Source organism: Amycolatopsis sp. NPDC059235, assembly GCF_042754125.1.
Taxonomy (GTDB): domain Bacteria; phylum Actinomycetota; class Actinomycetes; order Mycobacteriales; family Pseudonocardiaceae; genus Amycolatopsis; species Amycolatopsis albidoflava.
This window is the reverse complement of the sequence record NZ_JBHZAG010000064.1, coordinates 1-54,472: the sequence shown is the minus strand read 5'-3', so window position 1 is coordinate 54,472 and position 54,472 is coordinate 1. Positions and strand designations below refer to the sequence as shown.

The window sequence follows — 54,472 nt, the reverse complement described above, 5'->3', positions numbered from 1 at the left end:
AGGACGGGCCGCACGAAGCGGGCTGGTCCTGGCCCGGGAGGCACTCGAGGCCGGGTTCGGCGGCGGAAGGCGGCAGCCAGATCAGAAACACCCCCACGGCCAGCACCCCGAACGCCACCAGCACCTGCACCGACCGCCGCGACACCGCAGACCCCCTTCTCGCAGAACACGAAGAAGATCGCCGGAACCCGCCGGGTCGTTACCCGATATGCCGGATTGTCAGAGCTGCGGCAGCGGAACCTCGGCCGCCAGGTCCTCCGGGGCGGAAAGCCGCCACGCCTCGTACACGAGTTCGGCCAGCTCGTCGGCCTCGATGCCGCTCAGCTGCACCACCACCCAGCCGAACCCGCCGGAGGTGAACTGCTCCTCGAAGACGTCCGGACGCTCCGCGACGAGCGCCTGCTGTTCCGCGATGGTCTGCTTCAGCCCGACGGTGTCGGTGCGCGGCCAGTGGTAGCCGAAGCGCTTGCCGCGCACGCTGAACGCCGTGTAGTCGCGGCCGCTGCCACGCTCGACCTCGCGCAGCTTGCGGATGATCCGTTCGAAATCCTTGCTCGGCACCGGTCCTGGCCCCCTCCATCGTGGACCTCGCCATCTTACGGCGGCGGATCCGGCGGGTTCGGCTTACGGTGGTGCGCGGAGGTGCCCGAATGTCCGAACCGTCCCGCGGCATGCCGCCCGCGATCGAGCCGATGCTGGCGTCGCCCGACGGCGGCACGCTGCGCGACGATCCGGCGTACGCCTACGAGTTCAAATGGGACGGTTACCGCGCGACCATGCGCGTCGCGCCGGACGGGGCCACGTTGCTGACCAGCCGCAACGACAACGACTTCACCACCAGGTTCCCGCAGCTGTCCGGCGCGCTCGGGGACGCTCTCGGCGGCCGCCCGGCCGTGCTGGACGGCGAGATCGTCGCCCTCGACGAACACGGGCGTCCCGATTTCGGGCTCCTGCAGAACCGCACCTGGCAGGCGGTCGCGTACTTCGCCTTCGACATCCTGAGCCTGGACGGCGAGAGCCTGCTCGACGCTCCGTATGAGGAGCGCCGCGAGATCCTCGCCGAAATCGAGCCGCCGGACCGGCGCCTGGTCGCGATCACGCCCTGGTACCGGCACCGTGACCTCGCCGAAGACGGCATGACCCCGGCCGGGCTGCTGGACGTCGCGCGGAAAATGATGCTCGAAGGCCTGATGGTGAAGGCCCGCACGTCGCGGTATCACCCGGGACGGCGCAGCCCGGAATGGCTCAAACACCCGCTGGTGCAGACGACCGAGGTGGTGCTGGGCGGCTGGCGTCCGGGCCAGGGCCGCCGGGAAGGCACGATCGGCGCGCTGCTGCTCGGCGCGCACGACCCGGATTCGGGGGAGCTGCGGTACCTGGGCGACGTCGGCACCGGCTTCACCGACGCGATGCTCAAAGACCTTCAGGCGCAGCTGATTCCGTTGGAGCGCAAGACAAGCCCGTTCGCCGACCAGGTGCCGCGAGACCGGGCGCGCGGCGCGCATTGGCTGAACCCGGAGATGGTCGGCGAGGTGGTGTACCGCCGCCTCACGCCGGGGGACGGCCGGCTGCGGCACACGGCTTGGCGGGGGTTGCGTCCGGAGCGGAGGCCGGACGAGGTCGAGGTTCCGGCTGCGCGATGAAGCGGGCGCGGCCAGGTCTGTCCGGACTCGGCCGCGCGGTCTAGGAGCCCGTCACCTGTCCTGCCGCAGCCCGGTAATCAGCAGCCCGGCGAGGCGCCGCGCGTCGTAACTGTCGTCGGCCTCCGCGCCGATGCACAGGTTCCCGACACCGCGCATCAGGTGCACAGCCTCCAGATCGTTGCGGATTTCTCCGGCCTTCGCGGCGGCGTCGAGCAGTTCAGTGCACACCGGCACAAGCCGGTCGAGGAAATACGCGTGCAGCGCCTCGAACCCGCTGTGGTCGGATTGCATGATCCCGGCCAGCCCGTGCTTCGTGACGAGGAAGTCGACGAACAGGTCGATCCACTGCGCGAGCGCGGCGTGCGGGGACTCGGTGTCCGCCAGCAGTTTCGGCCCCGCGTCCGCGCACGCTTCGACCTGGTGCCGGTACACCGCGATGATCAGGTCCGCGCGGGTGGGGAAGTGCCGGTAGATCGTGCCGACGCCGACGCCCGCCCTGGTCGCGATGTCGCGCACCGGCGCGTCGACGCCGGATTCGACGAACACCGCCGACGCCGCGTCGAGCAGGGTTTTCTCGTTGCGCCGGGCGTCCGCCCGTTTCGCCCGGGCTCCCGCGTTCTCACCCACGTGCCACTCCCTCCGCGTGCCGCCGCTAGACAAGCGGAACAGTGTTCCGTATAGTTACCGGAGCAACGTTCCGTTTGCTCATGATGCCAGATCGGGTCGCCGGCCACCACATCCTCGCGCCCGACGGCGAAAGAAGGTACTTCCCATGTCTGCAGTACAGCCCGCGACTCCGGTCGTTTCGGTCAAACCGGTGCGGCTCGACGCGCCGGGCCGCGGCGAGGATCTGCCGGTGCGCGTGTCCGCCCCGGCGTCCGGCCGGGATCTTCCGGTGATCGTGTTCTCGCACGGATTCAGCCAGTCCCTCGACAGTTACGGTCCGCTCGCCGACTACTGGGCCGCGCACGGATTCGTTGTCGTGCAACCGACTCACCTCGATTCGCGGACCCGGGCGCTGCCCGCGGAAGACCCGCGCACGCCGGACATCTGGCGGCTGCGGGTCGAGGACCTCCGGCACGTCATCGACCAGCTCGACACCGTCGAGGCGGCCTTGCCTGGGCTCAGCGGGCGAGTCGACCACAGCCGGATCGCCGTCGCTGGGCATTCGTGGGGCGCGCAGTCGGCGAGCATGCTGCTGGGCGCGCGCGTTGTCGAGGCGGACGGCAGTGTCGGCGAGGATCTGTCCGATTCGCGCGTGACCGCCGGCGTGCTGTTCGCGCTCACCGGCACCGGCGGCGCGGACCTGTCGCCGTTCGCGGCCGAGCATTTCCCGTTCATGAGCCCGAATTTCGACAACCTGAAGGCACCCGCGCTGATCATCGCGGGGGACCAGGACGATTCGATGCTGTCCGTGCGCGGCCCGGACTGGTTCACCGACGCGTACCGGCTCAGCCCGGGGGAGAAGAGCCTGCTGACGCTCTTCGGCGCGGAGCATTCGCTCGGCGGCATCTCGGGCTACGAGGCCAAGGAAACCACCGACGAAAGCCCCGAACGCGTCGCACTGCAGCAGCGCCTGACCACGGCGTACCTCCGCAGCGCGCTCATCCCGGGCGACGACAGCTGGGCCGGGATCGAAGACAGCCCGCTCGGCCGCGTCGAATCGCACGAGTGAAAGGACTTCCCGAGATGACCACGAAACCGCGGTTCGGCATCATGACCGCGCCGATGCAGACCACGTACGCCTCGCTGCAGCAGGTTTGGCGCGAAGCGGACGCGATCCCGTCCATCGAGCACGCCTGGCTGTTCGACCATCTCCTCCCCATCGCGGGAGAACCGGACGGGCCGATTTTCGAGGGCTGGACGCTGCTTTCGGCACTGGCCGCGCAGACCGAACGGCTCCGCCTCGGGCTTTTGGTGACCAGCAACCGGTTCCGCCCGCCGGCGATGCTGGCGAAGATCGCCGCGACCGTCGACGTCGTGTCCGGCGGACGGCTCGATTTCGGCGTCGGCGTCGGCTCGCGGCCGAGTCACCCGCTGGCGCGCCGGGAGTACGAAGCGCACGGCCTGCCGTATCTGGAAACCGCCGACGCGGTGGGCCGGTTCGCCGAGGCGTGCACGGTGATCCGGAAGCTGTGGACGGAGGACCAGCCGTTCGATTTCGCCGGTGAACACGTTCAGCTGACCGGCGCGTTCGGCAACCCGAAGCCGGTGCAGCGCCCGCATCCGCCGTTCGTCATCGGCGGCCGGGCCCGCGCGACGCTGCGGGTGGTCGCCGAGCACGCCGACGTCTGGAACATCCCCGGCGGGGACATCGCGGACGCTGTCGAACGCAACGCGATGCTGGACGAGTACTGCGCGGAAATCGGCCGCGACCCGGCGGAGATCACGCGCTCGATCCACCTGCCGGTGTCGTACGACCAGCCCGCGCTCACCCGGGCGGCGATCGGGGAGGCGCTGGAAGCCGGGTTCGGCCATGTGGTGCTCGGACTGTCGGCGCCGTTTCCGGCTGGGGTCGCGGAGTGGGTGGCGGAGGAGTTGATCGCGAAGGCGGGCTAGGCGGTCTCGGCGGGCGGCCGGCTGTCCTTGCCGCTGCCGGACGGGCGAAGCCCCCGCCTTCCGGTGGTCGACCGGAGGGGAGCCGCCGTGCCAAGATGACGCGCCTGAACGAGAAGGGGGCTCGGCAGTGGTGCTTGAGCAGGACGTGAACACGGCGGGACGGGTCCGGCGGGTGGCGCTCGCCAGCGCGATCGGGACGACGATCGAGTGGTACGACTACTTCGCCTACAGCACGGCGACCGCCTTGGTTTTCAACAAGCTCTTCTTCCCGTCGCTGTCCCCGTCGTCCGGCACGCTCGCCGCGTTCGCGACGCTCGGCGTCGGGTTCGTCGCGCGGCCGCTGGGCGGGATCGTCTGGGGCCACTTCGGCGATCGGGTGGGGCGCAAGGCGATGCTGGTCGCGTCGCTGGTGCTGATGGGGCTCGCGACCGCGGGTGTCGGGGCGTTGCCGACGTACCACCAGGCGGGCGTGATCGCGCCGATCCTGCTCGTCGTTCTCCGTGTGCTGCAAGGGATTTCGGCGGGCGGCGAGTGGGGCGGCGCGGCGCTGATGGCGGTCGAGCACGCTCCGGAAGGCAAACGCGGGCGGTACGGATCTTTCTCGCAGATCGGCGTCCCGGCCGGGCTGATCCTGGCGCAGCTGGTGTTCTTCCTGGTCAACAACTCGCTGTCGCCGGATCAGTTCCGGTCCTGGGGCTGGCGGATCCCGTTCCTGGTCAGCCTCGTGCTGGTGGCGGTCGGGCTGGTGATCCGGCTGCGCGTGGAGGAAAGCCCGGTGTTCGCGAAGCTGCGCAGCACCGGCGAGCGCAGCAAGCTGCCGATCGTGGAGGTGCTGCGTGCGCGGCCGAAGCAGGTGCTCGCCGCGGCGGTCAGCTTCATCGCCAACACCGCGCTCGGCTACATCTTTTTCGCCTACCTGCTGTCGTACGGTACTTCGGTGCTGAAGCTGTCCAGCACGACGATGCTCGTCGTGGTGATCGTCGGCAGCGTGGTGTGGCTGGCGAGCATCGTCGCGGCGGCGATCTGGTCGGACTCGGTCGGGCGGAAACCGGTCTATCTGGCGGGTTCCGTGCTGCTGGTGGTCTGGTCGATCCCGTTCTTCCTGCTCGTGGACACCGCGAAACCGTGGCTGCTGATCGTCGCGGTGGTGGTGCTGAACATCGGGCTCGGCGCGACCTACGGGCCGCAGTCGGCGTTGTTCTCGGAGCTGTTCGAATCCCGGTTCCGCTACAGCGGATCGTCGTTCGCCTATGCCGTCGGTGCGGTGCTGGGCGGCGGGTTCGCCCCGCTGATCGCGGCCTCGCTGCAGAGCTCGACCGGGACGTCGTTGTCCGTTTCGCTGTACATGGTGGGCGTCGGCGTGCTCAGTCTCCTCGCCGTGCTGGCGTTCCCGCGCAAGCCGCTCGTGGCGGTCACAGGAGAGTGAGCGGCACCGCGTCCGCCATCCGCTGGTATCCGGCGTCGCTCGGGTGCAGGTGGTCGCCGGAGTCGTAGGCGGGGAGCATCGCGAGCGGATCGGCGGGATCGCGGACGGCCGCGTCGAAGTCGACGACGCCGTCGTAGATCCCGCTGGTCCGGATGAAGGTGTTCACGGCCTGCCGGGTTTTCTCCAGCGTCGCGTCGTAGACCTTCCAGCCCTTGAACGGCGTCAGCGTGCCGCCGATGACCCGGATGCCCTGCGCCTTGGCCTGCGCGACGATCTGCCGCAGCGCGGAGACGATCATCGCCGGATCGGTCTGGTGCGGGTTCTGCTGGATGTCGTTGATGCCCTCCAGCACGATCAGCGTGCGGACGTCGCCGCTGGTCAGCACGTCGTCGGCGAGCCGGGCGAGCGCGTTGCGGCCTGAGGTGCCGCCGTCGAGCAGCAGCCGGTTGCCGCTGATCCCCGCGTTGAGCACGCCGAGCTGTCCGTGCAGCCGGTCGCTCAGCTTGTCCGGCCAGCGCCGGTTCGCGCCCGGGGTGGAGTGCGAGCCGTCGGTGATCGAATCGCCGAGCGTCACGACGGTGCCGCGCGCCGGTCCGCGGACGTCGACCTCGCTGACGTAGTGCCACACCGCGGTTTGCTCGGTGAACGACGCGCCGGATTCCTCGCCCGCGAAATCGCCGGCGCGGGTGAAGTACGACGTTTGCTGGGCGAGCGGATGGTAAGTGACCGGGCCGGAGGGCGTGGGCACGTAGGTGGTCACCAGCAGGTTCGCGTCGGCCGGGACGCGCAGCCACGCCGGGTCGCTCAGCACCTCGGCTCCGGGCGGAACGACCACTGTGGACTGTCCGCCGAACGTCAGCGTGCGCATGGTGCCGCTGGCGGCGCGCGGCCCGTCGGCGGCGACGGCGAGCGTCACGTGGCCGAAGGCGAGCGGCGCGGTGCCGAAGGTGTTGGAAAGCCTTACCCTGGCCTGGTTTCCGCCCGCGCTGGTGTGCACGACGTTGCGGATCGAGTAGTTCGGATACCCCTGCGGCGTGTTCGCCACGGCGGCCGCGGGTGCCGCCGCCCACGTGCCCACCCAGCCGTGCGCGGCCAGGTCGCCCTCGGCACTGCTCGACGCGGTGACCGCGCTCAGCGTGAGCACGGCGGCCGTGGCAAGAGTCAGGATCCGTTTCATGGAGACACTGTGCGCGCGCCCGCACGGCCAGGCATCCGCGGTCCCGGCCATCGGGTCGACAAAAAACCGGACAGGTTCTGCCTCCGGACGGGGGATACGACGGTGGTGTGCGGGCCGCGACGGGGAGACCATGGAGTGATGACAGACTCACAGTGGGTATCGCTATCCGGAAGCCTGCGTCCCGCGCTGTCCGAGGCCGAGGTGCTCGGCCCGCTCGACGCGGACGCCACCGTCACCGCGACCGTCGTGCTGCGGCGGCGCGCCGATCTGGACGTCGCCGCGCTGAGCGAGCCGCTCGCTCCCGCGGACTTCGCCGAGCGCTACGGGGCCACCGCCGACGATCTCGACCTGGTGCGCACCGTCCTCACCGACGCCGGCCTCACCGTCACCGACGCGCACGCCGGCTCGCGCCGCGTCTCGGTCCGCGGCCCGGCGCGCGCGATGACTGCCGCGTTCAAGACCGAACTGAACCGGGTCCGCCACGGCGAGACCGGCGAATTCGCCGCACGCAGCGGGGAACTGGAACTGCCCGCCGCGCTCGGGGACGTCGTGGTCGCCGTGCTCGGCCTCGACGAGCGGCCACAGGCGCGGGCGCAGTTCCGACTGCACAAGCAAGCCGCCGCGAAGGGGTACACGCCGGATCAGGTCGGGCAGCTCTACGGGTTCCCGGCCGACGCCGACGGCACCGGCCAGACCGTCTCGGTGATCGAACTCGGCGGCGGCTACAAGCCGGAAGACCTGAAGAAGTACTTCTCGGGCTTGAAGATCACCGAGCCGAAGATCACCGCGGCCGGGGTCGACGGCGGCAAGAACGCGCCGACCGGCGACCCGAATTCGGCCGACGGGGAAGTGCTGCTGGACGTCGAGGTGATCGGTGCGCTCGCGCCGGGAGCCGCGCAGATCGTGTACTTCGCGCCGAACACCGACCAGGGTTTCCTGGACGCGGTGAGCACCGCGGTGCACGCGACGCCGACCCCGGTCGCGGTCAGCATCAGCTGGGGCCAGTCCGAGGACCAGTGGACGCCGCAGGCCCGCACCGCGATGGACCAGGCGTTCGCCGACGCCGCCGCGCTCGGGGTGACGGTGTGCTGCGCGTCCGGCGACAACGGCAGCGCGGACGGGCAGACCGACGGCGCGCAGCACGTCGATTTCCCGGCGTCGAGCCCGCACGCGCTCGCCTGCGGCGGCACCAAGCTCGACGGCACCCCACCGTCCACAGTGAACTCCGAAACCGTCTGGAACACCTCCGGCGGCGGCGCGACCGGCGGCGGGGTGAGCGACGCTTTCGGAGTGCCGGACTTCCAGAAGGCCGCGGGCGTGCCCCCGCGAGCGGGCGACGGCAAGCCCGGCCGCGGCGTCCCGGACGTCGCTGGCAACGCGGATCCTTCGACGGGGTACCAGGTTCTCGTCGACGGACAGCAGATCGTGGTCGGCGGCACGAGCGCGGTTGCGCCGTTGTGGTCGGCGCTGCTGGCCAGGCTGGCGCAGCTGTCCGGGCGCGGATTCGGGCTGGTGCACAGCAAGCTGTACGCCGGGGTCGGCGCGGGCAAGGCGCAGCCGGGGTTCCGCGACATCACCGAAGGCGGCAACGGCGCGTACTCGGCCGCCGCCGGATGGGACGCGTGCACCGGGCTCGGGGTGCCCGACGGTGCGGCGCTGCACCAGGTTCTCGGCGGCAAGAAGTCCTGAGTGGACAGTCAGGCGCCGAATTCCTTCTGAATTCTCGGAAGGACCTCGGCGCCGAGCAGTTCGATCGCCTTCATGACCTTGCGGTGCGGCACGCCGGACCAGTCCATCTGCATGGCGTAGCGGTCGGCCCCGGTGAGTTTCCCGACGGCGATCAGCCGGTCGGCGACCTCGTCGGGGCTGCCGACGAACAGCGCCGTGGCGTCCCGCGTGTACTCGTCGTACTCCGCGCGGGTCGGGATCTGCCAGCCGCGGGCCCGCGCGCCGTACTTCATCGTTTCCAGCCAGTACGGGTAGAAACTCTCCTTGGCGTCCTGCGAATTCTCCGCGACGAGACCGATCGCGCTCATCGTGACGTGCAGGTCGCCGGGGGAGTGCTCGCCCGCTTCGCCCGCCCGCCGGTAGAGGTCCACGAGCGGCGCGAACCGCTCCGGCTCGCCGCCGATCACCGCGTACACCACGGGCAGGCCGAGCAGCCCGGCGCGCACCGACGACTCCGGATGCCCGCCGGTGCCGACCGAAATCCGCAGCCGCCGTCCGTACGGGCGCGGGTAGACGTGCGCGTCGGTGAGCGGCGGGCGGAACCGGCCGGACCAGGTGATCGGGTCCTCTCGGTCGAGCCGCAGCAGCAGGGCCAGCTTCTCCTCGAACAGCTCGTCGTACTCGGCGAGGTCGGCTCCGAACAGCGGGAACGACTCGGTGAACGAACCCCGCCCGGCGAGCAGTTCCGCACGGCCGCGGCTGAGCTGGTCCAGCGTCGTGAACTGCTGGTACACCCGCACCGGGTCCTCGGTGGACAGCACGGTGACCGCGCTGGAGAGCGTGATGCGCTCGGTGACGCTCGCCGCGGCGGCCAGCACGGTCGCCGGGTTCGAGATCGCGAACTGTTCCAGATGGTGCTCGCCGAGGCCGTAGAACCCGAGGCCGAGCTCGTCGGCGAGCCGGATCCGCTCCAGCGTTTCGGCCAGCCGCCGCGCGACCGGGACCTGCGCGCCGGTCACCGGGTCGGCGGGCCGGTCGCCGAAACTGTAGATGCCGAGTTCCATCGCTTCACTTCCTCGTCGTCGCCCGCCGACGATACCGGTTGTTGACGTGTCATCGGTGCAACCTTCCGGCCCGCTCGCCCGTAGAGCACAGTGGAACGCACGGCGGGAGCGGACGGATGCGCGGGAAGATCGTCGCGATGGTGCTGGCCGGGACGGCCGCGGTCGCGGCCGGGTGCGCCGCGCAGGCGGAGCCGGAGGCGCAGGCGGCCGGGCAGCCGCTGGCGCCGTCGCCGGAGCTGCCCGTGCCGAGGGTCGCGCACACCCCGCCGCGCCCGCCGTGCTCAGTGGACACCGGCGCGTGCGCCAGCCTCTCGCTGCGGCGGGCGTGGCTGCTGGAGAAGGGCGCGGTGGTGCGTTCGGTCCCGATGCAACCGGGCGCCCCCGGCCAGCCGACTCCGACCGGGACGTTCAAGGTGGCGTGGAAGGACCGCGTGCACCGCAGCGACGAGTACGGCGACGACATGCCGAACTCGGTCTTCTTCGCCGCGGGCGGCATCGCCTTCCACGCCGGGCCGCTCGACCGGCCGTCGCACGGCTGCATCCACCTGACCGAGGAGGATTCGGCGCTGTTCTTCGACCGGCTGCCGGTGGGGGCCGAGGTCGAGGTGCACGGCTGACCGGCGGGTCAGCCCGGCTGGCCGATGTTCACCATCCAGGAGATGCCGAACCGGTCGGTGCAGGCGCCGAATTCGTCGCCCCACATCTGCTTCTCCAGCGGAACCGTCACCGTTCCGCCGTCGGACAGCTTTTCCCAGCAGCCGCGCAGCAGGTCGCCGTCGTCGCCGCTGAGGCTGATCGAGATGTTCGTGCCCGGGTTGTGCTCCATGCCCGGCGGGACGTCGGAGGCCATGAGCGTGAACCCGTTGCCGCCCTCCAGCATCGCGTGCATGACGTTGTCCGCGTTGCCGGCCTCCGCAGGGGCACCGGCCTCCCCGTAGGTGTTCAGCGCCAGGTCGCCGCCGAATACGCCGTGGTAGTACTCCATCGCCTGGCGCGCGTTGCCCGCGAAGCTGATGTAGGGGTTGAGTCTCGAGGCCATCGGGCCCTCCTCAGGTACTGGACGGACTCGAATCGTCGCAGCTGCGAAGAGGTGCGGCAACGGGATCAAGCCCGGTCGGGCGACCCCCGTCGCGGGCATGCTCAGGGGTCGCCGGTGAGTTTGTCGCGCAGTTGTTCGAGGGTTTGCGACAGCAGCCGGGACACGTGCATCTGGGAGATCCCGACCTGTTCGGCGATCTGCGTCTGGGTGAGGCCGCCGAAGAATCGCATCACCAGGATCGCGCGCTCCCGCTTGGGCAGTTCGCGCAGCAGCGGCTGCAACGCCTCGTGGTTCTCGATGTGCTCGATCTCCGGGTCGTCGCTGCCGAGCGTGTCGGCGAGCAGCAGCGGTTCGGCGTCGTCGTGCACCGGCTTGTCGACGGACAAGGTCTGGTACGCGTGGCCCGCGACGAGTCCTTCGTGGACCTCGGACAGCTCCAGGCCGAGGTGCTCGGCGAGCTCGGTGGGCGTCGGCGCGCGGCCGAGCGTCTGCGACAGGGTGGCCGAACCGCGGCTGAGCGCGAGGTGCAGTTCCTTGAGCCGCCGCGGCACGCGCACCGACCAGCCGGTGTCGCGGAAGTACCGGCGGATCTCGCCCATGATCGTCGGCACGGCGAAGGACAGGAAGTCCGGGCCACGGTCCGGGGTGAACCGGTCGATCGCGTTGATCAGTCCGATCCGGGCGACCTGGACCAGGTCCTCGCGGGGTTCGCCGCGCCCGGTGAACCGGGTGGCGATGTGCTCGGCGACCGGCAGGAATTCGGTGACGAGCTGTTCGCGCAGCCGCGGCCGCCGCCCGTCGTCGGCGGGCAGGGCGGCGAGCTCCTCGAACAGCGGCGCGGTGTGCGCGTATTCGTCGCGGTGGCGGGTGACCGGCTGCTGGTTCACCCGCTCCCCTCCCGGTGCAGATCGAGGTCGAGGGTGAGCGCGTACCCGTCTTCGGCGGGGTCCGGCACGCACCGCGCCGACACGTTCGCGGCCAGGGTGGTCAGCACGTGCCAGCCGAAACTTCGCTCGCTCGGCGGCTCGGGATGGCGCGTGCGGGTCTTGACGCCGAACCGGATCCCGTCGGGCGAGACGGTGAACTGGCAGGTCATCGCCGCGCCGGGGGCCGCCGTCGAGACGACCTGGGCGCACGCCTCGTCGACGGCCATCTTGGCGTCGGCGATCGCGTCGAGCCCGTAGTCGGCCCGCGCGGCGACAGCCTGCGCGAGCATGCGGACAAGCGGGATCTGGTACGTCTCCGCCGGAAGCCGCAGCTCGATCACCTCGTCGAGCAAACGGTCCACGGCTGGCATGCCGCCGCTGGCGCGGCCGCCGGGTCCCTCGTCGTTCATGGCCTTCGCATACCCAGGCGCGGCGCGATCGACACGTGCGGCGGGATTCCCGAATTGTGCGCAGGGGCACGTTTGCGGCCGCGTTCTCCCGGACCGCGGCGCCGGGCCGGGCGCTCCGGCGCGTGAATCTCCGGTGAGGCGGACGGCGATTTCGCGTGACAAACCGGCGGGCGTTGGGTAGTCAGCAGGGAGAACCTTTTCGGAAGCGGGGTGACCCCCATGGTGCAGGTGCGGGTGCAGGGGCTGGCCGTGGTGGCGCAGGAGTCGGCGCCGGTCGTGCTGCTGCGCGAGGAATCGGGCTCGCGCCGGTGGCTCGCCATCACCATCGGCGCGCCGGAAGCGCAGGAACTGGCCGCCGCGCAGGAACAGGTCGTGTCGGCGAGGCCGGGGACGGTCGAGCTGATCATCGAGGTGCTGGCGGCGCTGGGCCAGCGCGTGGAGCGGATCGAGATCACCCAGCTGCTGGACAGCATCTTCCACGCGGACCTCGTCCTGACCGGCGGCGTGCGGGTCTCGGCCCGCCCGAGCGACGCGATCGCGATCGGGCTGCGGACCCACGCCCCCCTGGAGGTCGCCGAAGCGGTGCTGGACGAGGCGGCGGTCGACGTGACTGTCGCGGCGGGGGACGAGGCGTCGCTCGGCTCGGCGCTCGAGGCCGCGGCGGATCTGGAGGAACCGGCGGAGGCCGCCGAGGACGAGATCCGGCGGTTCCGGGATTTGCTGGACGACGTGAGTCCGGAGGATTTCCGGGATCCGGACGCCTGATCGCGGTCCGTGGGGAGAAGGTGCGGCGAGGCTCCGTGGAACACGGTTTGTCGCCGGGATTGCCTTGTGTGGCCAGTGAAGTCATGGGTGATGCCGCTGTGGGGCGGTTGGGCAGGAGACTGCGGCTCTTGGCTGCCGGGGCAGGCCTCGGCAGCGGCAGGTTCGCCGCGGCGGGATGAATTCCGCTTCGGCCCCCGGGGTGCGGTTGTGCTCAAGCTCGCGCCGCCTGCGCGGTGTCTGATGTAGTTCTCGGCGTCCTGGGTGTCCTCAGTGGACGGTCAAGCTTTCTCGGCCGGTCGGGGCAGCGGGATCTCGGTGAGCCCCTCGGCGGCGCCGGAGCGTGCGCAGTCCAGGGGGAAGAGCGAGAGCAAACGCCGGACCGTGGGCGCGGTGCCCGGGTCGACGTAGAAATCGGTCTCCGCCCCCGCGGCGAGCAGCTTCAGCCGGATCAGGACGCGAAGCCCGGCGACGCCGAGGAAGGTCGTGCGGCGAAGGTCGACGATCACCAGGCTGACCGTGCTGCGCAGCCTGGACTCGACAACCTCGGCCAGCCGAGGCGCGGTAGCGAGGTCAACCTCCCCGGCGACCTCGACGACGGCCGTCCCCGGCGCGGGGTGGCGGACGCGCAGCCGGAGCATCCCCGTCGGATCCGGCGGGGGAAGAGCGGTCAGTCGGGCACTGTGCGCGGCGGTCATCACGGCACTCTCTCTGAGCCGCGCACAGGGCTGCGGCGGAATGCCGGACCGGCCGGCCCCGGGCATCCCGGCGCGCGGGACGAATCACGGTGGCTGGAGGCTCAACCACCCTCCACGGTAGCTCCCCTCCGCCGCACAGGGAAGCCGCCGAAGGGGGACGGACGGCAACCGGTCGCCCTGCGAGCACGGCCGCCGCAGGTCGGGACGGTAAGGGCCGGGCGGTTGTTGAACGATCGGACGACCGCGGGGGAGGCCGACGCTGCGCGCGCCGAAAACGGGGCCGGTGAAGGGCAATCCGGTTGGGTTGGTGCGTTGTGCTGGCGGGTGGGGGAGGTCTGGCGCAGTGGGGTGGGGGAGGTGCGGGTGAGGGGCGATCCGGTTGGGTCGGGGCGCACGCTCCGCGTGCAAGAGTTCAGCTGGCGGGCGGGCGAGGTCTGTGGCGGCGGGATGGGGGAGGCGGCTGGGAGAGGCACCAGTCGAGGGCGGTCCGGTCGGGTTGAGGCGTTTGGGTGCGGTGGGGGCGGTGGCTGGGAGAGGTGCGGGCGAAGGGCGGTCCGGTCGGGTCGGGACGTTCTGCTGGCTGGTGGGGGGAGGTCTGTTGCGGTGGGGTGCGGACGAGGCTGGGAGAAGCGCGGTGGAGGGCGGTCGGTCGGGGTCAGGGCGGTCTGCTGGCGGGCGGGCGACGTCTGTGGCGGCGGGATGAGGGAGGTGGCTGGGAACGGAACCGGGAAGAACATTCCGGCCGTCGCGAGGGGTCGGAGATCCCTTGCGTGGGATAGCGGCGGCAGCCGTGAGGACAGACGAAGAACAATCCGGCCGGGCGGGGCGTGCACCTCGCTGGCGGCGGAGATCCGTTGCGCGGGAAGGCCGTGGCCGTCGGGAGAGGCGCTCGTGCTGGCCTCCTCCAGCTTCGACAGCGAGAACGGCGCGGCTTCCGAAATCCCCCGATCGAACCCCGTCTAGCCCCCGATCCGAGGCGGCCCGGCGTCCACGACGGTCAGCGAGAGCTCCAGCCGGTCGAAGTGGATCAGCGATTCCATCCACCACGTCATCCCCGCCTCGGCGAGCGCCGCGAGATCCACTTCGCTCGGGTCTTCCCATGCCGGGCTGGCGTTGCCGGAGACCGCGACGTCGTAAGGGCGGTCCGTTGGCCGGACTTGGGCGACCAGGCTGGCCAACGCCGAGGGCGAGGGCGGCTGAGGGCCCGGGTCCGGGAAGATCCCGTCGCTCGCGGCGGCACGTTCCAAGACTCGCGGGTGCCGCGTCGTGCTGCCTGTCCACACCGGAATGCGATAGGGCTCCGGATCGGCGGCGTCCAGGCTCACCTGGTAGTGCGGGCCCCGGTGCTCAACGGCCTTCCCTGCCCACATTGCGCGGACGATCTCCAGCGCCTCGTCGGTCCGGGACGACAAAGCGCCGGGCGAGGACGGATCGCCGAAGCGGCTGAAGTCGCCCGTTTCGTCGGAGCCGATGCCGGTTCCCAGGATCAATCGCCCGCGCGAGAGGCGTGCGACGGTGGCGGCTTGGCGGGCCAGCACCCACGGACGGCGGCGGCTCGGCGGCGTGACCATCGGGCCCAGCAGCACCCGGCTCGTCGCCTGCGCCATCGCGGCCAGGGTGGTCCAGGTGTCCGCGATCGGCGGCATCGCGGGCACCACGTGGTCCCACAGGAACACGCCGTCCCAGCCGGCGGCTTCGGCCCGGACTGCCAGGTCGACCAACGCCTCCGGGTCGCCGAGCGGGCCGAACGGCGGCAGGTAGAGGCCGTAGCGAACGTGGTCTGACATGGAGATCCCCCTCCGGATCGGTCGAACCCGACCGTACCGGGACGCACCGACAAAAAAGGGCCCGAGATCTTCTTCCGGCCTCCGCCGTTCGGACGTTGCCGGGTAACGGGACCCTAGGTTACGGTGACCTATGTGTGGATCGACGTGCTCCTGCTCGCGAAGCTCGCCGAGCGGCCGTGGCACGGGTACGAGCTGCGCAAGCAGGTCGAGGAATCCAGCGGTCGCGCGCTGTCGAACAACTCGCTCTACCCGGCGCTGCGACGGTTCGCCGAAGCGGGCGCGGTGACCCGGACCGCCGAGCCGCAGGAGGGGCGGCCGCCGCGGCACGTTTACACGATCACCGACGTCGGGCGGGAGCTGCTGCACGATCTGCTCGCCGACCTGCCGCCGGAGCTGGCGGGCGATCCGGCCGAGTTTCTGGCGCGGCTGGCGGGATTCGGCAGGCTCGCCCCGGAGGAACGGCTGCGGGTGCTGGACGCCAGGGAGACCGCTGTCGCGGCGCAGCGGGACCGGATCGCGAAGCTCGGCGCGGGGCAGACCGACCCGTGGAGCAGGCTCGTGCTGGCCGAGGTCCAGCGCCGCGCGGAGAACGAACAGGACTGGCTCGCGTCGTTGCGCACGCGGGCGGGCTGACCGAGGAGGATCCCGAATGTCGACCCCAACCAAGCTGCCTTTCGCCAGGCCGAACGTCCTGGACATCGCGCCGCTGTACGAAGTCCTGCGCCGCGAAGGCCCGATCGTCCCGGTGACGACTCCGGCGGGCGACCCGGCCTGGCTCGTCACCGCCTACGAGCAGGCGCGGGAAGTGTTCGCGGACAACCGGTTCGGCCGTTCGCACCCGCATCCCGAGGACGCCTCGGCCGTCTCCGACGCCGCGGTGCTGAACGGGCCGCAGGGCGATTTCGAGACCGAGCAAGAGGAACACGCCCGGCTGCGCCGCCTGCTGGTCCCGGCGTTCTCGGCGAACCGGATGCGCCGGCTCGGCAGCCGGATCCAGGAACTCGCGGACCGGTGCCTCGACGGGATGGAGGCCGCGGGCTCGCCGGCGAATCTGCACGAGCATTTGTCGTTTCCCTTGCCCGTGCTGGTGATCTGCGAACTCCTCGGCGTCCCGTACGAGGACCGCGAGAAGTTCCGCGACCTCTCCGACCGCATCGGCGTGCTCGACAGCGGCGGCGACGCCGAGGTGGCGATGACCGAGTTCACCGCCTACATGTCCGGCCTCGCCGACACGAAACGCGCGAACCCGGGCCAGGACGTGGTGTCGGACCTGGTCGCCGCGCAGGCCGACGACCCGACGTTCACCGACGACGACCTCGGCAGGCTCGCCGCGGGACTGCTCTTCGCCGGCCACGAGACCACGTCGAACCGGATCGACCTCGGCGTGCTGTTCCTGCTCACCGACCTCGCCCGCCGCGACGCGCTGGCCGCCGACCCCGAAGCGCGCGTGCACGCCACCGTCGAGGAAATCCTGCGGATGTCCGCGCCTGGCGGGCTCGGCTTGCTTCGGTACGCGCACGAGGATGTGGAAATCGGCGGCGTCCGCATCCCGCGCGGCGACGCGGTGATGATCTCGACCGCTTCAGCCAACCGTGACCCGTCGGTGTTCGCGGACGCGCACGAGTTCGACGCGGACCGCAAACCCAACTCCCACATCGCGTTCGGCTACGGCGGTTACTTCTGCATCGGGGCGAGCCTTGCGCGCACGGAGTTGCGCGTGGTGTTCACGACGTTGTTCCGCCGCTTCCCGAATCTGCGGCTCGCGGTGCCCGCCGACGAGCTGGAGGTGCGGGCGAACCGGCTGACGGGCGGGGTTTCGCAGGTGCCGGTGGTGTGGTGAGGGTCGTGCGTGGCTAACCAGCCGGTCCTGACCAGCCGGTGAGAACCGGCACGAACACTCACAAGGACTCGATCGTGGCAGTTCCGGTGTTGACGAACGGATGCGTGGCACTCACGGTGATCGTCCCGGGAGTGCCGCGCATCGACCGCACCCACACCGCCGCCGCGCCGCCGACGGCGCCGAAATCCAGGTAAGGGTCGCCGATCAGCACGCCGGGGCCCTTCACTGCGACGGCCAGCACCCCGCGGGCATGCGGACGCGGTGCGCCGTAACGGTCGAGCGAGCGCAGCGCGACCCGGGTGGTGTCCGCGCCGTCGGCGATGATCTGGTCGTCGTCGGCGGTCACCGCGATGGTGTCGTACGCCGGGTCCGCGCTGAATCGCCTGCGCAGCACGGTTTGCCCGCCGATCCGGCCTTCGATGGTCAACTCGGGGCGCGTCCGGCCGTTCACCCGCAGATCCACTGAGAACGGCGGGTACGCCAGGTGCGGGAACCGTGCGCGATCCGGCCGCACGGTGATCGGGCGCTTGCCCGCGACGGTGACCACCAGCACCTCGCAGTTAGACCAGATGATCGCGTCGCGGCCCGGTCCGCCCGGCGGCGAACCGGGGCCGAAATCCCAGTAGAAGGCCGGTTCGATCACCGCGCCGCGGGACGGATCCCGCTGGGCGCGGTAGAAAGCCGCGCCCAGTTTGGGGATGCGGAAGAAATCCATCACGCCGGGGTATTTCACGCCGCGATAGTGGTGATACCAGCCGGACGGATAGTCGAAACCGCACCAGCCGAGCAGGCCGCTGTACCGCGGATCGGACGCGGCGTGGTCGTGCACCCAGGCGTGCAGCATGCTCTGTTCCCGTTGCACCGCGAGGGAATCCGTCCGGCGGAAGTACGCTGAGCCGACGAGCGTGCCGATCGCTTCGCTGACCAGATAAGGAACTCCGCGTCGCGGCGGGCGCAGCGGGGGAGGAGAACCAGCCGGCCGCGGGCGGCTGTAGTCGTTGAAGGAGAACACCCCGCCGGCCGCTTTCACCGGGTACAGCGGCGAAACGTAGCCGCGTTCGCCCGCGACGGCACCGGTGCACGGCCGCATCGGGTCGAGTTCCGCGGCGAGCTGATCGGTCCTTCCGTACAGGGCGTATTGGCCGAGTGTCTCGTTCACCCGGGTGCCCCACACGATGATCGACGGATGGTTGCGGTCGCGGACGATCATGTCGTGCACGTCGCGCACCGCCAGCTCCTGCCACGCCGTGTCGCCGACGTGATCCCAGCCCGGCAGTTCCTCCCACACCAGCAGGCCGAGTTCGTCGCAGGCGTCGAGAAACGCCGTGGCCTGCGGATAATGCGAGCAGCGGACCATCGTGCAGTTCAGCTCTTCCTTCAGCAGCTGAGCGTCACGGCGCTGCACCCGATCCGGCATCGCGCCGCCGACGAACGGGTACCACTGGTGCCGGTTGAGCCCGAACAGCTTGAGCGGCTTCCCGTTCAGCCGGAAACCGTCCACAGTGAACTGGGCGTCGCGCAGCCCGGTGCGCACCGGGTACGTGTGCACTTTCCGGCCGTCGACGGCGAGCGTGACGAGGATGTCGCACAATACCGGGTCGTCGAGATCCCACAGCTGCACCGCGTCGAGGCCTTGCAGCGACACTGTGACCTCGGTGTTTCCCTTAGGGAGTCCGGTGAGATCGGTATAGGACGATGCCACCTCGGCACCGTGCTGGCTGAGCTCGGCGGTGAGCCGGACCGGGCCTTTGACCGCCTTCGCCGAATCCACCGTGCAGTGCAGCAGCACCTCGCGATTCGGCGTCAGCACGGCGATCTGCTGCGCGTACACATCGGACAGATAGGTCTGCGGCACGCCCGTGAGCTGGACGTCGCGGTACAGCCCGGCCGGCTGGTAGAAGTCGATGGCGGTCGGGTTCGGGAATTCCGGCAGATCCGGCGGCGTGTTCTGCTGCCAGCGCCCGTCGACGACCACCGCGAGCACGTTGTCCTTGTCGGTCAGCAGGCCAGTCACCTCGCAGCTCAGCGGCAGGTAACCGCCGCTGCGCATGGCGACGCGGCGGCCGTTGAGATACACCGTCGCGGCGCTGAGCACCCCGTCGAACCGCAGGAAAGCCCGGTTCCGGCGCAGCTGCGCGGGCGCGAGGAAATGCTGCCGGTACACCCAGACGCGCTGCCAGTCCGACGGCTCCCAGTCCTGCCAGGACAGCGGAACGACGCAGTGCGGCACCGAAACCAGCGCCATCTCGCCGTCGTCGAAGTCCGGATCGGTGCTGCCGGGCACGAACGGGCCGAAAAGCCAGTCCGCGCCGAACCCGTCCCGCGCCACCGGGGGCGCGGGACGGGAAAGCGCGGCGGCGAGCGCGCCCGAACCGGCGATCGCCGCGCCGGCCCCCAGCAGGAAACTTCGCCGGGGGTGCGCGGCGAACCAGGGGGCCCGCCCGGAAGGCTCGCCCGTCATCCCCGTCGGCGGGCAGTTCCGGGGCGGGGCGCGGACGGGCCGCCGGGAAGCGTCGCTGCCTGCATGGCGCGAGCTTACTTCCGCTCTTGTTCAGCAGAGGTCAGCTGCTCAGGCGAGGTCGGCGAGCCGGTCGACCTGGTCGGGATCGCCGCCGTAGCAGTACAGCATCACTTCGTCCGCGCCGAGATCGCGGTACGCGCGGATCGCGGCCCGGATGTCGTCGGCTGCGGTGAGCATGCCGCTCACCATCTGCTCCGCCATTCCGGTGAATTCGTAGTACGCGTACATCGCCTTTTTGGCTTCGTCCACGAGGGAATCCGGGCCGAGCGCGACGTTCACCTGCGCGACAAGGCGCGGCTCGCCCTTGCGGCCGAGCTCCTGCCAGTCGCGGCGCACAGTGTCGAACAACCCGCCCGCCCACGACGGCGGAGCGGCGGCGAGCAGGCCGTCGCCCCAGCGGGCGACGCGGGCCAGCGCCTTGGGTTTGAACGCGCCGATCAGGATTTCCGGACCGCCTTCGCGGGCGGGAGCCGGGCCGATCGGACCGGCTTCGGCGCTGTGCGGTTCGCCGGACCACAGCCGGGACAGGTCGGCGAGCTGCTGGTCGAAGCGGCGGCCGCGCTCGCGCAGCGGGGTGCCGGCGACGTGGTGGTCGTCCCCGCGGCCGCCGACGCCGAGGCCGAGCACGAACCGGCCGCCGCTCATCAGGTCGAGCGTGGCGGCCTGCTTGGCGAGCAGCGCCGTCTCGCGCAGCGGGGCGAGCAGGACCTCGGTCTGCAGCCGGACGCGGGTGGTCGCGCCGGCCAGCACGGCGAGCGCGGTGAGCGGTTCGGGATTGTGGTAGACGAGCCGGTCGAGCAGCCCGAGCGTGCTGAACGGGCCGGCGTCCGCGCGCCGCGCCCACTTGAGCAGGGCGGCGGGGTCGCTGATGGGCAGGCCAATGCCGATGGACATCGGGGAACCTCCGGGTAAACGGGTCGACAACAACAAAGGTTGCCGCCCGCTCCTGCGCCCGGGGTGTCTTCAGGCTGGCCGGTCCGTTCTGCGGCGTACTTCCGAGGACCGGCCCATCGGAGTGCTCGAAGCTTATCCAGCCGCCGTCGCGCCGGGCAACGAGATTTCCAGCATGGCCAGCAGCTCGGCGAGCGCGGGGCCGAGCGGCAGGTCGGCGCGCACCGCCGCGTGCTCGTCGCCGCGGGTCTGGCCGCGGTTGACGATCACGACGGGTTTGCCGGATTTCGCGGCCCGCCGGACGAATCGCAAGCCGGACATGACCGTGAGCGAAGAACCCAGCACCAGCACCGCGGCCGCCTCGTCGACCATCCGGTAGCACCGTTCCACGCGGGCGCGCGGCACGTTCTCGCCGAAGAACACCACGTCCGGTTTCAGCACACCGGAACAGCTCGCGCAGGGGACAGTGCGGAAGGTCTGGACGACGTCCTCGGCCAGTTCGACGTCGCCGTCCGGGTTGATCCGCGTTGCCACGGCGCCGAAATCCGGGTTGGCCGCGCGCAGCCGGTCGTCGAGCTCCTCGCGCGCGGAGGTGCGGCGGCAGTCGAGGCAGACGACGCGGTCGAGGTTGCCGTGCAGTTCGACCACGCCCGGGGTGCCGGCGGCGCGGTGCAGCCCGTCGACGTTCTGCGTGATGACGCCGGAGAGCCAGCCGCCCGCCCGCAGCGCGGAAACGGCGTGGTGCCCGACGTTCGGCGCGGCCCGCGCGATGGTGCGCCAGCCGAGGTGGCTGCGCGCCCAGTACCGCTGGCGGCCCGCCTCGCTGGCGACGAAATCGCCGTACGTCATGGGCGTGTGCCGGCGAAGGCTGCCGCTTTCGCCGCGGTAGTCAGGAATGCCGGATTCGGTGGAGAGGCCCGCGCCGCTCAGCACGAGCACCCGCCGCCCGGAGACGACCTCGGCCACGTCGGCGACCGTGCCCGTGCGCGGCAGCGGTTCTCCAGGTCCGGCCCAGGTCAGCGTCGGTCGCGTGCGCACGCCGCCAGTCTAATCTCCACCCGGCCGGGGAAAGGGCGATTGGTTTTCCGCGCGCTTGGGTACCAAAGGCACCATGTGGTTCGCGCTGGCTACGCCCGTGGTCGTGATGGTCGCCGCCGTGCTGATGGAATCCGTGGAGCGATATTGCGTGCGGACTCCCAGCGGGACGGTCCGGCGGCCGGTCGAACGGGCGGCGCTGCGGGAAGCGTCGATGCCGGTCGTAGCCGTCGGGGCGGCTCGGCTCAGGCAGCGGACCGCCTGAGCGCCCGCAGGCCGGAGGGGCCGGTGTTCTTGGGAGGAACACCGACCCTCCAGCCGGTGGGCGAGGCCCTCGCTCTCCCCGTCGGGGTGGGAGAGCGAGGGCCGCTTTACGTTTCGCGGGGCAACTGACCGCGCCGGTCAAGGGCGCTCGATGCGCCCCAGTTTCGCCTGGCCGAGGATCGGGTAGCCAGGCAACCCGATCAGGACAACGCCTTTCTTCGGCCGGCCGGCTACCCACAGGACCCCGGTCGTGCGGGCTGCGGCGACGAAGGGCGCTCCGGCGATCGACACCATGCGGGATCCTTCCGGCGTGGCGGCCCGGCAGGCGAGTTTCCGTCGGTCGCCGCCGTTTCTCATCGAGCCGGAGACGATCCGCAATGGGGTCCATTGGGTTGCCCGAAGCGCCCGCGGTGCGTGGATCAGCCAGTGGTGCAGGGATGCCGCTGACGTCCAGATGAGGGCGGCGGCCAGATAAAGCCCGAGAAACGTGGCGAGCCCGAGGAGTTCGTCGGATTGCCGGTAGGTGTGCAGCAGCAGCGGCGCGTAGGTGGCGCCCAGCCAGGCCGCCAGCGCGAGCCTCGTGACGGCGGCCGCGATTCTCCGGGGCTGGTAGAGCCGGACGATGAGGCGCAGCTGCGCGTTGTCGGTCGGACGCGGCACCGGAGGGGACACCGGATGCGCCGAGCCGGGCAGATCGTTGGCGCGCAGAACGGCCGTTGCCACTGAACCTGGCACCACGACCCCTGCACGGCCCGAAGGTTCGGGGCCAACCACCCAGACGTAACCCCGGCTGTTGATCAAGCCGTTGGCCGCTGGCGGGCCGACCCGGAACCACTGGTCGTCCGCCAGCCTCAGGTACAGCGCGCGCTTCGTGGCTCGGAGCATGTCGTCGTCCACGAGCACCTTGCGGAAGGGCAGACGGAAGGTGCTCCGGGCGAGCAACCAGAGCCTGGCAGCCGCGAAGGCAGGCGAACAGGACCACGGCACGTTTGCGCCGCGTATTCCGGTCCCCGCGCAGGTCCGGCGCGAACCATCGATCCTAGCTCGGCGGCTGACCCTGCTCCAGCTCGACGGCGACGACGCGGTCCGCCCCCGGCGGTGGTTCCTGTTCCGCTGTGCTCGCTCTGCTTAAGCGCCGCACAACCCTCGCCGGATGCCCGCGGATCTCACGTTTTGCACGCGCCGGTCGTCTGCTGGGCAGCAGAGAGAGGAAACGCAGATGAGCATTCGGCACATCGTCGTCGAGACCAGGCTGGGGCCGGTCGCGCTGATCGCCCAGGACGAGGCCGTCACCGGTTTGTACTTCGAGCGGCATGTCCGCCGGCCGGCTCGCGCGGCGTTCGGCCGGGAGACGGCGGTTTCCGCGGATCCGCTGCTCGGCGAGGCGGCCCGGCAGCTGCACGAGTACCTGGCGGGGGAACGCCGCGAGTTCGCTCTCCCGTTCGCCGCGGAAGGCGACGACTTCCAGCACTCCGTGTGGAACCTCGTGAAGACGATTCAGTGCGGCGAAACGTCGACCTACGGCCGGATCGCCGAGCAGCTGGGCGACCGGAGTCTCGCGTGGCAGGTCGGGCAGGCTCTCGGCGCGAACCCGTTGTGCGTTTTCGTGCCGTGCCATCGCGTCGTCGGTTCGACCGGCGCGCTCACCGGATACGCCGGCGGGCTGTCGCGCAAGCGGGCGTTGCTGGAGCACGAGCAGGCCCTGCTCACTGTGGGACGCTCGTCGTGACCGGCGATCTCACCCCAGCGACCGTGACCACGTCTTCGGCGGGATGGACATGCAGCAGCCTTTTGAACGCATAGTCGCGCGGCACGGCGCGACCGTGCTGCGCGTCTGCCGGGTCGTGCTCGGCCCGCACGACGCGGAAGACGCGTGGTCGGAGACGTTCCTGTCCGCGATGCGCGCCTATCCCGACTTGCCGGAGACGGCGAACGTCGAGGCGTGGCTGGTGACGATCGCGCACCGCAAAGCGATCGACGTGGCGCGCGCGACGAAGCGGAATCCGCTGCCGGTGGAGAAAATCCCCGAGGAACCGGCGCCACCGGGACTGTCCAATGCGGAGGACGGCGACCTGTGGGCCGCGGTGCGCGATCTGCCCGCGAAGCAGCGGCAGGCCGTCGCCTATCGCTACGTCGCCGGGCTGCGGTACGCCGAGATCGCGGAGATCCTCGGCGGTTCTGTCGACGCGGCGCGCAGAGCCGTCGCCGACGGGCTCAAGAACCTCAGAAAGAACCATCCGGGCGCGATCACGAAGGGAGCATCGTCATGAACGGCAACCGGAACGACGACGACCTGGTCGCGCTGGCGTCGACGCCCGTCGCGGCCGGTCTCCTGGACCGGCTCCACCGGCAACTGGAGCAGCAGGCCGAAGCGGCCGGTCTGGTCGACATCGCCTACACCACCGTCGACTCGCCGGTCGGCAAGCTGCTGCTCGCCGCGACCCCGGAGGGACTGGTCCGGGTCGCCTACGCCAGCGAGGACCACGACCAGGTGCTGGAAGCCCTCGGCCAGAAGCTGAGCCCGCGGATCCTGCGCGCGCCGAAGCGGCTGGACGAGGCCGCGCGCGAGATCGACGAGTACTTCGCCCGGAGCCGCCGGACGTTCGACCTACCGCTGGATCTGTCGCTGTCGCGCGGATTCCGGCGGCTCGTGCAGACGCATCTGCCGGAGATCGGCTACGGCGAGACCCGCAGCTACCGGGACATGGCCGAACTCGTCGGCAGCCCGAAGGCCGTTCGCGCGGTCGGCACGGCGTGCGCGACGAACCCGCTGCCGATCGTCGTCCCGTGCCATCGCGTGCTGCGTTCCGACGGCACGTACGGCGGATACATCGGCGGGACCGCGGCCAAGACCGCTCTGCTGAATCTGGAGGCCGCATGAGCACCCGGGACCGCTGGCGCGAGCGCGTCGAGTCGGGGGACTGGGCCGCGATCACCGCTGAAGTCAACGAGTACGGCGGTGCGCTGCTTCCGCAGTTGCTGTCCCCGGAGGAAACCGAGGAGATCAGGGGCCTGTACGGGCGGGACGAGCTGTTCCGCAGCACCGTCGACATGGGACGGCATCGCTTCGGCCGCGGCGAGTACCGGTACTTCCACGCGCCGTACCCGGAGCCGGTCGAGCGGCTCAAACAGGCGCTGTACCCGCGTCTTCTGCCGATCGCCCGTGACTGGTGGGCGAAGCTCGGCCGTCCCGCGCCCTGGCCGGACACGCTCGACGAGTGGCTCCGGATGTGCCACGACGCGGGCCAGCCGAAGTCGACCGCGATCCTGTTGCGCTACGCCGAGAAGGACTGGAATGCGCTGCACCGCGACCTGTACGGCGATCTGGTGTTCCCGCTGCAGGTCGTGATCAACCTCAACGAGCCGGGTGTGGACCACACCGGCGGCGAATTCCTGTTGCTGGAACAGCGTCCCCGCGCCCAGTCCCGGGGAACGGCCACCCTGCTGCCGCACGGGCACGGCTACCTGTTCACCACCCGCGACCGGCCGGTCGAATCCGCCAGGGGCTGGTCGGCCGCGCCGGTCCGGCACGGCGTGTCCGCCATCCGGTCGGGCGAACGGCACACCCTGGCCCTCGTCTTTCACGACGCGGCATGAACGAGGCGAAGAAGACCTACACCCTGCTCGGACCGGACGGCACGCCGTTCCGGTCCGCGGCCGAGGGGCGGTGGGGCGGCCACCGGGTTTCGAAGATCTACGGGCGGCTCGACTGCGCGTCCGCGCTGCGCGCGATCGCCGGCGGCGGCTATGTCCGGCACCGGGTCTTCTTCGCCGACGAGGCCACCGCCGTCGCGGCCGGCTACCGCCCCTGCGGATGCTGCTGCCAGGACCGGTACCGGAAATGGAAGACCTCCCTGGAGAACGGCGAACCATGGACACCCTGACCAGCCCGCTGCTGACCAGCCCCGCCAGGCACGACTCGGACCTGATCGCCGCCGAAGCCGAGATCGAGGCGATCGTCCGGCTCGCCCGCGGCCGCGGCGCCAGGGACGTCGCGATCGGCTCCGGCCGCACTGTTCGTGCAGTCGCCGCCGCACGTTCGATCGAATCCGCCTGGGACCGGGCAGGCGGCCGGACTCTCGCCACGATCACCTGGCCCGAGACCGGCGCGTCCTGGCTGCGCCCCGCGTCCCGATTCGCCGCGGCGGACCCCGATCTGTGGATCATGACCGGACCGGCGACCGGCTGGGCGCAAATGACCCGGCGGCTCCTGTGGTCCACGCGCTGGAGCCCGGACCGCACCCTGGCGACCGCCGGGATCGGCGATCCGCGCACCCTCGCCCTCGTCGGCCTCGCCAACCTGGACGGCCTCGCCGGAGTCACGGCGGCGGGCGCTTCGTGGCGGGTGACGCACGGATCGTGCTCCCGTGCCGCGGAGGACACTCGATGAGCACGCTTTTCCCGCCGATGTCCGGCGAACGCGACCGGCGGATTGTGGCCCCGGGGGCCGTCCACGTCCCGAATTGGCTGACCCTGGAACAACAATCCTGGCTCGCCGACCAGTTCCGCGAGTGGACGCGCGGTCCGGTCCCCCTCCGCGCCGCGAAGGTCCGCGGACACGAAATGTCGGTGCGCACAGTGTGCCTGGGCTGGCACTGGCAGCCGTACAAGTACACGCGCGACGCCACCGACGTGAACGGCGCCCAGGTTCTGCCGTTCCCGGACTGGATGACCCGCCTGGGCCGGCGCGCGCTGCGTGCGACCGGCCACGCTGACGCTGATTCTTACGCCCCAGACACCGCGCTGGTGAACTACTACGACGAGGCCGCCCGGCTGGGAATGCACCAGGACAAGGACGAGATCTCCCGCGCTCCGGTCGTCTCGCTGTCGATCGGGGACAGCTGCACTTTCCGGTTCGGCAACACCGAAAACCGCGGCAAGCCCTACACCGACGTCTGCCTGGCCTCCGGCGACCTGTTCGTGTTCGGCGGCGCCGCCCGGCTCGCCTATCACGGCGTCACTCGGGTACACCCGGGCACAGTCCCCGAAGGCTGCGGCGTTGACAGCGGCCGCATCAACATCACCATGCGCACCACCGGTCTCGAAGGATGAACGCATGACCCCGGACCCGAACGTCGTCGTCGGGGACGACGGACTCGCCCGCCCCGCGTGGGCCGCGGCCGACCCGCTGCTGCGCGACTACTACGACACCGAATGGGGCATGCCCGTCACCGACGAGCACGGCGTCTACGAGCGCATCAGCCTGGAAGGCTTCCAGGCGGGCCTGTCCTGGGCGACGATTCTCCGCAAACGCCCCGCTTTCCGCGCCGCGTTCGCCGACTTCGTCCCGGACACGGTCGCCGCGTTCGGCGACGCCGACGTCGAACTGCTGATGGCCGATGCCGGGATCGTCCGCAACCGGAAGAAAATCGAGGCGACCATCGCCAACGCCCGTGCCACTGTCGCGCTGCGAGAGGAAATGGGCCTCGCCAAACTGGTGTGGTCGTTCCGGCCGGAGGACACGCCCCGCCCCGTCCGGTTCGACGAGATCCCCACGAAGTCCGCCGAATCCGTTGCCCTGTCGAAAGAACTGCGGCGGCGCGGGTTCGCTTTCGTCGGGCCGACCACGATGTACGCGCTCATGGAGGCGATCGGCATCGTCGACACCCATCTGCTCGGCTCGCACCGGCGGGGCAGTTCGGGCATCTGGGCTGCCTGACTGCCCTGAGCTGGCATTCCCTGGCACCGCTATGTGCGGCTCCTTGCCGGGCACCCGGGCAAGGTGCGTGCCGAGACGGCCTTTGCCTGCAACGAGGTTGCTGGCCCGGCTGACTGTCCGGCATCGTGGACACGGTCCGGCAGTCGCCCGACCTCGACGCTGACCCCGCGGTCTCGCAACCGATGCCGGTGCTGCGGCCACTGGTCGAGCGCCGAGCGAACAACCCCGGCGGGGCGGTGGCGGCCCTGATTCCCGGATCCGATCTCACGATTCGTTGCTGCGACACGTCTTCCTAGTGTCGGGAACCAGAAGCCCGGCACTGCTGATCTCTGCGGATCAGCACGTCCGCGGCCGTCAACGCGCCCGGCGGCCGCGGACGCCGCGACTTCGAAACAGCGTGGAGGAAGGAACGACGAGCTAAGGTGCGGATACATCTGTGCGGGAAGGGATTTCCGTGCTGGTCACTTGTTCCGGACGGGTGGGCTGACGACGCGGCGACGAGTTGCCGCATCGTCGGCCGGGTACCTTGGGCCTATGGGGAACCTAACGGGACTCGGTGATGTCGACGCGGTGTTCTTCGACGTTCAGGGCACGTTGACTGATTTCGCTGCTCCGGTATCGGAGGCGCTCACTCAGGAGCTGCCGCGATTGACGGCGAGCCAGCGGGCGGAGGTGCTGGTGCGGTGGCGGCAATTCTGGACTGCGAACACATCCGGCACTCCGGATCGCCGATGGCGGTCGTCACGAGCGGTGTATTCGGACGGTCTTGCCGGAATCGCTCGCGACCTGGGATTCAAGGTCGACCCCAGTGCGCACGAGCGGCTTGTGCATGCCTGGACGCAGCAGCGGCCTTGGCCGGACACGGCAGCGGGCCTGGACAAGCTTCGGGATCAGGGCGTTGTCGTGTCGGCATTCTCCAACGTCGACACCGCCGTGATCGTCGATCTCGCCCGCCGGCACGGCTGGCACTGGGATCTCGTCCTGACCGCGGAGCTGGTAGGGCGGTTCAAAGCACACCCAGACATGTACCGGACTGCGATCGCCTCGGTGGCGACCGAACCGGCCCGGTGTGCTCTGGTCGCATCGCATCCGTACGACCTCGCCGCGGCCGCGGAAGCAGGAATGCGCACCGTGTACATCCACCGTCCAGGCGAGTTCGGCGGCGCCCTCATCCCGGAACGCCCGGCTCCTGGAATGTTCGATCTCGTCATTGACGCGGTGAGTGCGCTGGTGCCATAGCATCGGAGCTTCACGTCGTCGGATTTGGGATGATGAAGTCTGGACGCTGGAACGGCGGCAGGACCTGATGCAGCGATTGATCTGAAAATGAGGGTCCAACGGATCGGCTTGGTGGGCTGCCGTGCGGCGATGCGCAGTCGCTGCCAGTCACGACAACGCCAATCTTGAACGAAATAATCTTCGTCTGCCTGGCGGGGTGGGGCTGACCGGATCGGCGGTGGCCAACGTCGCCGCGCAGGCCATTTCCGGTGGGCTGTTCCTCCGCTCGCTGGCCAAGGAAAACGCGTTCGCCCGGCCGCACCTGCCGACGCTTCGGGCCCAGCTCGTGCTGGGCCGGGACCTGATGGTCCGGACGCTGGCCTTTCAGGTGTGCCTGATCTCGGCCACCGCCCGCACGTCCACTGCCGCGGTCGGTGCGCACCAGATCGTCTGGCAGCTGTGGATGGTTCTCACCCTGGTGCAGGATTCCCTTGCCATAGCGGCGCAATCCCTGGTCGGGGCGGCGCTGGGGGCGGGAAGCCGGCGCGCGGCGTCGTCGCTGGCCGGGCAGATGCCCGCTACGGCTGCGTGCTCTGCCTGGCCTTCCTGGCCGCGGAGCCGGTACTGCCGCCGGTGTTCACCGACGATCCCAGCGTCCTGGCCGAGATTCCGCACGCTTGGCGGTGCGTTGCACAACGGAGCGGCGATCCGGGCCCCGACGACGAATACGAAGCATGGACGGTGTCAGGGCCCGACGGATTCCTGGCCGTGCGTCAGGTTCGCTGCGGGTGGTCGAGTGCCAGCAGCATCGCCGCGGACCAGCTGAAGCCTCGTGAGTTCATCGGCGCTCCGGTGGCGGGGTTGTAGTTCTCCATCAGCGGCCCGTTGCCCAGCATGCCGGCCGCGTTCGAGCGCAGTTGGCCGGCCAGTGCCGCTGAGTCGGCGCCGTATCCGTAGCGCTGCAAGCCTTCCAAGGCGAAGTACGCGTGGTCCAGCCACACCGCGCCGCGCCAGTAGCCGGTCGGCTGGTAGTACGGCGAACTCGCCGCGGTGGTCGGGAACGGCACGCGGGTGTCGAATTCGTTGGGGGACAGGAGGTTCTTCCGCGCGGCTGCCGCCTGGCCGGGAGTGGCGACTCCGGCCCACAGGGGGATGACGCCTTCGATTCCCTTGCCGCGTGCGGTCAGCCGCCGGCCGGTGCCCAGTTCCGTGTCGTAGAACCAGCCGGTGGCCGGGTCGAACATGGTGCGCTGGACGGCCGCCGCGACGCTGGCCGCCGAGGCGCGGTAGGCCTGGGCTGCCCGGCGGTCGCCGAGCCGGTCGGCGATCTGCGCCAAGGTCTTCTTGTCCATCACCAGGTAGGAGTTGAGATCCACTGACTCCTGGGCGAGGGACGAGCCGACGACCTGTCCGGTCGGCGAGGTGTTGTCCACGACGGTGGCGCCGAGTTTCGCGTCGAAGCGCGGTGCGTTGTCCATGCCGCTTTCCCACGCCGCCGCCAGGCGTTTGTCCTCGGCGGTCGCGTTGGCGGGGTCGACGGTGGCGCCGTACTCGGCGAGGCCGTTGTGGTCGTGGTCGCGGTTGCGGTACCACCAGGCGTGGTAGGCGGCCAGCTTCGGGTACATCTCGCGCAGGAACCCGAGATCTCCGTTGCGCTGGTAGACCGACCAGACGGCCCAGGAGGCGAGCGGCGGTTTGGAGTTGCGCTCGTTCCAGTTGCCGCCGCCGTGGGCCGGGTCGTTGTAGAAGACGGCGTCCGGGATCATTCCGGCGTCCTGCGGCCGTGTCGCCGACGCCGCGGTCACCTGGTAGTCGAACATGGAACGGATCTGGGATTCGGCCAGCGCCGGATCGAACACGGCGGTGCCGACCGCCTGTTTCCAGGTGTCCCATGCCCACAGGCCGTTGAACCACTTGTTGGAGATCGCGGGCGTGATGCCGTCGTGCTTCAACGCGCCCGCCGCGCTGCGCCAGTTGGTGATCAGCGTTTCGGCCGACTTCACCGCGAGCCGCCGCCGGTCCGGTGGCACCCCGCGCGTGGCGGCGGCGACGTAGCCGCGCCAGCGAGCGTCGTCCTCGGTTGCGGTGCGCCACGGCTGAGCCAATGCGCGCCTCGCCGCCGGTGTGTCGGCAGCGGCCTCGGCGGGAGTGAAGGTGTAGGACTCGGTCCAGTTCAGCGTTCGCCGGCCGTGCGGGCCGAGCACCAGGGGAGCGTCGTTCTTGGTGGTGTACGTGTCGCCGGTGACCGTGGTGGTCACCGGGTCGGCGTGAGCGACCTGGAACCGTTCGGTGCCGTCGGTCAGGTAGTCGTTCGTTTCGCGCACCTTGGCGAAGCCGACCGCGACGCCGTCCTTGGTCGCGGAAAGCCGGGGAGCGTCGTGCTCAGGTCCGGCGTCCGGCCGCAGCAGCGTGCCGCTCCAGCCTGCACTGATCGACCGTGACCGGTGTCCGGCGTTCTCCACAGTGGCCTGGACCAGTGCGGTGCGGTTGCTGGCGTAGCGCAGTTCCATGACGACGCGCAGACCGTCGACCTCGAAGCTCTGCCGCAGCGCGCCGGGCAGCGAGCTGAATGACGGGTCGCGAGCGTCCGCGAGGTTGATCGGGTGCCCGGCTTCGCTCAGGTTGAGCCGGCTGAACCCGGCGCTCAGCCACCACGGGTACTCCTGCGCGAGGTACAGCGGCCCGGTGAACGCGCCGTAGGACGCGGTGTCGCCGGCCTTGGGCAGCGCGTAGGCGTGCCAAGCGCCGCGGTCGGCGAACACGTTGATGTCGCTGACATCGCCGCCCGCCGAGCCGGGGAGAGCCGACGTGGGCACGCCTTGCAGATCGAGCACGTCCGCATACGAGGAGGCGGCCTCGTTCCCGGAGGACTCGGACGCGACCGCGGGCGGTGGGGGAAGGACAGCGGCACCGACGGTGATCGCGGCGAGAGCTGTGCGCCAACGGAACATGAACACCTTCCTCAGCGAGGGAACCGACCCGTCCGAAGCACCGCGGCGCCTCGGACGGCAGCGGGCTCGCCAGCGACGGCTTCGACGTCAACGGGGCACGATATCGCTTGGCTGCCAGCAGGCCCGGACCGGACGTGATCTTGGCCAGGGGAGCAGGGGCCGAGGCGGGTCCTCTTTTGATGCCTGTCGAGGTCAGAGACCTTCCTTGCGCTACACCGTCTCCGCGCCCCTCCCGTGACCTGCGAGACCGGTCATGGGAGAGGCGACGGGGTGGCCCGGCCACGGTGTGGCGTAGGCCGGATCGCGGCCGGCACTGACGCGGGCGAACCTCAGCAGTTCCCGGATGATCCCGGCGTTCCCCATCGCCCAGCCCGTGCGAGGTTCCAGGACGCTGGGCGTCGCCCGGGGTTCGTGGTTGGACCAGCGAACGCCCGCGGCATCGGAGGTCGCGCGAACGGCGAGGTCGTCGACCAGCGTGGCGCTGAAGCCGGAGCGCTCCCGCTGTTCGACGTGCCGATCGCACGCCAGCGCGAGCACTCCGGCGGTGCCGCAGCACGAACCGTTGTTGTCCCAGAACCCTGGGCGGATCCGGCGCGGCAGGCCGGACTGGGTGACGGTGTGCCAGCACCGATCGGCGAGAGCGGCCCATGCCGGGTCGCCGGTGACCGCGCCGAGCAGCCGAAAGGCCTGTGCGTCGCCGGCGGGGCCGTTGCACCAGCCGTAGCTGTAGCGCTCGATCAGGTCCGGCCGGTGTTGCGGGTCGGAGTGCGGAACCAGGAAACCGTTCGGCCCGGCTTCGTCGCGTGCCACCACGTCAGCGGCACCGGCCAGCGCCAGGTCGATCAGATCGCGGCGGCCGGCGGCGCTCCCGATCGTGGCCAATGCGACAACGATGCCGAGCGTTCCGTGGGCCATGTGGTGCGATCGCGGCGGGCTTGGCCGCACCGCCCAGTTCACGCCGCCGGGAGTCGGATCGGCTGAGCGGAGATAAGGTTCGACGGCGAGGACGGCCAGGTCGAGATCGCCGCAGGACAATGCGCCCAAGCCGATGCCGGCGTTGCCCGCTAGCAGTTCGACCATGTCGCCCCACCGCTGCCCGTCGAAGCGGGAACGCACATGGCGCAGCGCGGTCTGTGCGGCGGTCGTCGCGGAGGTGTCGTTCAGCAGAGTGCCGACGGCGTGGAGAGCGAACGCCATACCGGTCAAGCCGAAGTAGAGCGAGCACGCCTTCTCGTGATCGACCGCGGCCGCGATGGCGCGCGCGCCTCGCTGGGCGGCGTCGCCGTAGCGGTCGTCGCCGAAGTGGCGCTGGGCTTCCAGCAATGCGAGCACGATTCCCGACGCTCCGCTGTAGAGGAAGGGGTCCACGTCGTCGTCGGTCGCGGTGGTCCCCCAGACCAGGCCCGCGTCGGTGGTCCGCGCGGCGCTCAGCAACCAGTCCAGCGCACCTGCGGCAAGGCCTTCGGCGATCGCGCCGCGCGAGGTGTCGAGTGGCTCGCTGTGCCCAGGTCGCATCGTTGCACATTAGCCTCGACTCGGCCCGGTCCCGTTGATCTTCCCGGACAATACGGACAAGTACGCTGCGCGCGTGAACATCGAATTGCTGTGGCTGATCGTCGCGCTGCTGGTCCTCGGAATCGTGCTCAGCACGGGCTGGGGTTCGAGCACCAGATCGCTCGAGCGCCGGATGACCCGGCTGGAGCGCAAGCTCGATCTGGTGCTCGGCCACCTCGGTGTCCAGGAACCGGACGGCGCGCTCGCCGCGGAACTGGAGCCGTTGCTGCGTGAGGGAAAGACGATCGCCGCGATCAAACGCTATCGCGAAGTCACCGGCGCCGGCCTGAAGGAAGCCAAAGACGCCGTGGACCGGATGAGCGGCAGCGTCCGGTGACCTCCGCTCGCTACCGGGCGGCGTCCTTGGTGAGCTGCCGGTACCAGTCGTCGTACGGGTGGTTGGTCGCCGGGTAGTTGACCAGCGGATCGGTGGCGAGGCCTGCGTTGTCGAAATCCCAGCCGCGGACGACGTGCCCGCTCTTGCGTGCGGCGACCAGGAACGCGGATTCCTTCGCCGGAGCCCCGTAGAACAGCCCGTCCTGGAGTTCGGCCGGGTCGCCCTGCTGGTATTCGTCGAACGCGACCTGCTGGTACTGCACCCGGCCGCCGCTGACGAGATCCGTGGAGTAGCGCAGGGTTTGCGCCGGTGTGGAACCGTCGGCGCCGGTGGTGACAGAGATCCGTCCCGCGTTCGCCTTGTCGTAACGAGGATCGGACGTTTTCGCGTTGCCGGTCCAGGTCACTGTGTCGCCGGAAAGCGTGCCGCGCCACTGCCAGTTCTGGTTGCTCGACTGGCTGCGGTGGATTTCGCGGAGCCCGCCGCCGGTGAACGCGACCGTCGGCAGCACCCCGTTGTCGTACTGGTGGCTCGCCGACCAGCTGATTTCGCCGTCCGCGCCGAGCTGTCCGGTGTGGTACCAGAGCGTGGTGGCGCTCTGCGACTGGTGCACCTCGACGATCCGGCCGGAGTCGTCGAGCGCGACCGCGGGCGTCTGGCCGCTGTCGTAACGGCCGTGGCGCTGCCAGCTGACGCGTCCGTCGGCGCCAAGCTGCCCGGTCCAGTACCAGAGCGCGCCGCCGCCGGAATCGTGCACCTCGACGACCTGGCCGCGGCTGTTGACCGCGACCGCCGGGTGGTACCCGACATCCCGGCGATACGCGGCGCGCGTGCCGCCGTCGCCCGAGAGCAGCGGGAGCACCTTGCCGCGCAAGGAATCCGTGGTCGCGCCGGTGCGGTAGGCGGCGGGGGAGAGCAGTCGCGGCCCGAACGCGGCACTCAGCTCGGCGTTGACCGCGCCGAGGTTTCCGGCGGCGAACGACTCGTTGTCGGTGAGGTCGTCCTTCAGGTCGAGCATGACGACGATCGGCGCCGCGTCCGGGTGCGCCGCGGACCAGGTGTTCACCACGGCGAGCCAGTCGCGAAGGCTGTCGGACGCCGGGTTGCCCGCGTGGTCGACGAGGTCGCCGGGCGAGCTGTGGCCGATGCCGTAGTCGCGGCGGGTGGCGTAGCCGTTGTCGTGGACGTCGAATTCGATGAACCGGACGCCCTGGTCGAGCTGGTAGGAGATGGCTCCCTTCGCGCCGTCGACGTTGCCGGAGTAGCTGTTGTGCGTCGCGGCGAAGATCGTGTCGGAGAAGGGCTGCGCGGCGTTCGCGGGCGCGGCGCCGAGCGCGGTGACAGCCGCGGCGGCGACCGCGATGGTGCGTAAACGGTGCATTCGGACCCCCAGGCCAGATGGACAACCGGCGAAATACAGGCGATCTTGGCAGAGATTCATGGCATCTTCTCCTGATGCGGGAAAACGACGAGGAAACGTTCGCCGAGCACGTGGCGGAGCTGCTGTCCGGTTTGCCCGGAGTCGAGGCGGTGGCGCTGGGCGGCTCGCGGGCGCGCGGAACCCACCGCCCGGACAGCGACTGGGACTGCGCGGTGTACTACCGCGGCGCCTTCGACCCGGACGACCTGCGCGCGCTCGGCCTGCCCGGCGAGGTGTCCGGCCTCGGCGAATGGGGCGGCGGGGTGTTCAACGGCGGCGCGTGGCTGACTGTCCAGGGGCGGCCGGTGGACGTGCACTACCGCGACCTGGACGTGGTCGAGCACGAGCTCGCGGAGGCGGAGAAAGGCCGGGTCCGCTGGGAGCCGCTGGCGTTCCACCTGGCCGGGATCCCGAGCTACCTGGTGGTGGCGGAGCTGGCGCTGAACCGGGTGCTGCGCGGGGAGCTGCCGCGGCCGGAGTACCCGGAACTGTTGCGGGAGAACGCGCCCAAGTTCTGGCGTGCTTCGGCGGCGCGGACTTTGGAGTACGCCAAGACGGCGTACGTGCGGCACGGGCGGGTCACGGAAACCGCGGCTTCGGTTGGCGTGGCGGCGATGCAGGCCGGGCACGGGGTGCTGGCCGCGCGCGGGGAGTGGGTGACGAACGAGAAAACCTTGCTGGAACGGGCGGGGTTGCGCGGGCTCGACGACGTGGTGACCGGGATGGGACACGACCTGGAGGGGGCGTTCGCGACGGCGTGCGCGTTGCTCGAGCGGGCAAGCGGGGCCGCGTAGCCCGGGAAAGCCTTGCGGCACAACCGTTCCCGCGTGCTGGTCCTTGCTGGGCGGGACGGCTCCGTTTCATTCCGCCGGTTACGGGTATATGACTTCAGCACGGCTGTGGCCGCCACGCCGTGGCGAGTCCGCGCGTGCTGAACGGAGGAACGCTTTATGCAGGAGTCCGAGCCGATCGCGAAGGATCCGGACAAGGGATACGTAGCGCTGCTCGGCTGGTCGCTCAACGCGGTCGAGGCGCTCGACCGGTTCGACCGGCGCTACGTCGTGGTCGCCCCGGACTGGGCAGAGAAGTACTGCGTCGAGCACGACATCCCGTACCTGCTGTGGAACTTCGAGCGGCTCAACGACCGTTCGATGGAGATCGCCGAAATCCTGCACGAGGAAGGCGTCGACGTCGCCATCCCGCTGTTCGAGGAGACCGTCGAATGGGCGGGGGCGATCAACTCGGTGCTGATGGACAACCCGCGCCTGTTCGGCCAGGCCATGCTGCTGCGGGACAAGGCGCTGATGAAGCGGCGCGCGCAGCTCGGCGGCATCCGGGTCGGGATCTTCGAGGAGGCGCACGCCCGCGACGACGTGGTCCGGTTCCTCAAGCGGGTCAACCAGACGCTGCTCAAGCTCGACGGCGACCCGAACGACCCGATCCACCTCAAGGCGTTCGACAAGGCGGGCTGCCTCGGCCACCGCGTCATCCGCACCCCGGACGAGATCGACTCGATCCCGGACGAGGAGTTCCCGGTCCTGATGGAGTCGCACCTGGACGGCTGGGAGTTCGCCGTCGAGGCGTGGATCCACGGCGGCAAGGTCAAGTTCCTGAACATCTCGGAGTACGTCACGCTCGGGTACTCGGTGTTCGTGCCGGCGACCCCGGAGCTGGAGCGGTACCGGCCGCAGATCACCGAGCAGATCGAGAAGCTCGTCAAGACCTTCGACATCGAGTTCGGCTTCGTGCACCCGGAGTACTTCGTCACCAGCGACGGCGAGATGTACTTCGGCGAGGTCGCCTACCGGCCGCCGGGGTTCAAGGTCTTCGAGCTGCTCGAACGGGCCTACGGCTTCAACGCCTACCAGGCGCTGGTCCTGTCCTTCGACCCGAAGACGACCGAGGAGGAGATCGACGCCTTCTTCCCGAGGGAGGTCGTCGACGCGACCGGCGTCGCGGGCTGCTTCGGCGTGTACCCGCGCCGCCGCGTGGTCAGCGAGTTGCGGATCCCGCAACAGACCGAGGACGACGACTACTACGAGTCGCACGACCTGACCGCGCCGCTGGAAGAGACGGTGACGAAGAGGACCGCGTTCGGCACGCACTGGGGTCTGCTGTACTTCTTCGGGGAAGATGCCTACCGGATGCGCGACCTGCTGAAGGAACAGGAAGAACTGGACTTCTACGTCTGACCCACGACGTGTCCGCCACCCCGACCGAAGGACGCACTTGGAGCCGAACGCCGACGTCACCGGCACGAATGCGACGCTGGCCAAACGCGTGGCGTCGCTGGACGACGCTGTAGCGGCGATGGCCGCGACCCGCGACTTCGGCAAGCACACGAAGCTGCGGCGGGTGCTGGAGGCGCTGCGGCGCGTGCTGCTCCAGCCGGACGGCGCGGCGGCGGTCCGGGCGCGGGCGCGGGCGCTGGAGGAGGCCGGGGTCTTCCAGGACACCGACTGGGACACCCCGGAGATCCTCATCCCCGCGCTGGTCGGCCCGGGCCTGCACAGCGGGAACACCGACACCGTGGTGATCGAGGCGACCAGCGAACTGCGGATGCTGGCGGTCGCGTGCGGCGACTACGAGCATCCGACGCTGTCGGCCGAGGACGCCCGCGTGTTCCTGTCGCAGGTGCTCGGGGCGAATCTGGAGCTGCTGTTCACCCCGCCCAGCGAGGCCGAGCGGACGAGGCAGGGCCGGACCGCGCAGCTGATCCGGGACCTGCTGCGGTACCTGGCCGACCAGATCGGCTACGACAGCATCCTGGACAAGGTGGTCGAGGAGATCTGGCGGATCCTGCGCCAGCGCCCGATCCAGGTCGACCAGGTCCGGTCGCTGATCACCCGGATCTCGATCTACCGCGGCGACCCGGACGTCGACCTCGGCGGGTCCTCGGTGCAGGGGCTCGACCGGCTCATCACCAGCCTGTTCGGGACCACCGAGGCCTGCCGCGAGGACCCGGGCGTCGACGTGTTCCGGTCCCGGCTCGAGGCGATGGACGCGGCGAGCCTGCAGTACGAGGCGGCCGGGTTCGCCCGGGCCATGCACGACACCGGCCTGGTGTCGCCGTATCACGCCGAACTGCTGCGGTACCTGGCGCACGAGAGCGACTACCTGCTCGGCGAGGCGCTCGGGTTGTCCGACGTGGGCCGGAACTGCCTGCTGCGCTATCACGACCTGGCCCACCGGCTGATCGAGGAGGCCGTGCACCCGCAGACCGCGCAGTGCGTCTACGGGCTCGCGCTGCTGCTCGACCGCGGCATTCTGTACGAGCCGCCGGTGGTGCCCGCGTTGTGGCGGCAGCTGGCGCTGGAGCTGTCGCCCGCCGCGCGGGAACGGCTGACGCTCGTGTTCGGCGACCAGCCGGGACCCGAGGCGCGGCTGCTCGCGGGCGTGCTCTCGATGCTGGGCCAGCCGCTCGGGGTCGGGCAGGGCGACAACCCGACCTGCCAGTCGGCGCGCGCGTTGTCGATGTGGGCCTACAACGACCCGGACTACCTGCTGCAGGTCGTGGTGTGGGCGGCGCGCGACGACGAGGTCGTCATGCACTTCGAGGGACAGCCGGTCTCGTCGAAGGAAAGCGGAGCCGGGCTGTCCGCCGAGTTGCCCGCCGACCTGGATCCGGTGTCGTCGCTGGTCGTGCCGCATCTCGACCGGATCTACGCGGAGATGGGCCGCCGCTGCGCCGACCGCCCCGGCGACCCGCACCGCTGGGTCAACCCCGAGTTCCACGGCTGGTGGGCGTCGCGGGGATTCCGGATCAACGTCGACGTCGCGACCGGCAAACTGGTCGACCCGGACGATTTCCTGCGGCAGTTCCACGCGAGCTACCACCCGGCCTACAACGGCGACCAGCCGCTGATCCACCCGCAGCCGGCCGGCATCGCGGTCACCGACAGCGCGGCCCGCTACGTCGGCTGGCACGCGATCACGATCCTGCGCACGGCCCCGGACCCCGAGGACGTCATGCGGGTGTACTTCTACAACCCGAACAACGACAGCGGCCAGGACTGGGGCGACGGCGTCGTGGTCTCGACCGCGGGCAACGGCGAGCGGTTCGGCGAGGCTTCGCTGCCGTTCGACCAGTTCGCGTCCCGGTTGTACATCTTCCATGTCGACCCGCGGGAGCACGGGGAGCCGGAGAAGGTGCCCGCCGAGGACGTCGAGCGGATTCTCGGTTACGTCGAGCGGAGCTGGGGAGCGGATCGGCTGCCTGCGGGGACTTTGCAGGCGGCTCGGCCGCGGACCTGAGGCGCGGTCAGCCGAGTGCGGTGTCGAGGGTGACTGCGGCGTCGATGAGTGCCAGGTGGGTGAAGGCTTGGGGGAAGTTGCCGAGTTGCTCGCCGGTGGGGGCGATTTCTTCGGCGTAGAGGCCGACGTGGTTGGCGTAGGTCAGCATTTTCTCGAACGCTGTGCGGGCTTCCTCCAGCCGTCCGGCGCGGGTCAGCGCGTCGACGTAATCGAAGCTGCACAACGAAAACGTGCCTTCCCCGCCGGCGAGCCCGTCCGGGGAAGTGACCGGGTCGTAGCGGTAGACCAGGCTGTCGGTGACCAGATCGGCCTTGATCGCGTCGAGCGTCGAGAGCCACAGCGGGTCCTTGGCCGGGAGGAAACCGGTGCGGGGCATGCGAAGCAGGGCCGCGTCCAGTTCGTCGCCGGTGTCGTGCTGGACGAAGGCGTTGCGCGTGCGGTGCCAGCTTCGGCTGAGGATCTGACTGTGGATGCTGTCGCGCTGCCAGGTCCAGTCCTCGACCGGGGCGGGGCGGCCGTGCGTGTCCGCCAGCCGGATGGCGCGGTCGAAGGCGACCCAGCTCATCAGGCGGCCGTAGGTGAAGCGTTTCCGGCCGCCGCGGGTTTCCCAGATGCCTTCCTCGGGCTGGTCCCAGTGGTCGCCGAGCCAGTCGAGCGCGGCGCGGAGTGCGGTCCAGCCCTGGTGCGGCAGTTCGAATCCCGCGCGGTCGGCGGCGTAGACGCTGTCGAGGGCTTCGCCGTAGATGTCGAGTTGCAACTGCCCGGACGCGGCGTTGCCGATCCGGACCGGGCTCGACCCGCGGTGCCCGGACCAGTGCGCGAGGCGTTCCTCCCGCAGGTCCGACGTGCCGTCCACCCGGTACAGGACGGCGAGCGGTCCGCTGGCCCCGCCGTCGCCTTCCCGGATGCGGTCGCCGAGCCAGTTCCCGAACCGGGCCGCCTCCTCGGCGAATCCGAGCGCCAGCAACGCCGAGACCGAGAACGACGCGTCGCGGACCCAGGTGTAGCGGTAGTCCCAGTTGCGTTCGCCGCCGATCTGCTCGGGCAGCCCGAGCGTGGGCGCGGCGACCAGCCCGCCGGTCGGGGCGTAGGTGAGCAGTTTGAGCGTGATCGCCGAACGGGCCACGATTTCCCGCCAGCGGCCGCGATAGGAGGAGCGGGCGAGCCAGCCGCGCCACCAGTCCACTGTGGACTCGAAAAGCGCGGTGAACTCGGCGACGCCGATCTCTCGCGGCGGCGCGTCGGCTCCGGTCTCGAGCACGACCCCGCGGACCTGGCCCGCGTCGAGAGCCACCCGCAGATGCACATCCTCGCCTTCGACGCGCGCGTCGGCGAGCTGCTCGTCGCCCGGCTCGCGAACCGCGTGCAGCACCAATGACATCCCGGGCGCGGTGAACACGGCTCCGTTCTTGACGAGCATCGCCCGGTGCGGACGGCGGCCGTAGTCGAAGCGGGGCGCGACCAGCAGGTCGAAGGTCATCCGGCCGCGGACGCAGCGCACGAGCCGGGCGATCCGGTGCCGCTTGACGGGCGCGTCGCCGCAAGGCGGCATGAAGTCGACGACCTCGCCGATGCCGTCCGGGCCGGAGAACCGGGTGATCAGCACCGCGGTGTCCGGGTGGTACATCTGCGAGCTCGCGCAGGCGCCCGCCGGGCGGATGCGGAACCGGCCGCCGCGTTCGTCGTCGAGCAGGGCGCCGAAGACCGACGCCGAATCGAACCGCGGCGCGCAGAACCAGTCGATCGACCCGTCGGTGGTCACCAGCGCGGCGGTCTGCAGGTCGCCGATCAGCGCGTGCTCGGCGATCGTGGTCTCGGTCATGGCTTTCTCCTTCGGGGCAACGGTTTCCTCGTCCGCACGGTCGCCGGAGCGGGCCGGGGCCGCCTCATCCGCGCGGGGTGAGGTGGCCCGGCCGCCGCCGCGCCACCGTGTGCGGCACCCGAGCAGGAAGGCCCGCCGATGATCGTGCTGCCCTTGGCCCTCGCCCAATTCGTCGCGAGTTACGCGGCCACCACCATGACCGTCGCCGTCAGCGCCGTCGCCGCGGATCTCGGCACCACCGTGCTCGGCGTGCAGACGGCGATCACGGTGTTCACGCTGACCATGGCGTCGCTGATGGTGCCGGGCAGCAAACTGAGCGACCTGCTGGGCCGCAAGCGGTGTTTCCTGACCGGCCTCGGCGTTTACGGCACCGGCGCGCTGCTGGCTTCGCTCGCGCACGGGCCGGGGATGCTGATTGTCGGCTACTCGCTGCTGGAAGGGATCGGCTCGGCGCTGATGATCCCGCCGATCTATATCCTGGTCACCGTGACCAGCCCGGACCTCGCGGCCCGTGCGCGAGCGTTGGGCGTGGTCAGCGGGGCAGGCGCGCTCGGTGCGGCGGCCGGTCCGCTGCTCGGCGGCCTGGTCACGACGTGGCTCGGCTGGCGCGCGTCGTTCCTGCTGCAGGTGTTGCTGGTCGGAGTCATCGTTCTGCTGGCCCTGCGCGTCGCCGAACCGCCCGCGCCGCCCCGCGAGAAGCGGTTCGACGTGGGCGGCGCGCTCCTGTCGGCGGCGGGGCTGTTCTTCGTCGTTTTCGGTGTCCTGCAATCAGGTTCGTACGGCTGGCTCGTTTCCCGGGCGGACTTCGCCGTCGCCGGGGTTGTGCTGATTCCGGCGGGAAGCGTCTCGCCGGTCTGGCTGTTCGCCGGAATCGGTGCGGTGCTCTTGGTCCTGTTCTTCGTCCACGTCCGCGCGCGCGAACGGGCCGGGCGGGAGCCGTTGGTGCCGTCAGGGCTTTTCCGCGACCGGACCACCGGGCTCGGTTTGGCGACCCAGCACGTGCAATGGCTCGTTCTGCAGGGCGCGTTCTTCGTGGTGGCTGTCTTTCTGCAGGAGGTCCGCGGCTGCGACGCGATCGAAACCGGGTTGCTGCTGACACCCGCGACGATCGGCATCCTCGCCGCTTCGGCCGCCGCGGGCCGGATGGCGCGGCGGCACTCGCAGCGGTGGCTGATCCGCGTCGGCTTCGTCTTCGCCGTCGCCGGATTGGTCCTCGTGCTTGTGCTGGTGCGCGCCGATTCGGGTGTGGCGAGCGCGGTGCCCGGGCTGTTCCTGCTTGGCGCCGGCGTCGGGATTATGCTCACGGCGTCGGCGAACCTGGTGCAGTCCCGCTTCCCGGATTCGGCCCAGGGGGACATTTCCGGGGTCTCGCGCAGTGTGTCCAACCTCGGCTCGTCGGTGGGGACCGCGCTGGCCGGTTCCGTTCTGGCCGGGACGCCGCACCTCGGAGACCGGTCCTTCGCGCTCGCCCTCGCGAACTTGGTTGTCGCGGCGGTGGCCGGTCTCGTCGCCGCGCTGTTCTTGCCTGCCGCGGAGTGAGTTGTCTCTTGTGGACGGTCCACGGCGGCGCACCGCGGCCACGATCACCCGCAGCACCACGCCGAGCACGACCAGGTCGGCGACCATCTGGAGGGTCACCAGCACTCGGGCCGTCGCGGAAACCGGGGCGATGTCGCCGAATCCGACGGAGCTGAACACCGTGACCGTGAAGTACAGCGCGTCGGTGCGCGTCAGGCCGGCGTTGAAAGATCCCCGGCCGAGTACGTAGTAGCCGTTCGCGAACAGCAGCAGGAACAACGGGACCACGAGCGCCAGCGCCTGGACGCCCTGCCCGGCCGGGAACGGCGAGCGCAGGATCATCCGCACCTCGCCGACGACCAGCAGCACCACGAGCGCGAGCCCGGCGACCAAGACAGCCAAGGTCCAGGGCCGCAACGGCTGGTCGACCGGGAGCAGGTAGTAGAGACAGACCAGCGCGGTGACCGTGAGCAGCGGCCGGAGCACCGCGAGGTGAACGAACCGCCACCGCCGAGACGCGGTCACGGCGCGAGCGCTTTCCGCATCAGGGTCTGGTATTCCGCGTCGGTGATGACGCCGTCGTCCAGCAGCCGTCGGGCTTCGGCGATCTGGGCCGCGCTCATAGTGTCCGATGTGGACACAGAGCGCACTCGCCGCCGGTCGCGCAGTCGCCGGCCCTCGATGCCGAAGTAGAGCAGGACGCCGAGGACCGGCAGCACGAGCATCAGCAGGGTCCAGCCCGCTTTGGCCCGGCCGGAGGCGTCGGAGCGGCGGTAAAGGTCGCCGATGGCCACGAACAACAGGCCGAACCACGCGGCCCAGCAGAAGAACATCAGCATCGTCGCCAACACGTTCAAGTATTCCGCGCTCGCCAAGGTCATGGACTTCTCCTCGCCGTCGATCGGGGGCCGCACGGGCCCGTGCCCGGCCCACCCGACCGGATCGCGGACGCGCCCGCCTCGCCCGCCGCGGGTGGGGCGGGCGCTATCCGGCGAAGTCGGGGACTTCCGCGTCGAGCAGTCCGTGTTCCTGCGCGATCGCGACCGCGTCCCGTCTGCTGCGGACGGCGAGCTTCGCGTAGATCCCGCGGACGTGCGTCTTGACGGTGTTGGGCGAGACGGTCAGGTCTTCGGCGATCTCGTCGATCGACCGCTGGGTCGGCAGCAGGCGCAGGACACTGCGCTCGCGTTCGGTCAGCGGCTCCGGCATCGGCGGGGTGCGCAGCCCGCGCCGCACCGCGAGGATTTCCCCGGCGAACCGTTCGCCGCTGCCGAGCGCGCCGAGCCTGCTGGTCAGGAACCCGACGAGATCGGGCGGGGCGAAGACGAACGGGAACCGGATCCCGGCGGGTTCGGCCGCGCGCAGGGCGTCGTCGAGGAGCCGGGCCGCTCGCTCAGGCGCCCCGGCGGCCAGCGCGGCCTGCACTCCGACCAGCGTCGCCTCGACGGCCGCCCACGGAAGCGTCATGGGCGCCTCGTCCTCCGCCAGGGAACGCAGCACGGAGCTCGCCCCGTGGTGACGGCCGAGCCGCAGCTGGGTCCGGGCGCGCACGAGCAGTTCCTCGCCGGAACCGGCGAGCGCGGGAGCAGCCCAGCGAACGGCTTCCTTGGCCTGGCCGGCAGCTCCCAGCCGCAGCGCCGCGCGGTGTTCGAGGACGGCGCACAGGACCGCGTGGCGGGCCGGGCAGGACCGGCCGGTACCGAGACGGCGGCGGGCCCGGCGCATCCGCCGCAGCCCGGAGTGCCAGCCGCCGAGCTCGAATTCGGCGGCACCGCGCAACGTTTCCGCGAGCAGCCGCAGGGCGCGGGCCGCTCGCGCGGGCGCGTCGCCGAGCAATTGCCCGACCCGTTTCGCGTGCGTGACACAGTCAGCGGGCTCGCCGCGCACCAGCGCGCCGTACGCCAGCAGGGCCGCTGCTTGCGCGCGCTGGAACGACTGCGGGGAATCCTGGCGCGGCTGCGCTGTCCCGACTCGGCGGGCGAGCCGGTCCATCGCCGGGTAATCGCCGTCGTGGCAGGCGATTTCGGCGAGCGCGGCGAGGCAATGGGCGACCGTGAACTCCTGCCCGAGCCTTTCCGCCGCGGCGAGGAGGTGTTCCAACGATCGTCGGGCTTCTTCGCGCTCGCCGCGGATTGCGAGTGCACCGGCCCGGTGCGCGGCGGCGAGACTGTCCAGCGCAGTCCCTTCGTCAATCTGTTCCGCCGCGCGCTCAGCGTGCGCCGGGGTGCGGTCGAGCTGGGCGAGCCGGGACTGTGCCAGCTGCCGCAGAACGGTCAGCTCCGCTGCCGGCTGGTCCGGCCACGCGGCGTCCGCCCAGGCGAGTTGGAGGGAGGCCGCTGAGGTCTCGGCGGCTTCGAGACTCAGCGAGGCCGAGATCAGCGCCGCCAGCGGATCGGCCGCGACCCGGCGGTCTTCCACCGCGGCGAGTGCCAGACGCAGAACCTGGTGCTCGCCAGCGAGAAACAGCGAAACGGCGTGTGCCCGCAGCAGTTCGCCGACCTGGCCCGGATCGCCCGCGTGGACGCTGTGCGGCAAGGCGGACGCGGGCCGGCCGTGCTCGGCGAACCAGCGCGCGGCCGTCGCGTGCAGCGACCGCGCACGGTCCGGAGCCCGCCGCTGCAGTTCCGCCCGCAGGTAGGTCCGCAGCAACGGCGTGACGCAGCGGTGCGGCGGGGTGCCGCCGGAGTCGACTGCCCGGACGGACGGCCCGCTCAATTCGTGGAGCATCGCCTCGGCGTCGGCCCGTCCGCACAGCACCGGAGCGAGCCCGGCCGGGACGTCGTCGCAGACGCTGATCGTCCGCAGCAGTTCCCGCTGCGCCGTCGAAAGCGGGGCGAGGACCTCGTCGGTCAGATAGGCGAGCGCGGCGCTGTCGCGTCCGGTGTCGAAGTCCCACAGGCTGCCGTGCCGGGACGCGGACGCCGCCGCCAGGCGCAGCCCGGCCGGCCAGCCGCCGGTTCGGTCGACCAGCGGCGCGACCTCGTCCCGGGGGATCGCCGCGTCGGCGGCGGCGAACAGCGTTTCGGCCTCCCCGGCGGTGAACCGCAGCCGCTCGGCTCCGATTTCGACCAGCCGGTCCGCGAGCCGGGCCCGGCCCAGCGGCAACGGCGGCTCCCGCCTGCTCGAAACCGCGAGGCACAGTCCGGCGGGCTGGTGGCGCACCAGCGTCCGCAACCCGCGCCACGGCTCGGGCGAGGTGATCTCGTGCGCGCTGTCCAGCACGAGCACGACGGGTTCGCTCAGCGTGTCGAGCGCGTCGGCGAGTTCGGCCAGGAACGCGAGATCGGTGCTCGGGGACTCGGGCACCGCGAGGAACCGCAACGGATCGCCGTCGGGGAACCGGCCGCAGCGGCCGAGCGCTTCGAGGACCGCGGACCAGAAAAGCCGGTCGTCGTTGTCGTCGGCGTCCGCGGACAGCCACGCGACCGCGCCGCGACCCCGGCGGCGCGCCCATTCGGCCAGCAGCACGGTCTTGCCGAATCCGGCCGGGGCCCCGACGAACACGAGGGCGGCCTCGGCCGCGCGGTCGAGGACCGCGAGCAGTCGCGGCCGCGACACGAGGTCCGCGGGAGGGCCGGGAACGGCGACTTTGGTTCTCGGCACTTGTCTTCGGAGCGAGACGTCGAGGCGTCGGCGCATGCGCAATTCTCCTTCGCGGTCGGTTCCGGGCGATTCCGGCGGATTGTGCCAGGCGCGAACAGCGGCTCATCCGCTGCGGGCGAGGAAAACGGCGTCCGGCGGCAGAATCGTGGGGCGGGTGAAAATACGCGGCAATTCCTCGGCGGGCGGCCGTCCGCGATTCGGCTGCACGCAGTTCTTCTGGCTCGGGCCGGGCGAGGTCGTGGTGCTCGACCTGGTGCGGACGGGCTCGCTCAGCGCCGGGACAGCGGTGCTCGGGCTGACCGTGGCGCTCGCCTCGCTGGTCTCGCCCGCCCGGGTCCGGGCCGGCCTCCGCGCCGGTGCGGACCTGGTCGCGCGGCTGGTTTTCCTGCCGCCGCACGGCTGGTCGGCCTTCGTGGTGCTGCTCGATCTGGCTGTCGTCGGCTTCGCGTGGCACGCGGCCGGGCGGGACGGCGGCCGCCGATGAGCGCGCCCGCCGTCCCGGGTTTCCGCATGAATTACGTTTTCCGCGGCTGCGGCGCCATTCCGGGAGGAGCCGCCGAAAGCGCCGCCGATTTCCGGGACGTGCTCGTGGTCCCCGTTCCGCCGGAAACGATTGTGTTCGGCACCGTCGCCGATCCCGGGGACCTTCCGCGAATCCTGTGCCGGCTCGAATCGCTCGGGATGCACGTCGAATCCGTCCATCGGGTCCGCGAAGTCCCCCGGACGGAGCACCGCGCCCTCGGGTGAGGCGGTCCGTCACGACCCGGCCGCCGCGACGCGGCCGAGCCGGATCGCCCGCCGCAGCGCGGCGTGGTCGCGTTCGTTCTGGTCGGCGCAGGCCGTCGAGAATTCCCGGACGGCCTCGGCGAAACCCGGCCCGGAGCCGAGATACGCGGCGATCGCGAGCGCGTCGCCGGTGCGCGCGTGCGCCTTGGCCACCGTCCATCCGCACAGCCGGGCGTTGGCCCGCAGGACGTCCGGGGTCATCGTCGCGACGTCGCCGCGGCTCCGGTCGTCGCGCAGCCTGCGGACGTGGAAGTCGCGGGCCGGGCCGTCGAAACCGGGGGAGTGCGCCCAGCCGAGGAAAACGTCGCCGGCGGCCTGGATCAGCCGTTGCCCGGTGACCACTCGTCTGCCGGGACTGTCCAGTGCGGAAGCGCCGGTGTACTCCTGCAGCACCGACGGCCGGGCTTCCTTCAGCTGCAGGAGAAGCGGGTCTCCGGTGTCCGTCCGGACGAGCAGGGCGACCCAGCAGCGGGTGCCGGAACCGGTCTGTCCCGGCACTGTGCGCGCCGCGTCGGCCAGCCGGTAACGGTCCAGCATGGCCCGTCGGGCGGAGCCGAGCGTGCGCCGGTAACGCTTGAGCACGGCGCAGAGGCGATCAGCGAGCGTCGCCGGATCGCCGTCCCCGCCAAGGCGTCCTGCCGCGAGCGCCCACGGTGCGCGGGCGGCGAGTTTCAGCTGTCCGTCGCGGATTTCGGTGTGCCGGAAGGCCTCGGCGGCGCGCCGCCCGGCGGGGCCGAGGCGATGTGCCGCGACCGTGCGCAGCGTTCTGGCGTCGGGAGGGGCGAAGAAGATCTCGAGCGGGGCGCGGCGCGCGAACTCGTGCATCGCCAGCCGGTACGACTCGACCGCGGCCAGCACCGTGCGCCTGCGTTGCGCGGCGGGGTGCCCGATCTCGCGCCCGGTGACTTCGAAGCTCGCGGCGAGCCGTTTGACGTCCCATTCCCAGGGCGCGCGCAGGGTCTCGTCGAAGTCGGCGAAGTCGAACACCAGCCGGCGGCCCTGCGCGGCGAACAGGCCGAAATTGGCCAGCTGGGCGTCTCCGCAGGCCTGGACCGCGAATCCGGTCCGCGGCGTAGCGGCGAGATCCGCCGCGGCGGGCAGCGCGGAGCCGCGGAAATACGCGAGCGGCGAGGCGGCCAGCCGGGTGTAGCGCAGCGGCAGCAGTTCCGGGACCCGGCCGGAATCCTGGCGCGCCAGCAGGGCGAGGGGATCGGCGCGCAGGACGGTACTGGGAAACTCCGCGTGGCAGGCGGCGGGCACGGCGGCGCGCGCGGCACGGGCGCGGGCGAGCCGCACGCCGGGGTCATTGTCGGTGAGGGGCATGGGACGGATCGTCGGCCCGGCGACCGGAGCACGGCGTCGCCCGCCGGGGGTGAAGCGGAGTCATCCGGGGCGGGTGACGACGGAAGGCGGGCGGGCCCGCAGAGTGGACGGTGCAGGTGCGGGGCCCGCCTCCGGCGGGAGGCCGCGGCGACGTTCGGGGGCGCCGCCGCGGTCTCGCCCGCGCCGCAACGGCGTTCGCCCGTGCTGCCGAGCACAATGGACCGAACGGACGCGAACGGGCCCTCGCCGAACGGTTCGGCGAGGGCCCGCGGTTCGCGCGTGCTAGAGCTGCTCGTGCTCCGGGGATTCCCCGAATGCGGCGCGGAGCCGGGCTTCCTCCTCGTCGGACAGATTGGTCGTCAGCAGCGTGGCCCCGGTTTCCTTGAACGGCTCGGCGACCCGGTCCAGCACCGCGTTGTCCGACATGACGAACAGCGCCGACGTGCCGGGCGTGACCTGGGTCCGGACGGTGTCGACGAACTCCTCGTCGATCCCGACGTGCCGCAGCGATCCGGTCAGCGCGCCGATCGCCGCGCCGACGGCCGCGCCCAGCAGCGGGACGAGGAAGATCAGGCCGAACAGCAGGCCCCAGAACGTCCCGCCCAGCGCGCCGGCCCCGGCCAGCGAGCCGAGTTCCTTGGTCTTCGGCTTCTTCCGGCCCTCCGGCCAGCTCACCCGCGCCGCGTCGGCGATCGAGATCAGCTGCTGCTTCTGCAGCCGCTGCAGCAGATCCAGTGCGTTTTCCGCGCCGTCGACGGTCGGGAACCTCCATACGGTCAACGTGGCCATGACATCTCCTCGCTCCGGGATCGGTGGTCCGCCGCACTGTTTCGCCTCCGGCGGCGCCTGGCGTCGCCCGGGCCGGGTGAAAGGCGGGGACCCGCGGCGGCCCCTGATCTCACCTGAGGCGGGCGAGGCCCGGCGGCGCGGGAGCCGACCAGGATCGCCCGGGTCCGCAGCCCGTCGACGAACGAGGAAGAGAACCCATGACCGAACGCACGCACCCGCCCGCCGGAAACGTCGGAGCCCGGCCGCCGTTCCCGCCGGAGCGGGCCGCCGGCCGGACGCGCCGGACCGGCTGGATCTGGTTCGCCGGGACGATCACCGTCCTCGCCGGACTGTTCACCGCGGTGGAAGGCCTGGTCGCGCTGGTCGACCGGCACTACTACGTCGTCGGCCCGTCCGGCCTGCTCGTCTTCTCCCTGACCGGCTGGGGCTGGGTCCACCTGATCGTCGGCGTCCTCGTCGTGCTGACCGGGATCGCGCTGTTCTCCGGCGCGCAGTGGGCCCGGGTCTGCACCGTCGCGCTCGCCGGCTTCAACGCGTTGGCACAGCTGGCCTTCCTGTCCGCGTACCCGTTCTGGGGCGCGATCGTGATCGCTCTCGACGTCCTGGTGATCTGGGCCGTCATCGTGCACGGAGACGAGGCCGCCGTCGAAATCTGGTGACCCGGCGGCCCGGTCCCCGGCGCTCAGTACAGTCGTGGCCTCGCCCCCGGCGCCGGCCGCGGGAGCCGGGGGCGAAATCTCCCGACAGCCGAGAGGTTCGACGTGCCCGCTCGAACGACGACCCGGTCCCGGCCGGTCCCCGGCGCGAAGGTCGCGGTGCCGCGGCTGCCGGGGATCTTCGTCCCCCGTCCCCGGCTGGACGTGCTGTTCTGCCGCGCGGCCGTGCGGCCGGTCACCCTGGTCCGGGCGCCTGCCGGGGCGGGCAAGACCACGGCGCTGGCCGCCTGGGCCGGGGTCGGCCGCGCGGTCGCCTGGGTGTCGCTGGACGAGGACGACAACGAAGAAAGCCGGTTGTGGGAGGCGATTCTCGGCGCGTTGCGGCGGGATCGCGCGGAGGACAGCGCGCTGCGCCGGTTGCGCCCGCCGCCGCCCGGGCTGCGACGGGCGTTCCTGGCCGACCTCGACGACGCGCTCGCCTGCGAGGCCGGTCCGGCGCGGCTGATCCTGGACGACCTGCAGGAGATCCGGAGTCCCGAGGCACTGGAAGCGCTCGCGGCGCTGGCCCGCCATCTGCCGCCCGCGCTGCGGCTGGTGCTGTCCACCCGGGTCGAGCCGCCGCTGCGGCTGGCCCGCCTGCAGTTCGAAGACGTGCTGTCCCGGGTGGACGCGGCCGAACTCCGGTTCACCGCGAAGGAAACGGCGAGCCTGCTGCGGGCTGCCGGGGCTTCAGCGGACGACGAACGCGTCCGGGATCTCGCCGAACGCACCGCGGGCTGGGCCGCGGCACTCGGCTGGACGGCGGTTTCGGTGCGCGAAGCGGAGGACTCCGAGGTCGACTCCGTCACCGGCGACGATCGGGCCGTGGCCCGGTTTTTCGCCGACGAAGTGCTCGCACACCTGCCCGCGGCCACGACGGATCTGTTGCTGTGCCTCAGCATCTGCGACGCGGTTTCGGCGGCCCTCGCGGTCCGCCTGTCCGGCCGCCGGGACGCCGGCGCGCGATTGGACGAACTCGAGCGCGCGTGGGGCCTGGTCATGCGCACCCCGGCCGACAGCTACCAGTTTTTCCCGCTGCTGCGCGGTTTCCTGCAAGCCGAACTGGAGCGGCGGGACCCGTCACGGGTGCCGCGGCTGCACGGGATCGCCGCGCGATGGCACGCCGGCGAGGGACGATTCGGGGAGGCACTCCGGCACGCGGTGGAGGGACACGACCGCGAGTACGTCCTCGCGCTGGCCCGGGACCGGGCTGTGCGCCAAGTGCTGGCAGGGGACGGGGAACCGGTGCGCGCCGCGCTCGACAGCCTCGGCAGCGCGACGGTCGCCGCGAACCCATCGCTGCGACTGGCGTCCGCGCTCGAGAACATCCAAGGCGGACGGCTCGCCGAAGCGGAGTCCGATCTCGGCGACGAGGGCGGTGGCGACTGGTGGCCGCTCGCTGTCCGGCATCTGGCCGCGATGAAGGGGAAATGCCCAGTCGGAGCGGAACCTTCCGCGGCGGGGTACCCGGCGTTCGACGCCTGGGCCCATCTCGATCGCGCGTGGCGTTCGCTGCACCGAGGCGCGCGCCGTCACGCGGCTACGCAGGCCCGGGAAGCACTGCGCCTGGCGAGTGGCGAGCGGCTGGACCACCTCGTGCTGCACAGCCGGCTGGCACTGGCGGTCGCCAGCGCGGTCGGCGGGAAACACCCCGCCACGCGCCGCGCGTGTACCGGGGCGCTCGCAGTCGCGCGCCGACACGATTGGCAGCGCACCCCGGGAGTGGCCGAATGCCGCTTGTTGCTCGCCTACGACGAACTCATGCGCGCTGAACCGGCTGCTGCGGCACGGGAACTGGCCCAGGCAACCGCGGCCGAGGTGCCTGGTTCGGCACCGTTGCTGGTGCCGTTGCGGGAGTTCTTCGAAGGCGTCGCACGCTTCGACGAGGGCGACCGGACGGCGGGCTCTCAGCTCATGCGCGCGGCGCGCCGGCAGCTCGCGGCCTTGGACCTGTCCCGCGAACTCGTCGGGGCGTGCGCGGTCGCCGAGCAGCACGCGGCGCTGGCTCTCGGCGAAGCGTTGCACGCGACGGAAGTCCTTGCCTGGGCGCAGGATCGGCTGCAGGGCAGCGGAGAACTGGCTGTCCTGCGGATCCGCGCCCACCTCGCCGCCGACGAAACCGCCGCGGCCGAAGCCGTGCTGCGGGAAACGGCGTCGGCGATCGCGCTGCTCCCCGCCACCCCGGTGGACCGCTGCCTGGCCGAAACCGCGCTCGGCCTGCGCTCGCACCGCCGGACCAAAGCCCTTCAAGCCCTCGACCAGGCCCTCGCGCTCGCCCGCCCGAACGGCCTGGTGCGGCCGTTCGCGCTCGCCGAGCCCGCGGTCCGGGACCTGTTGATCGGGCACTCCGGCGGATTCGGCTCGCTCGACCGGTTCGCGCAGACCGTCCGCGGCAGGCTCGTCCCGCACGCTCCGCCCAGCGATCTGACCGATCGCGAGCAGGTGGTGCTGCAGCGCCTGCCGTCTCAGCGTTCGCTGGACGAGATCGCGTCCGACCTCACTGTTTCGGTCAACACAGTCAAAACCCACGTGCGTGCCATCTACGGAAAGCTCGGCGTGAACAACCGGCGCTCCGCCGTCGTGGTCGCCCGGCGGCACGGCCTGACCTGACGACGCTCAGCAGTTGTCGCGGCGCGGAGCAGACAGCAGCGCGTCGGCCCAGCGCGCCCGCGGATCGACGTCCACCAGCAGCGCCTTGGCCAGCAGCGTCGCCGGCACCGCGAGGACGGCGCCGAGCGGGCCGAGCAGCCAGGTCCAGAACACCAGCGCCAGTACGGTGACCACAGTGGACAGTCCGACCGAACCGGCCACGAACCGGGGCTGGATCAGCGACTGCACCACGAAGTTCAGCACGAGGTAGACGGCGAGCACCATGGTCAGGCCGCGCCAGCCGTGGTCGAGAAGCGCGATCACCGCGGGCGGGGCCACCCCGATCACGAAACCCACGTTGGGAATGTAGTTGGTGACGAAGGAAAGCAGCCCCCATAGTATCGCACCCGGAACGCCGATCAGCGCCAGCGCCGCCGTGTCGAGCGCCGCCACGAGTCCGCCGAACACTGTCGTCACGAGCAGGTATCGCCGCGTGCTCTTGACGAAACCGCGCAGCGCCTCGGAAATCCACGGCCGGTCGCGTGCGATGCGCCTCATGCGTTGGCCAGCCCAGGCGGTTTCGGCGCTGAGGAACAGCAAAAGGCCGAAGAGGAAGGCAAGATTCGTGACCAGCTTGCCCGCGCTCGCGAGCACAGAACCGGCCAGCTGGACGAGTTTTCCGGCATCGACGGAGGAAAGCATGCCGCGCACCTGCGCTTCGCCGACCCCGAGCGTGGCCAGCCCGTCGTGCAGCAGCTCGTCGACCCGTCCGGCGTAGCGGGGAGCCAGCGCGGACAACTGCGCGACAGACACCACGACGACGAGGAAGAAAACCAGCAGGACCGCGTAGACGGCGACGACCAGTACGGCAACGGTCAGCCAGCGCGGAAACCCCTTTCCCCGCAACCAGGTTCGCACCGGATCGAGGGTGATTACCACGACCAGCGCGAGAAACACCGGCGCGACGAGCCAGGCGATGGCTTGCACCCCGGCGAGCACGACTGTCGCGGCGGCAGCGCCGAGCAGCACGACGAGCGCGCGGGGAAGCGGGGTTTCGTTCGCCTCGCACTCGGGCAGGACCGGCGGCAGTTGCGGTTGCGCGCCTTCGCCTTCTCGGTCGGCGAGGTTGGGACGTGCGCGCCTGGACTTGCGGAACCGGCGAGCCGGGAAATCGGTGAACGACGCTCGCACGATGCGAATCCCTCCCGAGACAGGCCCCACTGTGCCCGGGCGCGGAGGTCGGGTCTTCACCCGATGGGGGCGGGTTGTGCTTGCCCGCGTGCGTTTTTTGTCGGTGGTGGCTGCGATCATGGCCTGGACCGACCGAGGAGGGCCCGATGACGGATTCTTTGACCGAACTTGCTTGGCTGGACAGCTATGGTCCGCTGCACGACATCTTCTGTGTTTCGTTCGTGCGCGGTCTCGACCCGCCAGAGGTTTTACGCCGCTTCGGAGCCGCCTCCGGCGAGCGGCTGGTCTTCGCCGATCTGAACAGCCTGGTAGCGGAATACGTCGAACAAACCCAAGGCGGCAACGGCGGTGGGTACGTCGGCGTGGTGGCATCCGGGGAATGGAGTGTGGCTGTTGAGCCGTGGGGCTGGCAGGGGAATCTGCCGGAAGTTATTGGCGGACTGTCGAAGGAAAGCGAGGTCGTGGCGATCAACCGGCACGACCACGCCGAAGCACACTTCGTCTACGCGGTGGACGGTACGGTGCTCGCAGGCTTCCTCCCGCGTCTGCCGAGCCAACGGTACGGCAGCGAACCGGAGCGGTTGACGGCAGGGATGCGCGAGGCCGGGCTGGATCCGGACCGGGAGGAACGTCCGGCGAACCCGATCGCGTCGGCGTTCGCGGTGGCGGCGAGGATGACCGGGGTGAGGTTCACGCGGGAGTTTCTTGAGGAGTCGTTGCTGGTGGGGGACATTCGGACGTAGCCGGTGCCTGTTGCGTTGGGTGCGGGTGGCGGATTGCTTGCGCGGCGGCGAGTGTGGGGTGGGGTGAGCTGTGACAGGGAGGAGAGTGCGGCGGGTGGAGGTGTGATTGGGAGGCGAGTGGGCTGGGCTGGGCTGGGCTGTGATTGGGAGGTGAGTGCGGTGGGCTGAGCTGTTTTGTCGGGAGGTGAGCGGGGAGGCTGACGGGACCATTGCCTGGGGCTGTGATTCATCATCGTCCCGTGCCCGTGCCCGTGCCCGTGCCCGTGCCCGTGCCCGTGCCCGTGCCCGTGCCCGTGCCCGTGCCCGTGGG

Annotated in this window: 52 protein-coding genes and 2 pseudogenes (1 of these 54 cut by a window edge); 30 read left to right on the top strand and 24 right to left on the bottom strand. The window is 70.8% G+C overall.

Going from position 1 to position 54,472, the window contains the following annotated elements; all coding sequences use genetic code 11:
- Both ACFXI3_RS32850 and ACFXI3_RS32845 read right to left on the bottom strand, forming a co-directional pair.
- Positions 1–145, bottom strand: partial view of a hypothetical protein gene (locus ACFXI3_RS32850; protein WP_378404820.1) — the 5' portion only. The gene continues 98 nt to the left of window position 1, outside the view; the window shows 145 of its 243 coding nt (coding positions 1–145); it begins with the start codon at positions 143–145; the stop codon falls past the left edge of the window.
- 74 nt (positions 146–219) lie between these two features.
- Complete coding sequence (locus ACFXI3_RS32845) at positions 220–561, bottom strand: MmcQ/YjbR family DNA-binding protein (protein ID WP_378404819.1); 342 nt, start codon at positions 559–561, stop codon at positions 220–222.
- Between the two features lie 89 nt (positions 562–650).
- Between ACFXI3_RS32845 and ligD the strand changes: the two genes are divergently transcribed.
- Complete coding sequence (gene ligD, locus ACFXI3_RS32840; protein WP_378404817.1) at positions 651–1,643, top strand: non-homologous end-joining DNA ligase; 993 nt, start codon at positions 651–653, stop codon at positions 1,641–1,643.
- Positions 1,644–1,694: 51 nt separating this feature from the next.
- Here the strand turns inward: ligD and ACFXI3_RS32835 are convergent, their stop codons facing one another.
- The gene (locus ACFXI3_RS32835; protein WP_378404815.1) at positions 1,695–2,270 is read right to left on the bottom strand and encodes a TetR/AcrR family transcriptional regulator; all 576 of its coding nucleotides are present in this window, start codon (positions 2,268–2,270) and stop codon (positions 1,695–1,697) included.
- Positions 2,271–2,415: 145 nt separating this feature from the next.
- Here ACFXI3_RS32835 and ACFXI3_RS32830 point away from each other — a divergent pair, with 145 nt between their 5' ends.
- From ACFXI3_RS32830 to ACFXI3_RS32820, 3 genes are all read left to right on the top strand, one after another.
- Positions 2,416–3,318, top strand: a complete 903-nt coding sequence (locus tag ACFXI3_RS32830; protein ID WP_378404813.1) for an alpha/beta hydrolase family protein — start codon at positions 2,416–2,418, stop codon at positions 3,316–3,318.
- Positions 3,319–3,332: 14 nt separating this feature from the next.
- On the top strand, positions 3,333–4,202 hold the full coding sequence (locus ACFXI3_RS32825; RefSeq protein WP_378404811.1) for an LLM class flavin-dependent oxidoreductase: 870 nt from the start codon (positions 3,333–3,335) through the stop codon (positions 4,200–4,202).
- A gap of 127 nt (positions 4,203–4,329) precedes the next feature.
- A complete protein-coding gene (locus tag ACFXI3_RS32820) occupies positions 4,330–5,628 on the top strand; it encodes an MFS transporter (protein ID WP_378404809.1) in 1,299 nt (432 codons plus the stop codon).
- On the opposite strand, the gene ACFXI3_RS32815 is transcribed toward ACFXI3_RS32820, so the two are convergent.
- The gene (locus ACFXI3_RS32815) at positions 5,615–6,805 is read right to left on the bottom strand and encodes an SGNH/GDSL hydrolase family protein (RefSeq protein WP_378404807.1); all 1,191 of its coding nucleotides are present in this window, start codon (positions 6,803–6,805) and stop codon (positions 5,615–5,617) included. The genes ACFXI3_RS32820 and ACFXI3_RS32815 overlap by 14 nt on opposite strands.
- 138 nt (positions 6,806–6,943) lie before the next feature.
- On the opposite strand from ACFXI3_RS32815, the gene ACFXI3_RS32810 reads away from it, so the two are divergent.
- Positions 6,944–8,494, top strand: a complete 1,551-nt coding sequence (locus tag ACFXI3_RS32810) for a protease pro-enzyme activation domain-containing protein (RefSeq protein WP_378404805.1) — start codon at positions 6,944–6,946, stop codon at positions 8,492–8,494.
- An 8-nt stretch (positions 8,495–8,502) separates the two neighbouring features.
- Here the strand turns inward: ACFXI3_RS32810 and ACFXI3_RS32805 are convergent, their stop codons facing one another.
- Positions 8,503–9,537: an LLM class flavin-dependent oxidoreductase gene (locus ACFXI3_RS32805; protein WP_378404803.1), complete on the bottom strand. Its 1,035-nt coding sequence runs from the start codon at positions 9,535–9,537 to the stop codon at positions 8,503–8,505.
- A 116-nt stretch (positions 9,538–9,653) separates the two neighbouring features.
- Between ACFXI3_RS32805 and ACFXI3_RS32800 the strand changes: the two genes are divergently transcribed.
- Positions 9,654–10,154, top strand: coding sequence for a L,D-transpeptidase (locus ACFXI3_RS32800; RefSeq protein ID WP_378404802.1), 501 nt, complete (start codon positions 9,654–9,656; stop codon positions 10,152–10,154).
- 8 nt (positions 10,155–10,162) lie between these two features.
- On the opposite strand, the gene ACFXI3_RS32795 is transcribed toward ACFXI3_RS32800, so the two are convergent.
- The 3 genes from ACFXI3_RS32795 to ACFXI3_RS32785 form a co-directional block, all read right to left on the bottom strand.
- Positions 10,163–10,576: a VOC family protein gene (locus tag ACFXI3_RS32795; protein WP_378404801.1), complete on the bottom strand. Its 414-nt coding sequence runs from the start codon at positions 10,574–10,576 to the stop codon at positions 10,163–10,165.
- A 101-nt stretch (positions 10,577–10,677) separates the two neighbouring features.
- Positions 10,678–11,463 (bottom strand): SigB/SigF/SigG family RNA polymerase sigma factor, encoded by a 786-nt coding sequence (locus ACFXI3_RS32790; protein WP_344276760.1) that lies wholly within the window; start codon positions 11,461–11,463, stop codon positions 10,678–10,680.
- A complete protein-coding gene (locus ACFXI3_RS32785) occupies positions 11,460–11,912 on the bottom strand; it encodes an ATP-binding protein (RefSeq protein ID WP_344276757.1) in 453 nt (150 codons plus the stop codon). The genes ACFXI3_RS32790 and ACFXI3_RS32785 overlap by 4 nt, the downstream gene beginning before the upstream one ends.
- Positions 11,913–12,131: 219 nt before the next feature.
- Between ACFXI3_RS32785 and ACFXI3_RS32780 the strand changes: the two genes are divergently transcribed.
- Entirely contained in the window at positions 12,132–12,677 is a 546-nt protein-coding gene (locus tag ACFXI3_RS32780; RefSeq protein WP_344276754.1) for a bifunctional nuclease family protein, read from the top strand.
- A 278-nt stretch (positions 12,678–12,955) separates the two neighbouring features.
- Here the strand turns inward: ACFXI3_RS32780 and ACFXI3_RS32775 are convergent, their stop codons facing one another.
- Positions 12,956–13,372: an STAS domain-containing protein gene (locus ACFXI3_RS32775; RefSeq protein ID WP_344276752.1), complete on the bottom strand. Its 417-nt coding sequence runs from the start codon at positions 13,370–13,372 to the stop codon at positions 12,956–12,958.
- Positions 13,373–14,331: 959 nt separating this feature from the next.
- Positions 14,332–15,159, bottom strand: a complete 828-nt coding sequence (locus tag ACFXI3_RS32770; protein WP_378404799.1) for an LLM class flavin-dependent oxidoreductase — start codon at positions 15,157–15,159, stop codon at positions 14,332–14,334.
- Between the two features lie 123 nt (positions 15,160–15,282).
- Here ACFXI3_RS32770 and ACFXI3_RS32765 point away from each other — a divergent pair, with 123 nt between their 5' ends.
- Both ACFXI3_RS32765 and ACFXI3_RS32760 read left to right on the top strand, forming a co-directional pair.
- A complete protein-coding gene (locus ACFXI3_RS32765; protein WP_344276748.1) occupies positions 15,283–15,792 on the top strand; it encodes a PadR family transcriptional regulator in 510 nt (169 codons plus the stop codon).
- A 16-nt stretch (positions 15,793–15,808) separates the two neighbouring features.
- A complete protein-coding gene (locus ACFXI3_RS32760) occupies positions 15,809–16,999 on the top strand; it encodes a cytochrome P450 (protein WP_378404797.1) in 1,191 nt (396 codons plus the stop codon).
- Between the two features lie 58 nt (positions 17,000–17,057).
- Here ACFXI3_RS32760 and ACFXI3_RS32755 read toward each other — a convergent pair whose 3' ends face one another.
- From ACFXI3_RS32755 to ACFXI3_RS32745, 3 genes are all read right to left on the bottom strand, one after another.
- The gene (locus ACFXI3_RS32755) at positions 17,058–19,460 is read right to left on the bottom strand and encodes a glycoside hydrolase family 2 protein (RefSeq protein ID WP_378404795.1); all 2,403 of its coding nucleotides are present in this window, start codon (positions 19,458–19,460) and stop codon (positions 17,058–17,060) included.
- Between the two features lie 108 nt (positions 19,461–19,568).
- The gene (locus ACFXI3_RS32750; protein ID WP_378404793.1) at positions 19,569–20,414 is read right to left on the bottom strand and encodes an LLM class flavin-dependent oxidoreductase; all 846 of its coding nucleotides are present in this window, start codon (positions 20,412–20,414) and stop codon (positions 19,569–19,571) included.
- A 132-nt stretch (positions 20,415–20,546) separates the two neighbouring features.
- Entirely contained in the window at positions 20,547–21,449 is a 903-nt protein-coding gene (locus ACFXI3_RS32745; RefSeq protein ID WP_344276736.1) for an NAD-dependent protein deacetylase, read from the bottom strand.
- Between the two features lie 73 nt (positions 21,450–21,522).
- Here ACFXI3_RS32745 and ACFXI3_RS32740 point away from each other — a divergent pair, with 73 nt between their 5' ends.
- On the top strand, positions 21,523–21,711 hold the full coding sequence (locus ACFXI3_RS32740; protein WP_344276733.1) for a hypothetical protein: 189 nt from the start codon (positions 21,523–21,525) through the stop codon (positions 21,709–21,711).
- Between the two features lie 137 nt (positions 21,712–21,848).
- Here ACFXI3_RS32740 and ACFXI3_RS32735 read toward each other — a convergent pair whose 3' ends face one another.
- Positions 21,849–22,607: a hypothetical protein gene (locus tag ACFXI3_RS32735; protein ID WP_378404791.1), complete on the bottom strand. Its 759-nt coding sequence runs from the start codon at positions 22,605–22,607 to the stop codon at positions 21,849–21,851.
- Between the two features lie 322 nt (positions 22,608–22,929).
- On the opposite strand from ACFXI3_RS32735, the gene ACFXI3_RS32730 reads away from it, so the two are divergent.
- The 10 genes and pseudogenes from ACFXI3_RS32730 to ACFXI3_RS32685 all read left to right on the top strand — a co-directional run.
- Positions 22,930–23,439, top strand: coding sequence for a methylated-DNA--[protein]-cysteine S-methyltransferase (locus ACFXI3_RS32730; protein ID WP_378404789.1), 510 nt, complete (start codon positions 22,930–22,932; stop codon positions 23,437–23,439).
- Positions 23,440–23,488: 49 nt separating this feature from the next.
- Positions 23,489–23,980, top strand: coding sequence for an RNA polymerase sigma factor (locus ACFXI3_RS32725; RefSeq protein ID WP_378404787.1), 492 nt, complete (start codon positions 23,489–23,491; stop codon positions 23,978–23,980).
- The gene (locus ACFXI3_RS32720) at positions 23,977–24,591 is read left to right on the top strand and encodes a methylated-DNA--[protein]-cysteine S-methyltransferase (protein ID WP_344276721.1); all 615 of its coding nucleotides are present in this window, start codon (positions 23,977–23,979) and stop codon (positions 24,589–24,591) included. Before ACFXI3_RS32725 ends, ACFXI3_RS32720 begins: the two co-directional genes overlap by 4 nt.
- Entirely contained in the window at positions 24,588–25,307 is a 720-nt protein-coding gene (locus ACFXI3_RS32715) for a 2OG-Fe(II) oxygenase (protein ID WP_344276719.1), read from the top strand. The genes ACFXI3_RS32720 and ACFXI3_RS32715 overlap by 4 nt, the downstream gene beginning before the upstream one ends.
- The gene (locus tag ACFXI3_RS32710; protein ID WP_344276716.1) at positions 25,304–25,594 is read left to right on the top strand and encodes a metal-binding protein; all 291 of its coding nucleotides are present in this window, start codon (positions 25,304–25,306) and stop codon (positions 25,592–25,594) included. The genes ACFXI3_RS32715 and ACFXI3_RS32710 overlap by 4 nt, the downstream gene beginning before the upstream one ends.
- On the top strand, positions 25,582–26,100 hold the full coding sequence (locus tag ACFXI3_RS32705) for a hypothetical protein (protein ID WP_378404784.1): 519 nt from the start codon (positions 25,582–25,584) through the stop codon (positions 26,098–26,100). The genes ACFXI3_RS32710 and ACFXI3_RS32705 overlap by 13 nt, the downstream gene beginning before the upstream one ends.
- Positions 26,097–26,762 carry an alpha-ketoglutarate-dependent dioxygenase AlkB family protein gene (locus ACFXI3_RS32700; protein WP_378404782.1) on the top strand — a complete coding sequence of 222 codons (666 nt, stop codon included), beginning with the start codon at positions 26,097–26,099 and terminating at the stop codon, positions 26,760–26,762. Before ACFXI3_RS32705 ends, ACFXI3_RS32700 begins: the two co-directional genes overlap by 4 nt.
- Before the next feature lie 4 nt (positions 26,763–26,766).
- A complete protein-coding gene (locus ACFXI3_RS32695) occupies positions 26,767–27,369 on the top strand; it encodes a DNA-3-methyladenine glycosylase I (protein WP_378404780.1) in 603 nt (200 codons plus the stop codon).
- Between the two features lie 534 nt (positions 27,370–27,903).
- Positions 27,904–28,608 carry a haloacid dehalogenase type II gene (locus ACFXI3_RS32690; protein ID WP_378404778.1) on the top strand — a complete coding sequence of 235 codons (705 nt, stop codon included), beginning with the start codon at positions 27,904–27,906 and terminating at the stop codon, positions 28,606–28,608.
- Between the two features lie 193 nt (positions 28,609–28,801).
- Positions 28,802–29,268, top strand: a pseudogene (locus ACFXI3_RS32685) (MATE family efflux transporter); the annotation flags it as partial.
- Positions 29,269–29,360: 92 nt separating this feature from the next.
- Here the strand turns inward: ACFXI3_RS32685 and ACFXI3_RS32680 are convergent.
- Entirely contained in the window at positions 29,361–31,538 is a 2,178-nt protein-coding gene (locus tag ACFXI3_RS32680) for a trehalase family glycosidase (protein ID WP_378404776.1), read from the bottom strand.
- 210 nt (positions 31,539–31,748) lie between these two features.
- The gene (locus tag ACFXI3_RS32675; protein WP_378404774.1) at positions 31,749–33,053 is read right to left on the bottom strand and encodes a lanthionine synthetase LanC family protein; all 1,305 of its coding nucleotides are present in this window, start codon (positions 33,051–33,053) and stop codon (positions 31,749–31,751) included.
- Between the two features lie 73 nt (positions 33,054–33,126).
- Between ACFXI3_RS32675 and ACFXI3_RS32670 the strand changes: the two genes are divergently transcribed.
- Positions 33,127–33,429: a ribosomal protein L7/L12 gene (locus ACFXI3_RS32670; protein ID WP_378404772.1), complete on the top strand. Its 303-nt coding sequence runs from the start codon at positions 33,127–33,129 to the stop codon at positions 33,427–33,429.
- Between the two features lie 10 nt (positions 33,430–33,439).
- Here ACFXI3_RS32670 and ACFXI3_RS32665 read toward each other — a convergent pair whose 3' ends face one another.
- The gene (locus ACFXI3_RS32665; RefSeq protein WP_378404771.1) at positions 33,440–34,810 is read right to left on the bottom strand and encodes a hypothetical protein; all 1,371 of its coding nucleotides are present in this window, start codon (positions 34,808–34,810) and stop codon (positions 33,440–33,442) included.
- Positions 34,811–34,884: 74 nt separating this feature from the next.
- On the opposite strand from ACFXI3_RS32665, the gene ACFXI3_RS32660 reads away from it, so the two are divergent.
- From ACFXI3_RS32660 to ACFXI3_RS32650, 3 genes are all read left to right on the top strand, one after another.
- On the top strand, positions 34,885–35,643 hold the full coding sequence (locus tag ACFXI3_RS32660; RefSeq protein ID WP_378404769.1) for a nucleotidyltransferase domain-containing protein: 759 nt from the start codon (positions 34,885–34,887) through the stop codon (positions 35,641–35,643).
- Positions 35,644–35,799: 156 nt separating this feature from the next.
- Positions 35,800–37,041 carry a carboxylate--amine ligase gene (locus tag ACFXI3_RS32655; protein WP_344276685.1) on the top strand — a complete coding sequence of 414 codons (1,242 nt, stop codon included), beginning with the start codon at positions 35,800–35,802 and terminating at the stop codon, positions 37,039–37,041.
- Between the two features lie 37 nt (positions 37,042–37,078).
- Positions 37,079–39,103: a hypothetical protein gene (locus ACFXI3_RS32650; RefSeq protein WP_344276682.1), complete on the top strand. Its 2,025-nt coding sequence runs from the start codon at positions 37,079–37,081 to the stop codon at positions 39,101–39,103.
- Between the two features lie 7 nt (positions 39,104–39,110).
- Here ACFXI3_RS32650 and ACFXI3_RS32645 read toward each other — a convergent pair whose 3' ends face one another.
- The gene (locus tag ACFXI3_RS32645; RefSeq protein ID WP_378404766.1) at positions 39,111–40,925 is read right to left on the bottom strand and encodes a glycoside hydrolase family 15 protein; all 1,815 of its coding nucleotides are present in this window, start codon (positions 40,923–40,925) and stop codon (positions 39,111–39,113) included.
- 138 nt (positions 40,926–41,063) lie between these two features.
- On the opposite strand from ACFXI3_RS32645, the gene ACFXI3_RS32640 reads away from it, so the two are divergent.
- Positions 41,064–42,464, top strand: a complete 1,401-nt coding sequence (locus tag ACFXI3_RS32640; protein WP_378404764.1) for an MFS transporter — start codon at positions 41,064–41,066, stop codon at positions 42,462–42,464.
- Positions 42,465–42,551: 87 nt separating this feature from the next.
- Here the strand turns inward: ACFXI3_RS32640 and ACFXI3_RS32635 are convergent.
- The 3 genes and pseudogenes from ACFXI3_RS32635 to ACFXI3_RS32625 form a co-directional block, all read right to left on the bottom strand.
- A pseudogene (locus tag ACFXI3_RS32635) lies at positions 42,552–42,785 on the bottom strand (ion channel); the annotation flags it as partial.
- A 179-nt stretch (positions 42,786–42,964) separates the two neighbouring features.
- Positions 42,965–43,324: an SHOCT domain-containing protein gene (locus ACFXI3_RS32630; protein WP_378404763.1), complete on the bottom strand. Its 360-nt coding sequence runs from the start codon at positions 43,322–43,324 to the stop codon at positions 42,965–42,967.
- 103 nt (positions 43,325–43,427) lie between these two features.
- Complete coding sequence (locus ACFXI3_RS32625; RefSeq protein WP_378404761.1) at positions 43,428–46,082, bottom strand: LuxR C-terminal-related transcriptional regulator; 2,655 nt, start codon at positions 46,080–46,082, stop codon at positions 43,428–43,430.
- 118 nt (positions 46,083–46,200) lie between these two features.
- On the opposite strand from ACFXI3_RS32625, the gene ACFXI3_RS32620 reads away from it, so the two are divergent.
- On the top strand, positions 46,201–46,530 hold the full coding sequence (locus ACFXI3_RS32620; protein WP_378404759.1) for a hypothetical protein: 330 nt from the start codon (positions 46,201–46,203) through the stop codon (positions 46,528–46,530).
- A gap of 26 nt (positions 46,531–46,556) precedes the next feature.
- On the top strand, positions 46,557–46,793 hold the full coding sequence (locus tag ACFXI3_RS32615) for a hypothetical protein (RefSeq protein ID WP_344276663.1): 237 nt from the start codon (positions 46,557–46,559) through the stop codon (positions 46,791–46,793).
- Positions 46,794–46,802: 9 nt separating this feature from the next.
- Here ACFXI3_RS32615 and ACFXI3_RS32610 read toward each other — a convergent pair whose 3' ends face one another.
- Positions 46,803–48,155, bottom strand: coding sequence for a DUF2252 domain-containing protein (locus tag ACFXI3_RS32610; RefSeq protein WP_344276660.1), 1,353 nt, complete (start codon positions 48,153–48,155; stop codon positions 46,803–46,805).
- A 282-nt stretch (positions 48,156–48,437) separates the two neighbouring features.
- Positions 48,438–48,944, bottom strand: coding sequence for a DUF1269 domain-containing protein (locus ACFXI3_RS32605; RefSeq protein ID WP_344276657.1), 507 nt, complete (start codon positions 48,942–48,944; stop codon positions 48,438–48,440).
- 197 nt (positions 48,945–49,141) lie between these two features.
- On the opposite strand from ACFXI3_RS32605, the gene ACFXI3_RS32600 reads away from it, so the two are divergent.
- Positions 49,142–49,603 (top strand): hypothetical protein, encoded by a 462-nt coding sequence (locus tag ACFXI3_RS32600; protein ID WP_378404757.1) that lies wholly within the window; start codon positions 49,142–49,144, stop codon positions 49,601–49,603.
- A 102-nt stretch (positions 49,604–49,705) separates the two neighbouring features.
- Positions 49,706–52,249, top strand: a complete 2,544-nt coding sequence (locus ACFXI3_RS32595; protein ID WP_378404755.1) for a LuxR C-terminal-related transcriptional regulator — start codon at positions 49,706–49,708, stop codon at positions 52,247–52,249.
- Positions 52,250–52,255: 6 nt separating this feature from the next.
- On the opposite strand, the gene ACFXI3_RS32590 is transcribed toward ACFXI3_RS32595, so the two are convergent.
- Positions 52,256–53,422 (bottom strand): AI-2E family transporter, encoded by a 1,167-nt coding sequence (locus ACFXI3_RS32590; RefSeq protein ID WP_378404826.1) that lies wholly within the window; start codon positions 53,420–53,422, stop codon positions 52,256–52,258.
- 143 nt (positions 53,423–53,565) lie between these two features.
- Between ACFXI3_RS32590 and ACFXI3_RS32585 the strand changes: the two genes are divergently transcribed.
- Entirely contained in the window at positions 53,566–54,162 is a 597-nt protein-coding gene (locus tag ACFXI3_RS32585; protein WP_378404753.1) for a DUF6461 domain-containing protein, read from the top strand.
- Positions 54,163–54,472: the final 310 nt, after the last annotated feature.

Excerpts from the sequence above, each read along its gene's own strand:
- ACFXI3_RS32830 (WP_378404813.1), top strand. The coding sequence starts at position 2,416 with ATGTCTGCAGTACAGCCCGCGACTCCGGTCGTTTCGGTCAAACCGGTG.
- ACFXI3_RS32605 (WP_344276657.1), bottom strand. The coding sequence starts at position 48,944 with ATGGCCACGTTGACCGTATGGAGGTTCCCGACCGTCGACGGCGCGGAA.
- ligD (WP_378404817.1), top strand. The coding sequence starts at position 651 with ATGTCCGAACCGTCCCGCGGCATGCCGCCCGCGATCGAGCCGATGCTG.
- ACFXI3_RS32720 (WP_344276721.1), top strand. The coding sequence starts at position 23,977 with ATGAACGGCAACCGGAACGACGACGACCTGGTCGCGCTGGCGTCGACG.
- ACFXI3_RS32755 (WP_378404795.1), bottom strand. The coding sequence starts at position 19,460 with ATGACGGGCGAGCCTTCCGGGCGGGCCCCCTGGTTCGCCGCGCACCCC.
- ACFXI3_RS32585 (WP_378404753.1), top strand. The coding sequence starts at position 53,566 with ATGACGGATTCTTTGACCGAACTTGCTTGGCTGGACAGCTATGGTCCG.
- ACFXI3_RS32680 (WP_378404776.1), bottom strand. The coding sequence starts at position 31,538 with ATGTTCCGTTGGCGCACAGCTCTCGCCGCGATCACCGTCGGTGCCGCT.
- ACFXI3_RS32760 (WP_378404797.1), top strand. The coding sequence starts at position 15,809 with ATGTCGACCCCAACCAAGCTGCCTTTCGCCAGGCCGAACGTCCTGGAC.
- ACFXI3_RS32770 (WP_378404799.1), bottom strand. The coding sequence starts at position 15,159 with ATGTCAGACCACGTTCGCTACGGCCTCTACCTGCCGCCGTTCGGCCCG.
- ACFXI3_RS32795 (WP_378404801.1), bottom strand. The coding sequence starts at position 10,576 with ATGGCCTCGAGACTCAACCCCTACATCAGCTTCGCGGGCAACGCGCGC.
- ACFXI3_RS32640 (WP_378404764.1), top strand. The coding sequence starts at position 41,064 with ATGATCGTGCTGCCCTTGGCCCTCGCCCAATTCGTCGCGAGTTACGCG.
- ACFXI3_RS32805 (WP_378404803.1), bottom strand. The coding sequence starts at position 9,537 with ATGGAACTCGGCATCTACAGTTTCGGCGACCGGCCCGCCGACCCGGTG.
- ACFXI3_RS32715 (WP_344276719.1), top strand. The coding sequence starts at position 24,588 with ATGAGCACCCGGGACCGCTGGCGCGAGCGCGTCGAGTCGGGGGACTGG.
- ACFXI3_RS32780 (WP_344276754.1), top strand. The coding sequence starts at position 12,132 with ATGGTGCAGGTGCGGGTGCAGGGGCTGGCCGTGGTGGCGCAGGAGTCG.
- ACFXI3_RS32730 (WP_378404789.1), top strand. The coding sequence starts at position 22,930 with ATGAGCATTCGGCACATCGTCGTCGAGACCAGGCTGGGGCCGGTCGCG.
- ACFXI3_RS32695 (WP_378404780.1), top strand. The coding sequence starts at position 26,767 with ATGACCCCGGACCCGAACGTCGTCGTCGGGGACGACGGACTCGCCCGC.
- ACFXI3_RS32665 (WP_378404771.1), bottom strand. The coding sequence starts at position 34,810 with ATGCACCGTTTACGCACCATCGCGGTCGCCGCCGCGGCTGTCACCGCG.
- ACFXI3_RS32725 (WP_378404787.1), top strand. The coding sequence starts at position 23,489 with ATGCAGCAGCCTTTTGAACGCATAGTCGCGCGGCACGGCGCGACCGTG.
- ACFXI3_RS32660 (WP_378404769.1), top strand. The coding sequence starts at position 34,885 with ATGCGGGAAAACGACGAGGAAACGTTCGCCGAGCACGTGGCGGAGCTG.
- ACFXI3_RS32750 (WP_378404793.1), bottom strand. The coding sequence starts at position 20,414 with ATGTCCATCGGCATTGGCCTGCCCATCAGCGACCCCGCCGCCCTGCTC.
- ACFXI3_RS32645 (WP_378404766.1), bottom strand. The coding sequence starts at position 40,925 with ATGACCGAGACCACGATCGCCGAGCACGCGCTGATCGGCGACCTGCAG.
- ACFXI3_RS32810 (WP_378404805.1), top strand. The coding sequence starts at position 6,944 with ATGACAGACTCACAGTGGGTATCGCTATCCGGAAGCCTGCGTCCCGCG.
- ACFXI3_RS32710 (WP_344276716.1), top strand. The coding sequence starts at position 25,304 with ATGAACGAGGCGAAGAAGACCTACACCCTGCTCGGACCGGACGGCACG.
- ACFXI3_RS32655 (WP_344276685.1), top strand. The coding sequence starts at position 35,800 with ATGCAGGAGTCCGAGCCGATCGCGAAGGATCCGGACAAGGGATACGTA.
- ACFXI3_RS32700 (WP_378404782.1), top strand. The coding sequence starts at position 26,097 with ATGAGCACGCTTTTCCCGCCGATGTCCGGCGAACGCGACCGGCGGATT.
- ACFXI3_RS32690 (WP_378404778.1), top strand. The coding sequence starts at position 27,904 with ATGGGGAACCTAACGGGACTCGGTGATGTCGACGCGGTGTTCTTCGAC.
- ACFXI3_RS32625 (WP_378404761.1), bottom strand. The coding sequence starts at position 46,082 with ATGCGCCGACGCCTCGACGTCTCGCTCCGAAGACAAGTGCCGAGAACC.
- ACFXI3_RS32825 (WP_378404811.1), top strand. The coding sequence starts at position 3,333 with ATGACCACGAAACCGCGGTTCGGCATCATGACCGCGCCGATGCAGACC.
- ACFXI3_RS32610 (WP_344276660.1), bottom strand. The coding sequence starts at position 48,155 with ATGCCCCTCACCGACAATGACCCCGGCGTGCGGCTCGCCCGCGCCCGT.
- ACFXI3_RS32705 (WP_378404784.1), top strand. The coding sequence starts at position 25,582 with ATGGACACCCTGACCAGCCCGCTGCTGACCAGCCCCGCCAGGCACGAC.
- ACFXI3_RS32630 (WP_378404763.1), bottom strand. The coding sequence starts at position 43,324 with ATGACCTTGGCGAGCGCGGAATACTTGAACGTGTTGGCGACGATGCTG.
- ACFXI3_RS32740 (WP_344276733.1), top strand. The coding sequence starts at position 21,523 with ATGTGGTTCGCGCTGGCTACGCCCGTGGTCGTGATGGTCGCCGCCGTG.
- ACFXI3_RS32775 (WP_344276752.1), bottom strand. The coding sequence starts at position 13,372 with ATGACCGCCGCGCACAGTGCCCGACTGACCGCTCTTCCCCCGCCGGAT.
- ACFXI3_RS32785 (WP_344276757.1), bottom strand. The coding sequence starts at position 11,912 with ATGAACGACGAGGGACCCGGCGGCCGCGCCAGCGGCGGCATGCCAGCC.
- ACFXI3_RS32800 (WP_378404802.1), top strand. The coding sequence starts at position 9,654 with ATGCGCGGGAAGATCGTCGCGATGGTGCTGGCCGGGACGGCCGCGGTC.
- ACFXI3_RS32615 (WP_344276663.1), top strand. The coding sequence starts at position 46,557 with ATGAATTACGTTTTCCGCGGCTGCGGCGCCATTCCGGGAGGAGCCGCC.
- ACFXI3_RS32675 (WP_378404774.1), bottom strand. The coding sequence starts at position 33,053 with ATGCGACCTGGGCACAGCGAGCCACTCGACACCTCGCGCGGCGCGATC.
- ACFXI3_RS32600 (WP_378404757.1), top strand. The coding sequence starts at position 49,142 with ATGACCGAACGCACGCACCCGCCCGCCGGAAACGTCGGAGCCCGGCCG.
- ACFXI3_RS32815 (WP_378404807.1), bottom strand. The coding sequence starts at position 6,805 with ATGAAACGGATCCTGACTCTTGCCACGGCCGCCGTGCTCACGCTGAGC.